Source organism: Roseicyclus sediminis (genome assembly GCF_025515305.1).
GTDB lineage: Bacteria > Pseudomonadota > Alphaproteobacteria > Rhodobacterales > Rhodobacteraceae > Roseibacterium > Roseibacterium sediminis.
Genome location: NZ_JAOPHT010000005.1, coordinates 1 through 54,476, shown reverse-complemented (window position 1 = coordinate 54,476; position 54,476 = coordinate 1). Strand labels below are relative to the sequence as shown.

General features: G+C 66.2%; 59 protein-coding genes, 1 tRNA gene and 1 pseudogene (1 of these 61 running past the window's edge). 32 read left to right on the top strand and 29 right to left on the bottom strand.

The genetic code is table 11. The features are described 5' to 3' along the window. The 3 genes from rsgA to N8I71_RS09020 all read right to left on the bottom strand — a co-directional run. Positions 1-123, bottom strand: the beginning of a protein-coding gene (gene rsgA / locus N8I71_RS09030) for a ribosome small subunit-dependent GTPase A (protein WP_262877642.1). 954 nt of this gene lie to the left of the window's left edge; 123 of the gene's 1,077 nt are visible here — the first part of the coding sequence; it begins with the start codon at positions 121-123; the stop codon falls past the left edge of the window. 4 nt (positions 124-127) lie between these two features. Continuing rightward, positions 128-667, bottom strand: coding sequence for a GNAT family N-acetyltransferase (locus tag N8I71_RS09025; RefSeq protein ID WP_262877641.1), 540 nt, complete (start codon positions 665-667; stop codon positions 128-130). 67 nt (positions 668-734) lie between these two features. Continuing rightward, entirely contained in the window at positions 735-941 is a 207-nt protein-coding gene (locus N8I71_RS09020) for a hypothetical protein (RefSeq protein WP_262877640.1), read from the bottom strand. A 430-nt stretch (positions 942-1,371) separates the two neighbouring features. Between N8I71_RS09020 and htpX the strand changes: the two genes are divergently transcribed. Next, entirely contained in the window at positions 1,372-2,235 is an 864-nt protein-coding gene (gene htpX / locus N8I71_RS09015) for a zinc metalloprotease HtpX (protein WP_262877639.1), read from the top strand. A gap of 21 nt (positions 2,236-2,256) precedes the next feature. Here the strand turns inward: htpX and N8I71_RS09010 are convergent, their stop codons facing one another. The 3 genes from N8I71_RS09010 to N8I71_RS09000 all read right to left on the bottom strand — a co-directional run bounded on the left by N8I71_RS09010 (position 2,257) and on the right by N8I71_RS09000 (position 4,170). Then, on the bottom strand, positions 2,257-2,508 hold the full coding sequence (locus N8I71_RS09010) for a hypothetical protein (protein WP_262877638.1): 252 nt from the start codon (positions 2,506-2,508) through the stop codon (positions 2,257-2,259). Beyond that, complete coding sequence (locus N8I71_RS09005; RefSeq protein ID WP_262877637.1) at positions 2,505-3,458, bottom strand: MBL fold metallo-hydrolase; 954 nt, start codon at positions 3,456-3,458, stop codon at positions 2,505-2,507. The genes N8I71_RS09010 and N8I71_RS09005 overlap by 4 nt, the downstream gene beginning before the upstream one ends. Before the next feature lie 88 nt (positions 3,459-3,546). Beyond that, positions 3,547-4,170, bottom strand: coding sequence for a hypothetical protein (locus N8I71_RS09000; RefSeq protein ID WP_262877636.1), 624 nt, complete (start codon positions 4,168-4,170; stop codon positions 3,547-3,549). A 608-nt stretch (positions 4,171-4,778) separates the two neighbouring features. Here N8I71_RS09000 and N8I71_RS08995 point away from each other — a divergent pair. Then, positions 4,779-6,092, top strand: coding sequence for an APC family permease (locus N8I71_RS08995; protein ID WP_262877635.1), 1,314 nt, complete (start codon positions 4,779-4,781; stop codon positions 6,090-6,092). A 491-nt stretch (positions 6,093-6,583) separates the two neighbouring features. Here N8I71_RS08995 and N8I71_RS08990 read toward each other — a convergent pair whose 3' ends face one another. Further along, the gene (locus N8I71_RS08990) at positions 6,584-6,829 is read right to left on the bottom strand and encodes a hypothetical protein (RefSeq protein ID WP_262877634.1); all 246 of its coding nucleotides are present in this window, start codon (positions 6,827-6,829) and stop codon (positions 6,584-6,586) included. Positions 6,830-6,911: 82 nt separating this feature from the next. On the opposite strand from N8I71_RS08990, the gene N8I71_RS08985 reads away from it, so the two are divergent. Both N8I71_RS08985 and N8I71_RS08980 read left to right on the top strand, forming a co-directional pair. Then, on the top strand, positions 6,912-7,265 hold the full coding sequence (locus tag N8I71_RS08985; RefSeq protein WP_262877633.1) for a site-specific DNA-methyltransferase: 354 nt from the start codon (positions 6,912-6,914) through the stop codon (positions 7,263-7,265). After that, entirely contained in the window at positions 7,262-7,993 is a 732-nt protein-coding gene (locus N8I71_RS08980) for a DUF5681 domain-containing protein (RefSeq protein WP_262877632.1), read from the top strand. The genes N8I71_RS08985 and N8I71_RS08980 overlap by 4 nt, the downstream gene beginning before the upstream one ends. A gap of 462 nt (positions 7,994-8,455) precedes the next feature. On the opposite strand, the gene N8I71_RS08975 is transcribed toward N8I71_RS08980, so the two are convergent. Continuing rightward, positions 8,456-9,367: a hydrogen peroxide-inducible genes activator gene (locus N8I71_RS08975; RefSeq protein WP_262877631.1), complete on the bottom strand. Its 912-nt coding sequence runs from the start codon at positions 9,365-9,367 to the stop codon at positions 8,456-8,458. 106 nt (positions 9,368-9,473) lie between these two features. Between N8I71_RS08975 and N8I71_RS08970 the strand changes: the two genes are divergently transcribed. The 3 genes from N8I71_RS08970 (at position 9,474) to mbfA (ending at position 11,638) form a co-directional block, all read left to right on the top strand. Next, the gene (locus N8I71_RS08970) at positions 9,474-10,127 is read left to right on the top strand and encodes a peroxiredoxin (protein ID WP_262877630.1); all 654 of its coding nucleotides are present in this window, start codon (positions 9,474-9,476) and stop codon (positions 10,125-10,127) included. 28 nt (positions 10,128-10,155) lie between these two features. Further along, positions 10,156-10,593, top strand: coding sequence for an EF-hand domain-containing protein (locus N8I71_RS08965; RefSeq protein WP_262877629.1), 438 nt, complete (start codon positions 10,156-10,158; stop codon positions 10,591-10,593). A 61-nt stretch (positions 10,594-10,654) separates the two neighbouring features. Beyond that, positions 10,655-11,638, top strand: a complete 984-nt coding sequence (gene mbfA / locus N8I71_RS08960) for an iron exporter MbfA (RefSeq protein ID WP_262877628.1) — start codon at positions 10,655-10,657, stop codon at positions 11,636-11,638. Between the two features lie 16 nt (positions 11,639-11,654). On the opposite strand, the gene N8I71_RS08955 is transcribed toward mbfA, so the two are convergent. Next, positions 11,655-12,095 (bottom strand): RrF2 family transcriptional regulator, encoded by a 441-nt coding sequence (locus N8I71_RS08955; protein WP_262877627.1) that lies wholly within the window; start codon positions 12,093-12,095, stop codon positions 11,655-11,657. Between the two features lie 106 nt (positions 12,096-12,201). On the opposite strand from N8I71_RS08955, the gene N8I71_RS08950 reads away from it, so the two are divergent. The 8 genes from N8I71_RS08950 to N8I71_RS08915 all read left to right on the top strand — a co-directional run bounded on the left by N8I71_RS08950 (position 12,202) and on the right by N8I71_RS08915 (position 20,936). After that, positions 12,202-13,899: an ABC transporter ATP-binding protein/permease gene (locus N8I71_RS08950; protein WP_262877626.1), complete on the top strand. Its 1,698-nt coding sequence runs from the start codon at positions 12,202-12,204 to the stop codon at positions 13,897-13,899. Next, positions 13,896-15,554 carry a thiol reductant ABC exporter subunit CydC gene (gene cydC / locus N8I71_RS08945; RefSeq protein WP_262877625.1) on the top strand — a complete coding sequence of 553 codons (1,659 nt, stop codon included), beginning with the start codon at positions 13,896-13,898 and terminating at the stop codon, positions 15,552-15,554. Before N8I71_RS08950 ends, cydC begins: the two co-directional genes overlap by 4 nt. Positions 15,555-15,660: 106 nt before the next feature. Beyond that, positions 15,661-17,277 carry a cytochrome ubiquinol oxidase subunit I gene (locus tag N8I71_RS08940; protein ID WP_262877624.1) on the top strand — a complete coding sequence of 539 codons (1,617 nt, stop codon included), beginning with the start codon at positions 15,661-15,663 and terminating at the stop codon, positions 17,275-17,277. A gap of 5 nt (positions 17,278-17,282) precedes the next feature. Beyond that, positions 17,283-18,446, top strand: coding sequence for a cytochrome d ubiquinol oxidase subunit II (gene cydB / locus N8I71_RS08935; RefSeq protein ID WP_262877623.1), 1,164 nt, complete (start codon positions 17,283-17,285; stop codon positions 18,444-18,446). Between the two features lie 12 nt (positions 18,447-18,458). After that, a complete protein-coding gene (gene cydX / locus N8I71_RS08930) occupies positions 18,459-18,575 on the top strand; it encodes a cytochrome bd-I oxidase subunit CydX (RefSeq protein WP_262877622.1) in 117 nt (38 codons plus the stop codon). A gap of 141 nt (positions 18,576-18,716) precedes the next feature. Beyond that, on the top strand, positions 18,717-19,157 hold the full coding sequence (locus N8I71_RS08925) for a hypothetical protein (protein WP_262877621.1): 441 nt from the start codon (positions 18,717-18,719) through the stop codon (positions 19,155-19,157). Positions 19,158-19,243: 86 nt separating this feature from the next. After that, positions 19,244-20,560 carry an NAD(P)/FAD-dependent oxidoreductase gene (locus N8I71_RS08920; RefSeq protein ID WP_262877620.1) on the top strand — a complete coding sequence of 439 codons (1,317 nt, stop codon included), beginning with the start codon at positions 19,244-19,246 and terminating at the stop codon, positions 20,558-20,560. Positions 20,561-20,573: 13 nt separating this feature from the next. Next, positions 20,574-20,936, top strand: coding sequence for a DUF5368 domain-containing protein (locus tag N8I71_RS08915; RefSeq protein WP_262877619.1), 363 nt, complete (start codon positions 20,574-20,576; stop codon positions 20,934-20,936). 567 nt (positions 20,937-21,503) lie between these two features. Here N8I71_RS08915 and N8I71_RS08910 read toward each other — a convergent pair. Together N8I71_RS08910 and N8I71_RS08905 are read right to left on the bottom strand one after the other, a co-directional pair. After that, positions 21,504-22,076, bottom strand: coding sequence for a YdeI/OmpD-associated family protein (locus tag N8I71_RS08910; protein WP_262877618.1), 573 nt, complete (start codon positions 22,074-22,076; stop codon positions 21,504-21,506). Continuing rightward, positions 22,066-22,707 (bottom strand): TetR/AcrR family transcriptional regulator, encoded by a 642-nt coding sequence (locus N8I71_RS08905; protein ID WP_262877617.1) that lies wholly within the window; start codon positions 22,705-22,707, stop codon positions 22,066-22,068. The genes N8I71_RS08910 and N8I71_RS08905 overlap by 11 nt, the downstream gene beginning before the upstream one ends. A gap of 170 nt (positions 22,708-22,877) precedes the next feature. Here N8I71_RS08905 and N8I71_RS08900 point away from each other — a divergent pair, with 170 nt between their 5' ends. From N8I71_RS08900 to N8I71_RS08885, 4 genes are read left to right on the top strand one after another with little or no spacing between them, the layout of a single operon-like run. Then, positions 22,878-23,549, top strand: a complete 672-nt coding sequence (locus N8I71_RS08900) for a DUF2461 domain-containing protein (RefSeq protein WP_262877616.1) — start codon at positions 22,878-22,880, stop codon at positions 23,547-23,549. Continuing rightward, positions 23,546-25,828, top strand: a complete 2,283-nt coding sequence (locus N8I71_RS08895) for a xanthine dehydrogenase family protein molybdopterin-binding subunit (RefSeq protein WP_262877615.1) — start codon at positions 23,546-23,548, stop codon at positions 25,826-25,828. The genes N8I71_RS08900 and N8I71_RS08895 overlap by 4 nt, the downstream gene beginning before the upstream one ends. Then, on the top strand, positions 25,825-26,289 hold the full coding sequence (locus tag N8I71_RS08890; RefSeq protein WP_262877614.1) for a (2Fe-2S)-binding protein: 465 nt from the start codon (positions 25,825-25,827) through the stop codon (positions 26,287-26,289). Before N8I71_RS08895 ends, N8I71_RS08890 begins: the two co-directional genes overlap by 4 nt. Continuing rightward, the gene (locus N8I71_RS08885) at positions 26,286-27,266 is read left to right on the top strand and encodes an FAD binding domain-containing protein (protein WP_262877613.1); all 981 of its coding nucleotides are present in this window, start codon (positions 26,286-26,288) and stop codon (positions 27,264-27,266) included. The genes N8I71_RS08890 and N8I71_RS08885 overlap by 4 nt, the downstream gene beginning before the upstream one ends. A gap of 595 nt (positions 27,267-27,861) precedes the next feature. Here N8I71_RS08885 and N8I71_RS08880 read toward each other — a convergent pair. Beyond that, entirely contained in the window at positions 27,862-28,764 is a 903-nt protein-coding gene (locus N8I71_RS08880) for a LysR family transcriptional regulator (protein ID WP_262877612.1), read from the bottom strand. A gap of 110 nt (positions 28,765-28,874) precedes the next feature. On the opposite strand from N8I71_RS08880, the gene N8I71_RS08875 reads away from it, so the two are divergent. The 6 genes and pseudogenes from N8I71_RS08875 to N8I71_RS08850 form a co-directional block, all read left to right on the top strand. Continuing rightward, entirely contained in the window at positions 28,875-29,105 is a 231-nt protein-coding gene (locus tag N8I71_RS08875; protein WP_262877611.1) for a hypothetical protein, read from the top strand. A gap of 20 nt (positions 29,106-29,125) precedes the next feature. Then, positions 29,126-29,665: a GNAT family N-acetyltransferase gene (locus N8I71_RS08870; RefSeq protein ID WP_262877610.1), complete on the top strand. Its 540-nt coding sequence runs from the start codon at positions 29,126-29,128 to the stop codon at positions 29,663-29,665. Then, positions 29,658-30,416 carry a gamma-glutamylcyclotransferase gene (locus N8I71_RS08865; protein WP_262877609.1) on the top strand — a complete coding sequence of 253 codons (759 nt, stop codon included), beginning with the start codon at positions 29,658-29,660 and terminating at the stop codon, positions 30,414-30,416. The genes N8I71_RS08870 and N8I71_RS08865 overlap by 8 nt, the downstream gene beginning before the upstream one ends. Next, positions 30,413-31,477: a dipeptidase gene (locus N8I71_RS08860; protein ID WP_262877608.1), complete on the top strand. Its 1,065-nt coding sequence runs from the start codon at positions 30,413-30,415 to the stop codon at positions 31,475-31,477. Before N8I71_RS08865 ends, N8I71_RS08860 begins: the two co-directional genes overlap by 4 nt. Continuing rightward, positions 31,477-32,223, top strand: a complete 747-nt coding sequence (locus tag N8I71_RS08855) for a gamma-glutamylcyclotransferase (protein ID WP_262877607.1) — start codon at positions 31,477-31,479, stop codon at positions 32,221-32,223. Before N8I71_RS08860 ends, N8I71_RS08855 begins: the two co-directional genes overlap by 1 nt. Before the next feature lie 30 nt (positions 32,224-32,253). After that, positions 32,254-32,826: pseudogene (locus tag N8I71_RS08850) on the top strand (LysR substrate-binding domain-containing protein); the annotation flags it as partial. Positions 32,827-32,984: 158 nt separating this feature from the next. Here N8I71_RS08850 and N8I71_RS08845 read toward each other — a convergent pair. Both N8I71_RS08845 and N8I71_RS08840 read right to left on the bottom strand, forming a co-directional pair. Next, the gene (locus tag N8I71_RS08845; RefSeq protein WP_262877606.1) at positions 32,985-33,416 is read right to left on the bottom strand and encodes a YybH family protein; all 432 of its coding nucleotides are present in this window, start codon (positions 33,414-33,416) and stop codon (positions 32,985-32,987) included. A gap of 84 nt (positions 33,417-33,500) precedes the next feature. Beyond that, positions 33,501-34,136: a sulfotransferase family protein gene (locus N8I71_RS08840; protein WP_262877605.1), complete on the bottom strand. Its 636-nt coding sequence runs from the start codon at positions 34,134-34,136 to the stop codon at positions 33,501-33,503. Positions 34,137-34,248: 112 nt separating this feature from the next. On the opposite strand from N8I71_RS08840, the gene N8I71_RS08835 reads away from it, so the two are divergent. From N8I71_RS08835 to N8I71_RS08820, 4 genes are all read left to right on the top strand, one after another. Continuing rightward, positions 34,249-35,214: a LysR family transcriptional regulator gene (locus tag N8I71_RS08835; protein ID WP_262877604.1), complete on the top strand. Its 966-nt coding sequence runs from the start codon at positions 34,249-34,251 to the stop codon at positions 35,212-35,214. Positions 35,215-35,522: 308 nt separating this feature from the next. Further along, positions 35,523-35,807, top strand: coding sequence for a DUF3489 domain-containing protein (locus N8I71_RS08830; protein ID WP_262877603.1), 285 nt, complete (start codon positions 35,523-35,525; stop codon positions 35,805-35,807). Continuing rightward, a complete protein-coding gene (locus N8I71_RS08825; RefSeq protein WP_262877602.1) occupies positions 35,797-36,207 on the top strand; it encodes a DUF2924 domain-containing protein in 411 nt (136 codons plus the stop codon). Before N8I71_RS08830 ends, N8I71_RS08825 begins: the two co-directional genes overlap by 11 nt. Then, positions 36,204-37,844, top strand: coding sequence for a recombinase family protein (locus N8I71_RS08820; protein ID WP_262877601.1), 1,641 nt, complete (start codon positions 36,204-36,206; stop codon positions 37,842-37,844). The genes N8I71_RS08825 and N8I71_RS08820 overlap by 4 nt, the downstream gene beginning before the upstream one ends. 172 nt (positions 37,845-38,016) lie before the next feature. Here the strand turns inward: N8I71_RS08820 and N8I71_RS08815 are convergent. From N8I71_RS08815 to N8I71_RS08785, 7 genes are all read right to left on the bottom strand, one after another. Further along, positions 38,017-38,091: transfer RNA gene (locus N8I71_RS08815), tRNA-Gln, on the bottom strand. A gap of 75 nt (positions 38,092-38,166) precedes the next feature. Then, complete coding sequence (locus tag N8I71_RS08810; protein WP_262877600.1) at positions 38,167-39,510, bottom strand: mechanosensitive ion channel domain-containing protein; 1,344 nt, start codon at positions 39,508-39,510, stop codon at positions 38,167-38,169. A gap of 74 nt (positions 39,511-39,584) precedes the next feature. Next, positions 39,585-40,433: a 3-deoxy-8-phosphooctulonate synthase gene (gene kdsA / locus N8I71_RS08805; protein ID WP_262877599.1), complete on the bottom strand. Its 849-nt coding sequence runs from the start codon at positions 40,431-40,433 to the stop codon at positions 39,585-39,587. A 26-nt stretch (positions 40,434-40,459) separates the two neighbouring features. Then, the gene (locus N8I71_RS08800; protein ID WP_316249223.1) at positions 40,460-42,196 is read right to left on the bottom strand and encodes a capsule biosynthesis protein; all 1,737 of its coding nucleotides are present in this window, start codon (positions 42,194-42,196) and stop codon (positions 40,460-40,462) included. Between the two features lie 49 nt (positions 42,197-42,245). Then, entirely contained in the window at positions 42,246-42,905 is a 660-nt protein-coding gene (locus N8I71_RS08795; RefSeq protein WP_262877597.1) for an ABC transporter ATP-binding protein, read from the bottom strand. Positions 42,906-43,184: 279 nt separating this feature from the next. Beyond that, positions 43,185-44,210 (bottom strand): permease, encoded by a 1,026-nt coding sequence (locus N8I71_RS08790; RefSeq protein ID WP_262877596.1) that lies wholly within the window; start codon positions 44,208-44,210, stop codon positions 43,185-43,187. Beyond that, on the bottom strand, positions 44,203-44,547 hold the full coding sequence (locus tag N8I71_RS08785) for an ArsR/SmtB family transcription factor (protein ID WP_262877595.1): 345 nt from the start codon (positions 44,545-44,547) through the stop codon (positions 44,203-44,205). Before N8I71_RS08785 ends, N8I71_RS08790 begins: the two co-directional genes overlap by 8 nt. 76 nt (positions 44,548-44,623) lie before the next feature. Between N8I71_RS08785 and N8I71_RS08780 the strand changes: the two genes are divergently transcribed. Further along, complete coding sequence (locus N8I71_RS08780; RefSeq protein WP_262877594.1) at positions 44,624-45,217, top strand: uracil-DNA glycosylase family protein; 594 nt, start codon at positions 44,624-44,626, stop codon at positions 45,215-45,217. Then, positions 45,214-46,011, top strand: coding sequence for an SseB family protein (locus tag N8I71_RS08775; protein ID WP_262877593.1), 798 nt, complete (start codon positions 45,214-45,216; stop codon positions 46,009-46,011). Before N8I71_RS08780 ends, N8I71_RS08775 begins: the two co-directional genes overlap by 4 nt. A 17-nt stretch (positions 46,012-46,028) precedes the next feature. On the opposite strand, the gene N8I71_RS08770 is transcribed toward N8I71_RS08775, so the two are convergent. From N8I71_RS08770 to N8I71_RS08740, 7 genes are all read right to left on the bottom strand, one after another. Continuing rightward, complete coding sequence (locus tag N8I71_RS08770) at positions 46,029-46,976, bottom strand: 2-hydroxyacid dehydrogenase (protein ID WP_262877592.1); 948 nt, start codon at positions 46,974-46,976, stop codon at positions 46,029-46,031. Between the two features lie 54 nt (positions 46,977-47,030). Next, complete coding sequence (gene rodA / locus N8I71_RS08765) at positions 47,031-48,170, bottom strand: rod shape-determining protein RodA (protein WP_262877591.1); 1,140 nt, start codon at positions 48,168-48,170, stop codon at positions 47,031-47,033. After that, positions 48,167-50,137: a penicillin-binding protein 2 gene (gene mrdA, locus N8I71_RS08760; RefSeq protein ID WP_262877590.1), complete on the bottom strand. Its 1,971-nt coding sequence runs from the start codon at positions 50,135-50,137 to the stop codon at positions 48,167-48,169. Before mrdA ends, rodA begins: the two co-directional genes overlap by 4 nt. Before the next feature lie 21 nt (positions 50,138-50,158). Further along, positions 50,159-50,689, bottom strand: a complete 531-nt coding sequence (locus N8I71_RS08755; protein ID WP_262877589.1) for a rod shape-determining protein MreD — start codon at positions 50,687-50,689, stop codon at positions 50,159-50,161. Next, positions 50,686-51,657, bottom strand: coding sequence for a rod shape-determining protein MreC (mreC, locus tag N8I71_RS08750; protein ID WP_262877588.1), 972 nt, complete (start codon positions 51,655-51,657; stop codon positions 50,686-50,688). The genes N8I71_RS08755 and mreC overlap by 4 nt, the downstream gene beginning before the upstream one ends. Before the next feature lie 41 nt (positions 51,658-51,698). After that, the gene (locus tag N8I71_RS08745; RefSeq protein WP_262877587.1) at positions 51,699-52,733 is read right to left on the bottom strand and encodes a rod shape-determining protein; all 1,035 of its coding nucleotides are present in this window, start codon (positions 52,731-52,733) and stop codon (positions 51,699-51,701) included. A 129-nt stretch (positions 52,734-52,862) separates the two neighbouring features. Then, positions 52,863-53,420: a TetR/AcrR family transcriptional regulator gene (locus tag N8I71_RS08740; protein ID WP_262877586.1), complete on the bottom strand. Its 558-nt coding sequence runs from the start codon at positions 53,418-53,420 to the stop codon at positions 52,863-52,865. An 85-nt stretch (positions 53,421-53,505) separates the two neighbouring features. On the opposite strand from N8I71_RS08740, the gene N8I71_RS08735 reads away from it, so the two are divergent. Beyond that, on the top strand, positions 53,506-53,919 hold the full coding sequence (locus N8I71_RS08735) for a hypothetical protein (protein WP_262877585.1): 414 nt from the start codon (positions 53,506-53,508) through the stop codon (positions 53,917-53,919). On the opposite strand, the gene N8I71_RS08730 is transcribed toward N8I71_RS08735, so the two are convergent. Further along, positions 53,906-54,476 (bottom strand): hypothetical protein (locus tag N8I71_RS08730; protein ID WP_262877584.1); only part of this gene is annotated, 571 nt, incomplete at its 5' end. The two genes, N8I71_RS08735 and N8I71_RS08730, sit on opposite strands and share 14 nt — an antisense overlap.

Genomic DNA, 54,476 nt, shown 5'->3' with positions numbered 1-54,476 from the left:
GGTCAGGGCGCCGGCGTCTATCTGGCTTGCGAAGGCCGGGCCCCAGCCCAGCCGCTCGAGCGCCGTGGGCTCTCGCCGTTGCGGTGTGCCACCGGGCAGGAAGGCGGAGTAGTCGCGGACCATGGGCCTACCAGAGTGCGGGATCGTCGAACGCGGCGACGCAGCGCGCCGGCCCGCGGAGCGGCGTCAACGGCGCGTCGGTCAGGGATTGGGCAATCCAGCCCTGCGGCTGCTGAAGCGGTTGCGGCGCCGGCAGGTCGGCTTCCGAGACGGAATTGAAACCGACGCGCCCGTAGAAGGCCGGATCGCCGTAGGTCACGGCGATGTCCACGCCCTCCTGCCGGAGCGCATCGAGGCCGTGGGCGATCAGACGCTGCCCAATCCCCTGACCTTGCCGTTCGGTCGCCACCGCCACGGGGGCCATCATGAAGACCGTGCGGGGATCGCCTTCGTAGGTGAGGCGCGTGAAGAAGATGCCGCCGAGAAGTGCGCCGTTCTCCCAGGCGGTGAAGACCCGCAGGTCCTCGGCGGGCGTTTCGGTGATCAGGCGGCGCGCGAGGGCGCCGATCAGCGCGCCTTCCTCCACGCCCTCGGAGGCAGTGAAGCTCGACGCGCAAAGGTCCGCGATCGCGTCCGCCTTGGTTTCGTAGTCTGCTGAATAGTCCATCGTCATGTCTCCGTCGGCGGGACCTGCACTGCCGTGCCGCGATTGATGATCGGCATCGCGCTGCCCGTCATGGCTTCTGCAACACGAGCATCTCGAAGCTAACGATCCCGTCGCAGGCTTGGTAGGCGGCAAGTTCAGCGCGCAGGTCGTCCGAAGCTGCATCGCTGCGCCAGACCATCTCGGAGAACGCCAGAACGCCCCAGCCTCGTGCGGGAGAGGCCCAGGCTCTCCGCCAGTTCCGGAATCCGCACCATCCGCCGCCTTGTCCGCTCATGCCCGTTCTCGAATGTTAAGGCCGTCCTAATGTGTGAAACTATAGACAGGTCAAGAAAAAAGCGGGGATGCAAACCGCCTTCGTCCGCGGCCCCGACATATTGGTTGCGGAATGCCTCGTCCGCTCTGGGTCGCAGCGGACGTTCACCTTGGGGCGCAGCAAACGACGGCTTCGGAACCCTTTGCGGACCTGGCGTGGCTCCGGCGGTCGCGGACGCAGCACAAGCCGGCCGAAACAGACAGCTGCGACGCGAAACGAAGGGCGGCCACTCCAGACGACCACAGCGAAATCCGTGCCCCCGATGTCCGGAGCGCGGACAAATCCGAGCATCCCGAGCGTTCGGTGACCCGTGCTTCGCCCTGACATCACCAACTTATCTCGGCGACACTGTAGGTGTAGTCTGGCCGTCAGATCCGTTTTGGAGAATCCCATGGTTAGGACCTTTGTGCTTATGGCCGCGATGACGGCGCTGGTGGGCGTCTTCGGGCTTTTTCTCGGTGGCGAAACCGGCCTCGCAGTTGCCCTCGTGTTCGCCTTCGGCATGAACTTTTTCGCCTACTGGAACTCCGACAAGGTCGTTCTCAGGATGCATGACGCGCGAGAGATCGATGCGCGATCGGCCCCGGACCTCTATCGCATGACGGAAGAGCTCGCTCGAAACGCGGGCTTGCCCATGCCGAAGCTGTTCATCCTCGAGACCGAGCAACCCAATGCGTTCGCCACGGGCCGCAATCCCGACAATGCCGCCGTCGCCGTGACGAGGGGCCTGCTCGGAAGCATGAACCGGGAAGAGGTGGCAGGCGTCGTGGCCCATGAACTCGCGCATATCAAGAACCGCGACACGCTGACGATGACCATCACCGCGACGCTTGCCGGCGCAGTCTCCATGCTTGCGAATTTTGCCTTGTTCTTCGGGGGTGGCCGCGATCGCCCGATGGGGCTCGTCGGTACGATCGCAATGATGATCCTGGCGCCCCTGGCGGCCGGCATGGTTCAGATGGCGATCAGCCGGACCCGGGAATACGAGGCGGACAAGGCCGGCGCGGCCATATGCGGCAACCCCTTGTGGCTCGCCTCGGCATTGCAGCGTCTGGGCCAGCTCTCGGGGCGTATCGACAACATCGCAGCCGAGCGCAATCCAGCGACGGCCCACATGTTCATCATCAACCCCTTGCACATGCAGGCCTACGACAGCCTGTTCGCGACGCATCCACCGGTCGAAAAGCGGATTGCGGCGCTTCGGGCTCTGGCGGGTCAAGAGACACGCAGAGCCGCCGACGGACCCTGGAGATAGCGGTCGCCGCAAAGCCGCCGTTCACCTTGGGACGGGAGCGACCGAGTGGCGGACGGAGCGGTCGCGCGCGTCCGCGGCGTGACGGTCCTTGCCGATCCAGGTGACACGGCACTGGCAGCACTGCACGGCACGCTCCCGTTCCGGGCAGCGGTCGCACCAGCCGGAGTGAGTGGCCCCGATCGAAAGCTGTCGTTCGGCACGCAACTGCATGGTCCGTCGAATGCGGATCTGGCCGACGACCGCGCTTTCGGCATGGGAATTCGTTTTTTTCACTCCCACTCCATCTCCTGGAACACGGCCTGAGCGTTCCGCCCTGCGAGCGCCTCGAACTGCTCCAGGTGGCGGAATGCGGACTGGTCCACCTCGACGGAGCCTATGATGTCGCCGCCGTCATCGATGTAGTCGCGCATCTCGTCTCGGAGGTTGACGAGGTAGTCGTAGGTTTCCGCTCGCGCGGTCTCCAGCGTGGTCGGACTGCCGTGCCCCGGGACCACGTGCAGCGGTTCGAGCGCGGCCAACGCCTCGAAAGCTTCGAGCCAGCCTGCGGAACTGGAGACATCCAGCACGCCAAGAAGCCGTTCGGTGAACACGATATCGCCCGCAAAGACGACCCGGTCCTCAGGTAGCCAGACAAAGGTGTCGCCTGGCGTATGGGCGGGGGCGGCATGGAAAACCTCGATGGTTCGACCCCCGATGTCGAGTTCCATGTGGTCCTCGAAAGTCTCGGAAGCGTAGACCGGTTCCGTGCCGGCAAGGCCTTCACCGATCAATTGGCTGAGCATGGTCATCTGCAGCGAGACGCGCGCCTGCTGATCCGCGACAGCCGCTTCTGCAGCAAGAATCCGGGCTCCGTGTTCTGCCCAGTATCCGTTGCCCATCCAACGGTGATCCTGACCGCCAGTGTCGATGACGAGCGTCACAGGCTGATCCGTCAGATTGCGGATCGCGGCGTGTAGCTGTTCGGCGCCCAGATAACTGCCGCCCGCGTCGATCAGAACTGCACCCTCGTCGGTTTCGACAAGGCCGAAAGTGGCGTTGTTGCCCAGGTTTTCCGGGCTGCGTTGGCCCTTGTCGCCTACGATGGCCCAAATGCCATCCGCCACGGGCACGCCTTGCAAGTCGGCGAGCGCCGGGCCGGTCAGGGCCAGCGCCACCACAGCGGCGAGCGAGGCATAAGTCCGGATCAAGGCATTTGGCATGGAGCGGCCATCCTTCGCAGTCATGGTTGAGGCGCCGCACGGCCGGATCGTCGTGATCGGGCCCTGCGGTGCGGGGGCGGCCTGTCTATTGCCGCGCAATCAGCGGCATCTTTCAGTCCAGGAACGGATCCGGGTTCCAACCCTTCAAAGGGCTCTCTTCCTCGCCCATTGTTCGGGCGATCTCGTGGGCGTGGACATCCGTGCCGCCTTCGCGTTCCAGAATCTCGATGGCCTCCTGCTCCTCGGCAGCGTCCTCGACAAACACCCAAAGGAGAATCCCGCCGTTCCGGAGGTTCTCTTCCATACGGTCGGCATGAGTCTTGCCGATTGCCTCGGCAATCACTGCGCCGAGGCCCGCGCCAACGGTTCCCCCGGCGGCCGCCGCCAGCAGGACCGCCGCCAATGCGCCTCCGCTGGCCACCAGCATCAGAGCGCCGCCCATCGCGCCCACATACATGGGAAGTCCGATGGCAACGGCTTCGGCCGCTTGCCGGTCCTCCTTGAAGACGAACGCGCTCTGGGGGATGCGAGGATCGTCCTCCATCAGCTCGACCGGCTCGAAATGATGGCCAAGCCTTTTCGCGACCGTTTCCTTGTCGCCCAGCAGGCTCAGCCGTCTTTCCGGAACACCGGCCTTCAGAAGCGCGTTCGCCGCTGCTTCGAGCTTTTCGGCATCGTGAAACACAGCGACGACCTCGCGCACTGTATTGCCGGTCTTTGGTGTAGCTTCGGACATTCCTTCCCCACTTCATTCTTGCATGTTGATGGACGAGATGAGTCGCCAGAGACTGTTCGGCCTTTGCGATCCACAAACTTTCGTGCTGAAACGAATATCGCTCATCAACTCGGCTCACCTTGACCCGCATCAAGAACGACCGATGTGGGAGCGCCGAAAACCCGAACGCTGACCTGGATCAAGGTGTCGTGCCAGAAGCACCTTAAATTATGCGAAGTGGGAAGATGGACCGGGGGGCAGTGTTGGTCGGGGATGCTGAAACGCTGTCCCGGATATGACCGTCAAACCTGATTGCACGAGCAATGAGCCTTTCAAGTCAACCTCGAGTGGGACGCCACCCGCCCGATGGGTGCGGGACGAAACCTAAGGCGAATATCTCGACCGGATCGCGCGTGCCATTCCCGCGCGGAATGCGGGCGGCCTGTCCCCGATCTGCCTTTCTTCATGCGTGCGGTGACTGCGCGATGCCTGTCGGCCGCTCGCCCCGACGCCATGCGAAATTGCGTGCGCGGACAGCCCGAAAGGCGATGCTGTTTGCCGAACCCCTGGCGAAGGGCGGCGCGCGGAAGGCCTGGGACCGTCCGCTGTCCTGGTCGGGATAGTCCGACATGCACAAGCCCGGCAACGAGGTATCTTTCTGGTCCGCCGTGGCCATGGGCATCGGCGCGATGGTGGGCGCGGGGATATTCGCGCTCCTCGGCCAGGCCGGCGCGATCGCGGGCAGCGCCGTCTGGCTCTCGTTTCTCATCGGGGGCTTCGTGGCACTGCTGAGCGGCTATTCGATAGGGCGGTTGGGCGCGCGCTACCCGTCCGCCGGCGGTGTCGTCGAATACCTCGTGCAGGCCTATGGCGTGGGCCGATTTTCCGGGACGATGAGCGTCATGATGTATCTGGGCTCGCTCGTGGCCGTGTCGCTCGTGGCGCGCACCTTCGGCGCCTATGCCAACGCCCTTCTTCCGGACGGATCGCCTGACTGGATGATTGAGGTCTTTGCAGCCGGGATCATCGTGACGTTCATGCTGATCAATCTCGAGGGCGCCCGCGCCATGGCGCGGATCGAGAACCTGGTCGTCCTGGTGAAGATGTCGGTTCTGATCGGCTTCGCGGCGATCGGGATGGCATTCATTTCACCGGACTACCTCTCGCCCGCCACCTATCCGCCGGTCTCGATGATCCTTTACGGCGTCGCCGTCACCTTTTTCGCCTACGAGGGTTTCCGCATCGTTGGCAACGCGGCGGAGGACATGCACGATCCCGCCCGTACGCTGCCGCGCGCGATCATGACGGCGATCGTGTTGGTGATGGCCGTCTACATCGCGATCGCCGTGAGCGTTTTCGGCAACCTGCCGCCGGATCGCGTCATCGCCGCGCAGGATTTCGCCCTGGCCGAAGCCGCGCGACCGATCCTGGGACAGACCGGCTTCCAGATCGTGGCCATCGCCGCGCTATTCGCCACGGCCTCGGCGATCAACGCGAGCCTCTATGCCGTGACCAACGTGACCTACCGCCTCGCGCGTCTTGGCGAACTGCCCAGCGCCTTCGGCAAGCCCATTGCGCACAGCAAGGAAGGGCTCGTGGTCAGCTCGGCCCTCGTCATCCTTTTCGCCACGGTTTTCGACCTGTCGCAGATCGCGGCCATTGGCGCCTTGTCCATGTTGATCATTCACCTGACGGTCCATGTCGGACACCTGCGCCTCATCAGGGCGACCGGGGCGGCACGGCCGCTCATCGTGCTGGCCATCGCTGCCAATGCGGGCGCGATCGTCCTGGGCGCGTATCACATCGCCGGAACATCGCCGCTTCTTCTGATGTGGATCGGAGCGTTCTTCGGCTTCGCCTTCGCGACCGAAATCCTGTTGCACTGGATGACCGATCGGGAGGTCAGGCGGCGCTACCGTTCTCACCCGGTTCGGCATCGATAGGCCCCCAGATGTAGCGGCAGGCTCAAAGCGGATGGAGACATGACCCGGAAAGTCAAACACTCACCCGTCCACGAGCATTCGGTCCTGTGGCTCTGGCCGATGGCGGCGGCGCTCGAGTTCGAGGGAAACTGGCGTGAGGACATCGAAGTCCGCAATCAGGCCGCTCGGGTTCGCCGCGGTCGACGGCCGCGCCCGTTGGCGGCGGACCTTCAGCAAAGGTGCAGCGCACGGCTATCTTGAGCTCAACGCGGACGCTTGCCGGGGCCGCGAAAAAGCCAGCCGCCAAGTCTTTTTCCGAGCCATTTCCCGCGACTCCCCACTTCTTTTTTGGGGGAGCCAGGTTCAACGCGCTCAGATCGTATCTCGCTGATCCACACTAGCCACGCCTCGTACCGCGGAAATGCCGAGTGCGGACTTCAAGCGAAGCTGGGCGCCTTGATGGGGCAGTTCACGGTCTTCGGATGTCCCTGCAGGTCGGCAGGCGGCCGAGACTACGGCACTATCTGCACCGTACCGCGCACCGTCTCGATTTCGGTAAGTGACTGGCTGTGCTGCCAAGCTCGCGCCATCCGGTCAAGGCCGGCGCGACCTTTGCAGAGATCGCAGAAACGGAAGGCACCTCCAAACGTCGCGTCCAGCAGATGATCGACCTTGCCTTCCTCGCGGCCGATATCGTTCGGGATGTGCTGGATGGAAAGCAGCCGATGGGCTTCACCTCGGATTGGTGTCTCCGGCATGAGATTCCCTCAGACTGGTCCGAGCAGCGGTCGCTAATCGCGTCTCTCTGATCCCTCCACACGCACACCTCGTATCGCGGAATTGCCCTGCGCAGACTACCGGACGAACGTCTGGCAGTACAAGGGCGTCAACACGATGCGGAAGGGCCGGATGGAGGAGCTGAGCCTGCATCCCACGGTGAAGCCCGTGCAGATGATCGCTGACGCCATCCGCGATGTCTCGGGGCGTGGCGAGATTGTCCTCGATCTCTTTGGCGGTTCTGGCTCGACGCTCATTGCTGCTGAGAAGACGGGCCGTCGCGGCTATCTTTGCGAGCTCGACCCGATCTATTGCGACCGGATCCTCGCCCGATGGGAGGCTTTCGCCAAGGATGAGGCCGAGCAGCTGGTTTGTGGCTGGGTGCCGCCGGCTATCCTCCAGGAGGCCGCGGAATGAAGGACGTTAAGAACAGCGGAGAGAAGGGCAGGGCGCTGATGCCTCGGCCGGGCTACGAGGTCGGATACGGCAAACCGCCCGAGGCAACACGGTTCAAGCCGGGTCAGTCCGGCAATCCGCGCGGGCGGCCGAAGGGTGCGAAGAATAAGCGGCCTGCGCTTCACGAGGAGCGCATGAAGGGTATCATCCTCGACGAGGCCTATCGTGGCATCCAGGTTCGGGATGGGGACCGCAACGTGACGATCCCAATGGCACAGGCCGTCATGCGCTCGATCGCGGTCAATGCCGCCAAGGGGCATGCGCGGGCACAACGCTTGTTCGCCGAGCTGCTCGCCTCAACGGAGAACGCCAACAAGGCTCTGCACGACGAATGGCTCGACGTAGCGATCACCTACAAGGTGGAGTGGGAGAAGGAACTGCGTCGTCGCGAGCAACTTGGCATCACGGACCTGCCCGACCCGTTGCCGCATCCCGATGACATCATCATCGACATGAACGAAGGGACGGCTCGTGTCGTCGGACCCGCAACGAAGGAGGAAAAGGCGGAGTACGACGAGTTCATGCGTCGTCGATACGACTTCCAGGCTGAGGTCGATGAGTTGCTTGAATACCGCAAGTCACTGGACGATCCACGAGAGATCGAGCGCGTTGACGAGGACATCCGGCGATCACGGCGCATCGTCGAGATCATTGACGGGCGGCTCGGGGCAAGACGGGGACCGTATTGAGCATGATGAGCGACATGACCACCGCTTCAATAACTGGAGACGCAAAGGGCGCCCTTTCTTGAAAAGCAGACGATCGCGCAATGTGCGTGACCCGTCCGTTATTCGCTTAAGCGGCCATTGACCTGATTGTGTCTGGGCGACTGCAACGCGGACAAAGCCGCCACTACGGAGATGTCTGATTTCAGCTTACAGCCGGTATAGCCAGTCACGAACCAACGCGTGGAATACCTCGGGTCTCTCCCGGGCTGGCGCATGGCCAGCGGTATCCAAGGCAGCCAGTGCCGCCCGCGAAATCCTGGCTCCATCACATCCATCATGTGGCGATGATCAAGCGTGCTCGGGGCTTTGATCAGATCAGTACGCGAACGCGCGACATTCGTGGACGCGATCACGGACCGATAGCCCCTGCATATACCGCAATTTTTCTGGGAAAGACTCGAATTGGAATGACGCGAATTCGGCTCAGTGTTCACGACTGTGCAAGTCGTTTCGCGCCGCGGCCAGAATGTCGCCAATCTCGTTGTAAAGCCCCGCGTGGCTTGTGCTGTTGCGCCAGGCTAGCGCGATCTGACGCGGTGTCGCGCCTGCCAGCGCGGTCAGTTGGAGATCATGCCCGCGCGCCACGCCACCATCACGTGCGAGATCGGGCAGAAGCGTTATGCCCAACCCTTCCTCCACCATCGCCACCAGTGTCGGCAGGCTGGTGGCCGAGAAGGATCCGCTTTCGCCAAGCGCTACGCCCGGCATGCTCGACAACGCATGCTGCTGCAGGCAATGCCCGCGTTCCAGCAACAACAGATCGCGGCCTTGCAGGTCCGGCCCTTCAACCAGTGAAAGGTTGGCCAAAGGATGCGCGCGCGGGGTGGCGAGCGAATAGCCATCCTCGAACAGCGGATGCGTGGCGATCTGCGGCGGCAGCTCATGCGGCAGCGCGATCAGGATCAGGTCGAGCCGCCCCTCGATCAGCCCCGCGACCAACGCCTCGGTCAGTTCCTCGCGCAGGTAGACCTTCATGCCGGGCTTGAGGCGGCGGATCATCGGCAGGGCATGGGGTAGAAGGAACGGCCCAACCGTGGGGATAGCCCCTAAGCGCAGCGTCGTTACACCCGCCTCGGCCTCGGATTTTGCGCGCGCCTCGAAATCGCCGACACGGACCAGGATATCCCGCGCCCGCTCGGCCAGGTCCCGGCCTACTGGCGTCATCAGGACCGAATGGGTCGAGCGTTCGGCGACCTGCACGCCCAACCGCGCCTCCATCTCTTTCAGGCCGGTGGAAAGAGTGGATTGGGTGACATGGCACAGCTCCGCCGCGCGGGAGAAATTCCCGGTGTCGGCCAGGGCCACAAGAAAGCGCATCTGCCGGAGCGTCGTCATCGGTTATCGAAAAAACAGATTACCGCTGTCTTGTAAATCAATTTCCAAGATAGCCGAGCAATCGTTACCTCGGGCTCATCGCAACCGCACGAACGGAGTGTCCCCGATGAACGCCATCACCCCAACCCAACCCACGACCTTGCCCCGTCTGAACGAGGCCGCGCCGGAGTTCGACGCGTTGACCACCCATGGCCGCAAGAGCCTCGCCGATTACCGCGGCAAATGGCTGATCCTGTTCTCGCATCCTGCCGACTTCACCCCTGTCTGCACGACCGAATTCATGGCCTTCGCCCGCCGCGCCGATGAGTTCGCCGCGATGAACACCGAGCTTCTGGGCCTGTCGATCGACAGCCACTACGCCCACATCGCCTGGGTCCGCTCGATCAAGGCGAGCTTCGGCGTCGACGTCACCTTTCCGATCATCGCCGATCTCGACATGGCCGTGGCGCGTGCCTACGGCATGATCCAGCCCGGCGCGTCCGACACGCAAGCCGTCCGCGCGACCTTCGTGATCGACCCCGAGGGTGTTCTGCGCGCGATGGTCTACTACCCGATGACCAATGGCCGCTCTGTCGACGAGATCCACCGCCTGCTGGTCGCGCTCCAGACCTCAGACACGCACAAGGTGGCCACGCCCGAGAACTGGCATCCCGGCGAAGACGTGATCGTGCCGACCCCGCAGACTACCGAGGCCGCCGAGGCCCGCATGGCTGAGGGCTACGATACCGCCGACTGGTATTTCTCCACCCGTGCCCTGTGACATTCGCTCAATGCTGAAAGGATCAGCCATGAAACTCGTCCCTCTCACCCTTGCGGCCCTTCTCGCCGCCGCGCAGGCCCTCGCGCAGCAGGGCCAGCCCGGTGCCCATTTCATAGAAAGCTGGGATGCGGATATGGATGGTATCGTAACCGTTGAAGAAGCCACCGCCCGCCGCGGCGATGTCTTTGCGATGTTCGACATGAACGAAGACGGTCTGCTCGATGCCGAAGAATACGTGCTCTTCGACGAAACCCGCGCGCTCGACATGGAAAACAACGGTGGCCACGGCCAGGGCGCGATGATGCGCGTATCCGAAGGCATGACGCTGCCCTTCAACGATGTCGATGCCGATGGTGCCGTCAGCCTGGAGGAGTTTCTTGCCCGGGTCACCACCTGGATTGCCGGCATGGACCGCGACGGAGATGGCGTCATCACGACCGCCGATTTCGGCCCGAACCGCGGCTGAGGGCACACTATCCGGTGCGCCCCGACGGGCGCACCGCCTATGAGCCAAGGGGGTTCATCCGATGGGACTGGAAGGGTTCGGGTTCAACCGCCTCAGGTTCCGCGACCTGTCCGAACAGGAGGTGCTGGCACTGGCCATCTCCTCCGAGGAAGATGACGCCCGCATCTACCGCAGCTACGCCGAACGCCTACGCGCCGACTACCAAGACAGCGCCGCAATGTTCGACGAAATGGCAGCAGAGGAGGACAGCCACCGCCAACGCCTGATCGAGCTGCACCGCGCCCGCTTCGGCGAGGTCATCCCGCTGATCCGCCGCGAACATGTCGCGGGCTATTTCGCACGCCGCCCCGTCTGGCTGGTCGAGAACCTGGGCCTCGACCGGATCCGGGACGAGGCCGCGGCCATGGAGCAGGACGCCGAAGCATTCTACCTCAAAGCCGCCGCGCGCACCGAAGATGCCGCCACCCGCAAGCTTCTGGGCGATCTTGCTCGGGCCGAGGCCAGCCACCGCGCCAGTGCCGACCGTGCCGCCGAGGCGCATCTGGATGCCGATGCCCGCGAGACCGAGGACGACCGCGCCCACCGGCAATTCGTGCTGACCTGGGTTCAACCGGGGCTGGCCGGGCTGATGGATGGCTCTGTGTCGACGCTGGCCCCGATCTTCGCCACCGCCTTTGCCACGCAGGACACCTGGACGACATTCCTCGTCGGGCTCGCCGCCTCGGTCGGGGCGGGCATCTCGATGGGTTTCACCGAGGCTGCCTCCGACGATGGGGAGTTGTCGGGCCGCGGCTCGCCGGCAAAGCGCGGTTTCGCCTCCGGCATCATGACGACGCTGGGGGGCCTTGGCCACGCCCTGCCATATCTCATCCCCGATTTCTGGACCGCCACGATCACCGCCATCATCGTGGTCTTCGTCGAGCTCTGGGCCATCGTCTGGATCCAGAACCGCTTCATGGACACACCGTTTCTGCGCGCGACCTTTCAAGTGGTGCTGGGCGGCGCGCTGGTCTTCGCGGCGGGCGCGCTGATCGGAGGCGGCTGAGGTGGGCTGCGCGCGGTCAGGCGGGCTCGATCTGCAAGATGCGGGCAAGGCCCGCGTTCTCCTCCACCAGGTCGGCCAGCGTCACGCCGTCGAGCGTGGCGAAGAACGCCTCAAGCGCGCGACCGATCGAGCCGCTCAGCCGGCAACAGGACGACAGCGGGCAAGTATTGGTCTCGCGGTCAAAGCATTCGGCAAGCGGCATCCCCCCTTCGAAGAGGCGAAAGACCTTGCCGACCGAGATCTCCTCGGGCGCGAGGCGCAACTTGAGCCCACCGTTCCTCCCCCGCACCGTGGTCAAGAAGCCGAGCCTTCCGAGCTGGTTGATCACCACGGCCAGATGCGCCTCCGAGGCGTTCACCGCGCTTGCGAGGTCATGCTTGCGCAGCACCTGCCCACGGTTGACCGCGCAGGCCATCAGCACGCGCATCGCCAGATTGGTTTTCGTCGTCAGCCGCATCCCGGCCTCCGTTCTTGCCCGTGCTCCGACATGGCGCATCGGCCCTCGCGGAACATTGACCCTGATCAATCCGCCGCGGCGCATCCCACGATAATGTATATTTGAAATGCGACGTTTTAGCAAGAAATCCCCCGACCCGGCGCAAGCACGCTTCGCGCAGGCCATCGCGCCCGAAGCGCCCGGCATCACGCGGGCCGCCGCGCTGACCGTCATCGCGGGCCTGGCCTGGCCCGCCATGGCCGCCGCGGTGGCGACTACCTTCGGGCGGCTGGTCGAGGGGCAGGCAGCGCCCTCCATCATCTGGGCGATGACCGGCCTGTTTCTTGCCGCGGGCGCTCTGCGCATCGGGGCCAACCACTGGGCGGCGGCGCGGCTCGACCACGCGGCCGACCACATCCTGGCCCGTGAACGCGCAGCACTTCTCACATCGCAGGACCGCCTCGCGCCGCGGGCCGAGCGGGCACCCTCGGCAGCGACGGCGGCCATGCTCACCGAAAAGCTGCCACTCCTGCGGCCCGCGATCCTGCGCCAACGCCCCGCGGCGCTGCGTGCCGCGATCCTGCCGCTCGCCTATCTCGCCTTTGCCCTGCCGTTCTCATGGGCCGTCGCCATGATTCTTGCCTTGGCAGGCTCCCTGATCCCCGTCTTCATGGCGCTCGTCGGCATGGCCGCGCGCGAGGCGAGTGAGCGGCAGATGGACGAGATTGGCTCGCTCTCGGGGCTGCTGGGCGAACGCCTCTCGGCACTGACCGATATCCGCCTGCTGGACGCGCGCGGGCGCATGAGCGCCGAATTCGCCGACCGGGCCGAGGGGCTGCGCGCCCGCACCATGGCCGTGCTGCGCGTCGCCTTCCTGTCGTCCACGGTGTTGGAACTCTTCTCGGCCATCGGGGTGGCGATGGTCGCAGTCTATGTCGGTTTCGCGCTGTTGGGAGAGATTCCGTACGGCGCATGGGCCAAGCCGCTCACGCTCAGCGAGGGGATCTTCCTCCTGATGCTGGCGCCCGAGTTCTTCCAGCCGCTCCGCGACCTCGCCGCGGCCTGGCATGACAAGGCGGGCGCGCTCGCTGTCACGGGGGAACTGGCCGAGACCGAAGCCAAAAACGCTGCCGAGATCATTGGTACTGGCGGGGCCGACGGTCCCGCGCCGAACGCGCCGACCCTCACCCTGACCGGCCTGCAACTCGGCGCGCTGGCTTTCCCCGACTTGACGCTTAGACCGTGCGAGGCTGTGGCCCTGACAGGCCCGTCGGGCAGCGGGAAGTCGACGCTTCTGTCCCTGATCGGCGGCCTCGAGACGCCGGATCGGGGCGAGATCATGATCGACGGGGTGCCGCTTTCGGCTACCACTGCGGATGGGTGGCGCGCCCGGATCGCCTGGGTGCCGCAGGCCGCACAGATGCTGGCTGGTCCGCTGCGGAAAACGCTGACGCTCGGCCGCCCGACCCAACCGACCGAAGCTGAGATCGATTCCGCGCTCGCCCTCGCCTCGGCCTGGGATATCGTCGCCCGCCTTCCGGGCGGCCTCGATGCAGAGCTAGGCGAAAGCGGTGGCGGCGTTTCGGGTGGTGAGGCGCGGCGGCTGATCCTGGCGCGTGCGGCCCTGTCGGGTCGGCCCGTGTTGCTTGCGGACGAGCCGACAGCCGACCTCGACGCCGCCACCGCCGCCGAGGTCATCGCGGCGCTCATGGCGCTCAAGGCCGGCGGTGTGACCGTCATCGTGGCGACCCATGACGCAGCGCTTGCGGCTGCGATGGACCGTCGGGTCGCCCTTGCGCCACAGGCGATGGAGGGGGCCGCATGAGCCCGCTCTGGCGCATCGCACGTGCCATATGGGGCGAGGAACGCACGGCGCTAGCCCGCGGGCTGGCCCTGTCGGTCATTGTGCTTCTTGCGGGGGCGGCCCTGCTGGGGCTGTCTGGCTGGTTCGTGACCGCCACGGGGGCCGCAGGGGTGGCGGGGATCGGCATCGCCTTCGACGTCTTTCGCCCCTCGGCAGGCGTGCGGATGCTGGCACTAGGCCGCACCGCCGCACGCTATGGCGAGCGCATCCTGACCCATGACGCGACCCTGCGCTCATTGGCGCGCCTGCGCCTGCGGGTGCTGGATGGGCTGTCGATGCAACCTGTAGAAACGCTGGCCCGGCTGCGCAGCCCGTCGATGCTCAACCGAGTTACGGCGGATGTGGACGCACTGGACGGCGTGGCGATCCGGTTGGTCTTTCCGATCCTCGCCGGGGGGGTCACACTCGTCGCGGCGGGCGCCTTGCTGGTATGGCTGGTCGCGCCGGTCGTCGCGCTTTGGGTCGTCGGTACGTTGGCCACGGGCGCGGCGCTGGCCATGATCGTAGAGGGACGCCGCGCCATCGCACCGGCTGCCGAAGCCGAGGCGGCCCGGCAGGCGCTGCGAAGTGCTGCAGTCGAACACCTGCGCGCGCGCGCCATCCTGACCTTCGCCGGGTCGCTCCTGTCCGAACGGGCGCAGGTCCTCGCGCACGACGCCGCGGCGCGGACCGCCGAGCGCAGGCTAACGCAGCTCGACAGGCGCGCCGCGACCATGGCCTCGGGCAGTGCAATGCTCGCCGCGGCGGGGGCGCTGGCGATCGGTGGGCAAATGGCGCTTGAAGAGGCGATCACTCCTGCCGCCGCAGCCATCGCGGTCTTCGCGGCCCTCGCCCTGGCCGAGGCGCTCGCGCCCCTCCATCGCGGCATCGCCGAGATCGGTCGGATGCGCGACGCCGCGGCGCGGCTGGCACCGACCCTCGAAGCGCGGCAGGACCCGCGGTCAAGTGTCGGCCATGTCGGAGAGGTCGAACCGGGCCTCAGCCTACGGGGCGTCTCCGTGGCTGCGCCCGGCTCGGCGACAGCCCTGATACGGCCGATCGACCTGCATGTCGCACCCGGCGAAATTGTCGCCCTGACCGGGCGGTCGGGCCGTGGAAAATCGACGCTGCTTAACGCCATCTCGGGCCTTGCGCAGCCGCTGTCGGGCACGATCCTGCTGGACGGCAGCGCCCCTGATGACCTGTCCGAGGGCACGTTGCGGGCCCGGCTTGGCTACCTTCCGCAGGCCAGCCGTCTGGTGTCCGGAACCATCCGCAGCAACTTGAGGCTGGCCGCGCCGGACGTGACCGACGGCCAGATGCAGACCCTGCTGACCGATCTGGGCCTCTGGCCCGCGCTCGCGCCTCGCGGTGGGCTCGACATGGCGCTTGGCGAAGGTGGCACGGGCCTGTCGGGGGGCGAGGCACGGCGCGTGGCGCTGGCCCGCGTGATTCTGCGCCACCCCGCGATCCTGCTGCTCGACGAGCCGACCGAAGGGCTGGACCCGAACAGCGCTAACGGTGTGCTGGCCACGATCAAGTCCCACCTGCCGAACGCCGCCGTCCTGCTTGCGACGCACCGAGACACCGACCTCTCGGCCTGCGACAGAAAGTTGACGATAAAAAGCATATCTTGAATATATCTATTTGATCCAGATCAAGGCCGCCCCTGCCCGCCCCCTTAGAACGGCAGCCAAACCCGGGGAGGAGTGCCCCTTCGGAAAGACAAAAGGAGACGGAGACATGGAACTCGACGTGGTCGAACTGTCGCGACTGCAATTCGCGATGACCGCTATGTATCACTTCCTCTTCGTGCCGCTCACGCTGGGTCTGTCGATCATCGTGGCGATCATGGAGACGGTCTATGTGATGACCAACCGCCCGATCTGGCGGCAGATGACGAAATTCTGGGCCACGCTCTTCGGCATCAACTTCGTTCTCGGCGTCGCCACCGGCATCACCATGGAATTCCAGTTCGGTATGAACTGGAGCTACTACAGCCACTATGTCGGCGATATCTTCGGTGCGCCGCTCGCGATCGAGGGGCTCATGGCCTTCTTCCTCGAGGCGACCTTCGTGGGCCTGATGTTCTTCGGCTGGGACAAGATGTCGAAGACGGCCCATGCCGTCGTCACTTGGCTCGTCGCCATCGGCTCGAACTTCTCGGCGCTCTGGATCCTCATCGCCAACGGCTGGATGCAGAACCCGGTCGGCGCGGAATTCAACCCGATGACCATGCGGATGGAGATGACGTCGTTCTTCGACGTGCTCTTCAACGAGGTCGCGCAGGCGAAGTTCGTTCACACCGTCAGCGCGGGCTACGTCACCGCCTCGGTTTTCGTCCTCGGCGTCTCGGCCTGGTACCTGCTGAAGGGCCGCCACACAGAGCTTGCCCGCCGCTCCATCGCGGTCGCGGCCAGCTTCGGGCTCGCCTCGGCGCTGTCGGTCGTCGTGCTGGGCGACGAGTCGGGCTATTCGGCCACCCATTCCCAACAGATGAAACTCGCCGCGATCGAGGCGATGTGGGAAACGGAAGAGGCCCCCGCCCCCTTCACCGCCTTCGGGTTCCCCGATCTCGAAACGCGCGAGACGCATTACGCCGTCCACATCCCCTGGGCGATGGGCCTGATCGGCACGCGTTCGCTCGACACCGAGATCCCGGGCATCAACGACCTGGAGCAGCGGGCCGAAGAGCGCATACGCTCGGGCATCATCGCCTATGACGCACTGCAGACGATCCGCGCGGAGGGCGAGGCCGCCGACCCCACCGTCACTGCGACCTTCGAGGAGCACTCCGCCGATCTCGGCTTCGCCTTCCTTCTGCTGCGCTACATCGACGATCCGCGGCAGGCGACGGACGACCAGATCACGCTGGCCGCCGAGGACACGATCCCGATGGTCTGGCCGCTGTTCTGGGCCTTCCGCCTGATGGTCGCGCTCGGCTTCGCCTTCATCGGGATGATGGCCTACTTCTTCTATCGCGCGTCGTTCCGTGGCATGCGGTTCCCCCGCTGGGCGCTCTGGGGCGCGGTCGCGGTGATCCCCGCGCCCTGGATCGCGGCCGAACTCGGCTGGTTCGTCGCCGAATTTGGACGCCAGCCATGGACGGTCGACGGCGTGCTGCCCACCGCAATGTCGGTCAGCCACCTGGGCGCGGCCGAGCTTCTGATCACGCTGGCGGGTTTCGTCACCTTCTACTCGGTCCTGTTCGTCGTCGAGATGGGCCTGATGGTGAAGTACATCCGCAAGGGCCCCTTCCTCGATGTCGAAGAAACCGACGCCTGGATGGCCCGCCACGAACACCGTTTACGCACCCATGACGGCAACGTGCCGGGTGCCATCGCAACCCCCGCGGAGTGACGGACATGACCCTTTACGATCTCATCTCCTACGATGTCCTGCGAGTCATCTGGTGGCTGCTTCTGGGCGTGCTTCTGATCGGCTTCGCTCTGACGGACGGCTTCGACATGGGCGTCGGCGCGCTCCTGCCCTTCGTAGGCCGGACTGACACCGAACGGCGCATGGTCATCAACACTGTGGGCCCCGTCTGGGAGGGCAACCAAGTGTGGTTCATCCTCGGCGGCGGCGCCATCTTCGCCGCCTGGCCGCCGCTCTACGCGGTCAGCTTCTCGGGCTTCTACCTTGCGATGTTCGTCGTCCTGGCGGCCTTCATCGTCCGGCCCGTGGCGTTCAAGTACCGCTCCAAGCGGGTCTCGCCCGCCTGGCGGTCGGCCTGGGACTGGGCGCTGTTTGCCGGTGGCGCGGTACCCGCGCTGATCTTCGGCGTGGCGGTCGGCAACGTGTTGCAGGGCGTTCCATTTCACCTGACCGACACGCTGTACCCGATGTATGACGGCACGTTCCACGCCAAGTTCCTCGGGCTTCTGAACCCCTTCGCGCTGCTCGTGGGCGTCGTATCGCTTTCGATGCTGCTGACCCATGGCGCAGCCTGGCTGGGCCTGAAGTCCGAAGGCGTGATCGTAGAGCGCGCGAGGCGCATCGGCACCATCACGGGGATGCTGACCATGGCGGGCTTCGCCCTGTCGGGGCTGTGGCTGGCCGTGGGGATCGAAGGTTATGCCTTCGCTGGCGATGTCGTCACCGACGGCCCATCGAACCCGCTGATGTCCGAGGTCATACGCACCGACAGCTGGTTTGCCGCCTATGCCGCGCGGCCTTGGATCGCGCTCGCGCCCATGCTGGGCTTCCTCGGCACCGCCATGGCCATCCGCGGCCTGCGGTCGGGCTCCGAGGTGAGCACGCTCTTGTGGTCCAAGCTCGGTATCTTCGGGATGATCTCGACCGTCGGCCTGACGATGTTCCCCTTCATCCTGCCCTCGACCGTGGATCCGAATAGCTCGCTCACAGTCTGGGACAGCTCCAGCTCCCACCTCACGCTTTTCATCATGCTTGTCGTGACGGCGATCTTCATGCCGATCATCCTTGCCTACACCGCCTGGGTCTACCGGGTGCTCTGGGGCAAGGTGACCGAGGCCGATGTCACCGCCAACTCCGACACCGTCTACTGAAGGAGACCCATCATGTGGTATTTCGCCTGGCTTCTCGGCCTTCCGCTCGCCGCGATCTTCGCCGTCGTCAACGCCATGTGGCTCGAGATGCGCGAAGACCAGATCCTCGCCGAAGAGCACGAGGACTGACTCCCGATCCCGAGACAACTTCGATCATCCCTTCGAAGTTCCCTGGGGGCCGTGCCCAATCACGGATCACGGCCCCCTCTTTTCCATTAAACGCCGCGCGCTACCGGCGCGACCTCGCGGATCAACATTCTGGAGAAACCAATGAAAAACCTTCTTGCAACTGTCGCCCTGGCTGCCACGACCCTCACCTCCGGCATGGCCGCCGCTCAGGACGGCCCCGACCTCGTGACGATCATCACCTCTCCCGAGCCCCAGACGCAGCTGATGGCCCTCGTGCTGACCTTCCAAGCCGCCCAACAGGGCGCGAACGCGCATATCATGCTCTGCGGACCGGCCGGTGACATCGCACTGAACGACGCGCCCGAAAGTGCCACCGCGGGCCAGCCTCCGCGTGACATGAGCCCACAGGGCCTGATGCAGGTGATCCGCGCGCAAACCGGTGCCACGGTCGAGGTCTGCGCGATCTACCTGCCCGGGCGCGGCGAGGACGCCTCGGTGCTGCTTGACGGCATCGGCGTGGCCGCACCCGACGCGATGGCCGCACGCCTCATGGATGCCGATACCCGTGTCCTGAATTTCTGATCCCCCAGCCGGCTCGGTCGCCCGCCACACCCAGGTCGCTGGCGGGCCGATGGGCCAAATCGCCCGACCGCCGTAGGAGACATGACATGACCCGAGAGTTTCAGACCAGTCGCCGCGCCTTTCTGGCCCTTGCCGCAGCGGGCGGTGCTGCTGCGGCCTTGCCGGGCGAGGCTGTACAAGCGCAGGCGGTGCCGACCAACGCGCGCATCGTCATCATCGGCGCAGGCGCTGCGGGCACGGCGCTGGTCAATCGCCTCGTCGACCGGCTGGAGGGGGCGCAGATCACCCTGATCGACCCGCGGGTCGAACATCTCTATCAGCCGGGCCTCACGCTGGTCGCCGCGGGCCTCAAGCCTCCGAGTTATGTCGTCAGCCAGACCACCGACTGGCTGCCCGATGGCGTCACGCTGATCCCCGCGCGGGTCGCGGCGGTCGACCCCGAGGCGCAGACCGTCTCGACCGAAAGGGGCGAGACGCTGGACTATGACTTCCTCGTCGTGGCACCGGGGCTGATTCTCGACCATGACGCGATCGAGGGCTTCTCGCTCGACTTGGTGGGCGAGAACGGCATCGGCGCGCTTTACGCGGGGCCTGACTACGCCGCGCGGACGTGGCATGCGGCCAGCCGCTTCATCGAGGAGGGCGGGCGCGGTGTCTTCACCCGACCCGCGACGGAGATGAAATGCGCGGGTGCACCGCTTAAGCACACTTTCCTGATCGACGACCGGCTGACGCGGGCCGAGACCCGAGGGGCCGCGCGGATCGACTATATCGCGCCGCAATCCTCGCTCTTCGGGGTGCCGATCGTGGCCGAACGGGTGCGCATGCTTTTTGACGAGCGCGACATCAATTACACCTACGGGCGGACGCTCCGTAGCATCGACGCCGGGACGAAGATCGCCACATTCACCGATGCCGACGGGTTCACCCACGACGAGGAGTACGACTACCTCCACGTCATCCCGCCGCAGCGTGCACCCGAGTTCGTGCGCCAGTCGGGTCTGGCATGGGCCGACCGGTGGACCGACCAGGGCTGGGTCGATTGCGACCCGGCCACGCTGCGCCACAACCGCTACGCCAACATCTGGGCCGTGGGCGACGTGGCGGGCGTGCCGAAGGGCAAGACGGCGGCGAGCGTGAAATGGCAGGTGCCGGTGGTCGAGGATCATCTGGTGGCCGCGATCCAGGGGGCCGAGGGAACCGAGACCTACAACGGCTACACCTCCTGTCCGCTGATCACGCGGATCGGGCGGGCGATGCTGATCGAGTTCGACTACAACAACGACCTGACCCCGTCCTTCCCGGGTATCATCGCCCCGCTGGAAGAGCTTTGGATCAGCTGGCTGATGAAGGAGGTGGCGCTGAAGGCCACCTACAACGCGATGTTGCGCGGACAGGCTTGAGGGAGACGCGACAATGCAGGAATTGACATTTGACACCCTGATCGCGGTCTTCGAAGAGATCTTCGGCCGCGGCCTGTTCTGGACGATGGTCGCCGCGGCGGTGCTGGTGACGCTGGGCTGGATCTACGTTCTGATCCGCGACCGAAGCCTCGGGATGCGCCAGTTCCTGGTAGCGCAGCTCTTCATGCCGGTGGGGGCGGTGCTGGCCGTTTGGTTCGTCATGAAGATGACCGACAGCCACCTTGCCGATATCGGCGGGCCGGTCGACGTCATCGTCTTGCTCGGCATTGCCGCCATGGGCGCCGTCGGCGGCGCAATCCTCGTTTATACCGTAGAGAGGCTGCTGTTTCGGCGTGGAGCGCCGACGCAGGATTGAGCTCTCGTTTGGCGTCGCGTGTCGTGGACCATTGCGCTCGACGTAACTCGTGCGCGCATGCGGGACGGCGGGCGCTACATCCATGTCGTCTCGAATACTGTGACGCGTCACTCTATGGTTCGTTTTCGGCCTGGCACCAGACTGGCAGGAGACTGGGCTCTGCGGTGTACGGCTTCGAAATGGGGAAACCTGAACATCATATGTCAGGGCAGCATCGAAGCGTGAACATGAGCTACATGCCGAACGGCGCAACGCTCCAATATCAAGCGCAAATAGGTGCATTTCGTTGCTGAGCGTGTTCTGGAACCAACTCGAACGGCCGTGGCATCGCGCTTTCTAGGCATTCGTTCAGGCCGCTGCATTGTCAGGATCGGGCTCGATAGAGACATCTGACAAGAAACATCAGATGTCCGCTAAGCGTCAAACCCCGGTCGTTGGTGCTGAGCGCAGCGAATAGCGGCAACGAGCCCGAAGCGGACCTTTGTGTTCGACACAGCATTCGTCGCTACGGGCGGCAAGCGGACCATCGCTGCGCCTTGTATCGTTGTCCGGTCATTGATCTCTCAATCAGTACTGCGGGACCTTCTCTCCCCTCGATGCAGCGGCGGCGACCGTCTCGATCCGCGCCCGCCGTGTCTCCAGGCGCCTGGCCCCCGCGATCCAGCGCAGGACGTTGCGCCGGTAGGACGGGGCAGCGGCCAGCCACCATGTCGTCGCGCCGCGAGTCTCGAGCGCCTCGGTCAGGTCCTCCGGGTCGATGAGCGCGTCGATGGGGTCGGAGTCGTGCCACTTTCCGCTCCACTGCCCTTCGACGACAGCGTTGCGGCCCGCGGGGTGCATGCGCCCCTCGGCCTCCAGCCGCGCCGCGCGGTCCTTGTAGCTCTGCGCCCAGGCCTGCTGCCGGCGCGGCGCGATCAGTTGCATCGTGCGCGCGTCGTCGAGCTTCAGGCGCCGGCCGTCGATCCAGCCGTGGGCGATCAGCGCGTCGAGAACCGCCTCGCGCGAGACGTATCGGTCGGGATGCGCGGCCTTCCAGGTCACCAGCCAGACGCTGTCGGGGCGCGCGTGATGCCGGCCGAGCCAGTCCCAGAGCGCCTGTTCCGAGGCAACCTCGACGTGCTCGAACCTGTCAGGATCCATCGGCGGATCCCTTCCCCGTGAGGAGCCGCAGGATCAGCCCGATGTGCGTCTCCCTGATGCGGTCGACCGGATACAGCGCGTCCCTGTCCGGGAACGACGCCGTCATCTCGCGCGACAGGGCAAGCGTGATCACCGGCCCGAAGATCAGGTGCTGCATGCCGAGCGGATCGACGTGCGCGAAGCTGCCGCGGGCGATCCCGTCCTCGATCATGCCGGTCACCGTGGCGTAGTGGCGGGCGATGAAGCCGCTGTGGAAGGCCTGCGCGACTTCGGGGATCGTCGCCGCGATCTCGGCGATCAGGGGCGCCATTCGGCCTACGGGCGTTGTGAGGTTGATCCGGTAGATCTCCTCCATCGCGGCCCTGATGCGGGCGGGATCGGAGATGGCGTCATCGGACCGGATCGCTTCGAGCCGGCGGACGGCGCCGTCGTAGCCTTCCGTGACGCAGGCGACGAAGAGGGACTCCTTCGACCGGAAGTGGTGGTAGAGGCTTGCCTTCTGGATGCCGATGGCGCGCGCGAGATCCGCCATCGAGGTGCCGGCATAGCCGTGGCTCACGAAGGCCTCGGTCGCCCGCTCCAGAATGTCGGCGCGCCGGCCGGACGCCTGGGCCGGATCGTTCTTCGTCATTGACATGCCCCTCGGCTCGTCTATTTGCCTACCGAACGGTCGGATGGCAATGGTGTCGGACAGCTAAGCTCATGGGTAAGCGATTTCAACCGCCCCGCAAGCGGGTCACCCGGTCGTGCTGTCCGCCGGCACGAAGATCCTCGGCATTCCCACAAAAAGGACTCCGCAGCATGACGCCCGACCACGCCTTCGACGCCCACAGCTTCGACTTCCTCGAAACCCTTGCGGCGCACAACGACCGCGACTGGTTCACCGCCAACAAGGCGGTCTTCGCAACCCGGCTCGAGCGGCCGTTCATCCACCTGCTCGAAACGCTGAGCAACCGGCTGGCCGATGCGCCCCGGCCCGTCTCGGGTGGCAAGGCAACGGTGTTCCGCATGAACCGCGACGTGCGATTCAGCGAGGATAAGCGCCCCTACAAGACCAATCTCTCCGGTCTCTTGACGGCCTCGGGCACGAAGAAGGAGGCAGGCGGGATCGTCTATCTCCAGCTCGACGCCACGGGGGGCTTCGCGGCCGCGGGCTACTACGGCCTGAGCCCCGCCGAACTGGGCCCGATCCGGGACGCGATGATCGCGCGCGCCGGGGACTTCGCGGCGATCAAGGCCGGCTTGACGCAGGCGGGGCGCGATCTCGACCGAGGCGACAGCCTGACGGCCATGCCGAAGGGCTTCACCGACCACGCCGGTCATCCGCACGCCGCCGAGATCCGCCTGAAGTCACTGATCCTGCGCGAGGACCTAGGGCGCGATCTCTGGCTCTCCGGCGAGATCCCAGACAGGGTCGAGCGGCTTGCCCGCGATGCCATGCCGCTCCTCTCCTTTGCCGGGGCGGTCCGATGAGGGGCCACAGGATCGAAGGCGCCGACAAGGTCCGGGGACGGGCTCCCTTCGTCGATGACCTGCGCGAAGATGTCCTCGGGTTTACCCCGCTGATCGCCCTCGCGGTGACGGCGCCGGTAGGCTCCGGAACCATCCGGCGGATCGACACCGATGCGGCGCTTCGTCTGCCCGGCGTGCGGGCGATCATGACCCACGAAAACGCCCCGCGCCTGCGCAAGGTCATCTCGCTCAGCATGTCCGAGCCGGGGGTCCGTCTGCCTCTGCAATCGCCGCGGATCGCCTATGCGGGTCAGGTCGTCGCGGTGGTCGTCGCCGAGACGCTGATGGCGGCCCGCCAAGGAGTTGCCGCCATTGCGCTGGACATCGAACCCGGTCCGGCCCCGGTCGTGACGCTGGAGGATGCCGACAACCGCCTGCGGGCGGTGAAGCGTGCGGGGATAGGTCCCGGGCGCAGCCGGAAGGGGAATGCCGACTCGGCGCTTGCCGCCGCAACGGTCACAACGGACGACACCTTCCACAACGCGCCCCACCACCAGAACCCGCTCGAGCCCGGCGCTGTCGTCGCCCGGTGGGATGGGGATGGCGGCGTTACCGTTCATGCCGCGGTCCAGTGGCACCACATCGACGCGATGATGATCGGGCAGGCTTTCGGGCTGGGATGGTCCGACGGGATGCCCGGCTTGCTGCGCCGGGTGATCGGCAGGTCGCGGCACGAAAGCAGGGTGCGACTCTTCAACCACTTCTCCGGCGGGGCCTTCGGGCGCAACATCTCGTATCAGGCGCTGCTGCTCGCGCCCATGGCGGCGCGGGTCGCGGGCGCGCCGGTGAAATTCGTCCAGACCCGGCGCGACACCTTCTCGCTCATGTCGCACAGGTCGGAGGTGCGCCAGAGGCTCCGCCTTGGCGCGCACCCCGACGGACGCCTCGCGTCCATCGTGCTCGAGCCCGACATCGCGAAGGGCAATGCCGCCTTCGTCGAGCCCGTGGGCGAGATGCCGTTCCAGCTTTACACCCATGACACCCATCGCCTGACCTCCCGGGTGGCGCAGCTCGACCTGCCGGGTGCGGGCTGGATGCGCGGCCCCGGGGTCGCCCACGCGATCTTCGCGCTGGAACAGGGGATGGACCGGCTGGCCGCGCGACTGAGGATGGACCCGCTGGACCTCCGCCTCCTCAATCACGCGGGCACACATCCCGTCAGCGGCACGCCGTGGGAGGCGAAGGCCCTGCGCGGGGCCTACGCCGCCGGCGCCGCCGCGATCGGGTGGCGGGACCGCCCGAAGGGCGGCACCATCAGGCCGGATGGCCGCCTCACCGGCTACGGCATGGCGTCCGCCATCGACCTCGGGCGGCAGTTTCCCGCGACCGCGCATGTCACGCTGACGGCCGACGCGCGCGCCGTCGTCTCCATTGCGGTGGCCGAGATGGGCCAGGGGCTGCTGACCGGGCTGACCGGGCTCGTGTCCGAGATGACGGGCCTGCCGCCCGACCGGATCACGCTCAGGCGACAGGCGATCTCCGAGGCGTATGCCGCCGGGTCCATCGGGTCCACCGGCACCTATTCGAACGCTGCCGCCATTCAGGACGCGCTCCATCGCATCGCGACCCGGCTGGCGGATCGGACGCGGAAGGACCGCGCCTCTCCGCTGTTTGGGCGCAAGGCGAAGAGGGCGCGGATCGAAGGCCCCGATCTGGCCCTTGCCGATGGATCGCGCGCCCCGCTGGCCGACCTCCTGTATCGGCATGGGGACCAGTCGGGGTCCGGCCGCGCGGGGTTGACCTTCGGCGCCTCCGGCAAGGCCAAGGCGAGCTTCGGCGCCGTCTTCTGCGAGATGGCCGTCGACCCGGTCACGCTCGAGATCGAGGTCGTCCGGCTGGTCGGCGCCTATGATTGCGGACGCGTCCTGCAACCGGCCATCGCCGCCGCACAATTGCGCGGGGCAATGATCATGGGTCTGGGACAGGCGTTGATGGAGGAGACCCGCCTCGACCGGCGGACGGGAGCGTGGACCAACGCCGAACTCGGCGAGGCGCTGATCCCTACGCAGGCGGACGTCCCGCATGTCGAGGTCCTGACGGTGGGGTCGGGCACGGACGACGGCCCCCTGAACTTCAAGGGCATCGCCGAGACGGCGATCGTGGGCGTCGCCCCCGCCATCGCCTCGGCCTTCGCGGACGCGACGGGCGGGCTCATCCGTTCGCTGCCCATGACCTATGTGGAACGGCTGCGCGCCGTCTCCGCCCTCGAACCCATCGCCCAAGGAGTGGCCTCGGAATGACGCTGACCATCAACGGACGGGACTACCCGGTGCCGGAGACTGCCCACACGACGCTTCTGGACGTCCTGCGGGAGGATCTTTCGCTGACCGGCACGAAGAAGGGCTGCGACCACGGCCAGTGCGGCGCCTGCACTGTGCTCGTTGACGGGCGGCGGGTGCTGTCCTGCCTTCAGCTGGCGGCGACCGTCAGGGGCCCGGTGACCACCATCGAGGGCCTGTCGACCGGCGACGATCTGCATCCCATGCAGGCGGCGTTCCTGGACCACGACGCCTACCAGTGCGGCTACTGCACCCCGGGCCAGATCATGTCCGCCATCGCCTGCGTGGCCGAAGGCCATGCCGGATCGGACCGCGAGATCGCGGAGTGGATGTCCGGGAACCTCTGCCGCTGCGCGGCCTATCCCCAGATCCGCGCAGCCATCCGCGCCTGTGCCACCAAGGCCGGGGAGGTCGCGCGATGACCCCGCCTGTCCTGCGCCGCGATGGCCTTCCCCTTGGCGGAGAGAAATGGATCGCCGGGGGCACGACCCTCGTGGACCTGATGAAGCTTGGCGTCGAACGGCCCGCGGGCCTCGTCGATCTTGGCGCCCGGCGGGGCGAACTCGCCAGGATTACGGAGGCCGAAGGTATGCTCACCCTCGGCGCCATGACGACCATGGCGGAAGCCGAGCGCGACCCCCGCATCCGCCAGCGCTACCCCGCCGTGCATCTTGCGCTGTCGCTTGCCGCGAGTCCCCAGATCCGCGAGATGGCCACTCTGGGCGGGAACCTCCTGCAGCGGACGAGATGCACCTTCTTCCGCGATGGACGCTCGGCCTGCAACAAACGCAACCCGGGCGCGGGATGCAGCGCGATCGGCAACCCCGACGAGCCTCGGGCACTGTTCGGTGCGTCCGGGCACTGCGTCGCCACCTATCCGGGCGACCTCGCGGTTGCCTTGGTGGCGCTCGACGCGACCCTGTCGGTCGAGGCGGCCGACGGTTCCGTGCGAGGGATGGCGGGGAGCGACCTGCACCGCCTGCCGGGAGATACGCCCCATGTCGAGACCGCGCTGGACCCGGGCGAACTGATCACCGGCATCCACCTGCCGCTCCCCGACTGGACGGGGCAGACCTACGTGAAACTCAGGGAGCGCGCCTCCTATGGCTTCGCAAGCGCCTCGGCCGCCGTGTGCGTTCGGCTGGAGGGGCGAACCGTGGTGGCGGCGCGTGTCGCCCTTGGGGGCGTGGCTTCCGTGCCATGGCGCTGCAGGGGCGTCGAGGATTGGCTGCAGGGGCGCATCGCGGACAGGAACACGTTCCTGCAGGCCGGCCGCGCCTGCGTCTCACGGGCAGATCCGGGCGTGGGCAAGGATGCCTATCGTCAGGAATTGTGCGCGCGCGCCGTGACGAAAGCGTTGCTGGTCGCCTGCAATTCCGCTTCCGACGACGCAGTGTGACGCGACGTTCCGGCCGCCCGATCCGCTGAACCGAAAGCCGACGTCCGAACGACAAGATCCCAAGGCCCGAAGTGGGCCGATTATGACGGTTGATGCCGCTTAGGCGAAGGTCCGAAAAGTCCGCACAGCGGTCGTTGGGCGCGCTTGTAGCCAATGGCGGCTCTGGTCGGGATTGCGGCCGTCGCTGCATACACCATCAATGGCCGCTCTGCGGACGAACCGGACTGATGCCGGTGCAGCGACGTTCACCGCTGCGGCACGGCCGGGTCGCGATGGGCCTTGCGGCAGTGCAGCACGCCTTCCCCGAAGCGGTCGTTCGAGCACGGTTGAATGGGACAGATCTGAACCGGACATTCGCCGCGTGGCAGCTTGACGTCTCACATGCGGACTTTCCGGACGTTCCCTCGCCAAGCCCGAACCGGAACTGCGGCCCGTCTTGCTGCCCTTCAGACGGGCCAACGTTCTACTTTGTAGTGCGCCGGACCAGCCAGCCGCGCGTGCCGCAGGGACACCGGCAGGGCGATGCGTCGACATACGCAAGCATCGACTTTCCGTCCTTCAATCGTGACATGGTTTTCAGTGACCTGCCCGGACCTCAATTGCGGCTCTTGGGCAAGTTCTCGAGCAGGAAATCCAGCACCATCCGAACCGGGCTTGCGTCACCCACATTGGCTGGCCAGATCGCATAGGTTTCTATGGGACGAAGCGGCACATCTGGAAGAAGACGCACAAGCCTCCCGTCCCGCACATGGTCTTGGACCACATCTTTCGGGATCGCAAGAAAGCCAATCCCTTCGCGCGCGAGTTCTTCCGCCACCAACATGGAATCCAGCGTGGCCGCGATGCGGGGCTCGACACGCTGACCGGCAGGCCTCGGCTCGAGCAGAAAATCGTTCAGGCGCAACCCGGGTGGAAACTCGATCCAGTCCCAGGCCGCCAGATCCTCGATTACCTTTGCGGGCGACCGGGCCGTCACATAGTCTGGTGATGCAGTCAGCCAGACTTCAAAGCGTCGAAACAGGCGGGATTTGTAGGTTGAATCCTTAAGACCGGACGTTCCACCCCGGATCGCGAGGTCGAACTGCGATCCCGAGAGATCGCTGAATGCGTCCGTGAAGGTGATCGAAAAGGTCAGTCCTGGAAATCTCTTCAGCAACTGGGCCCAGGCTGCCCCGAACGCGGGGTGCTGTGCGCCTGACGGCAGCGTCACCCGAATGTGGCCGACGGGTTGTGCCTTGCGCATTTGCATCGCCGCCATGCCCTTATCGGCCGCCTGAGTCATCAGACGCGTGCTACGCAGCAGTTCGGCCCCCGCATCGGTTAACGAGAGGTTCCGCGTCGACCGATAGAACAAGGGCAGATCGAGCTGCATCTCGAGCTGGCTGACATGGTGGCTGACAACCGATGGCGAAATGCCGAGCCGCTTCGCCGCACCGCGAAACGATCCCGCATCCGCCACGGCCTGAAAAACCGCCATCCGGGCAAGGTGATCCATCATTGTTCGATTATATCGAACACAGAAAACAAGATCACCTCGATAGTGCGAGGTAGAGTTCTGTCAGAGGATCAAGCCGGATCGAACACTGCAAGCCTGGAAGGATCCCGATCATGGCCGCCATCGACACCAACCTCGCCTTCGCCCTTCGCCCCGCTGCCTCGCTGCGCCGCGCCGCTGCCCTGCTACGCGGCCTTGCCGCGCGGCTGTCGGTGCCCGTCGATCCGGACGACGCGCGCACGCGCCGGGACTTCGTTCGTGAGATGACCGCACGCAACCCCGACGCCTTTTCCGGTGATTTGGACGTACAGGCCGTTATGCTGCACTATTCTGGACAGTTCTGATGACGGTGCGGAGTGCTGCCGTGACCCTGACCATCACTCGCGCCGAGACGCCCGAAGACCTCGACGCCGTGCGGGCGTTGTTCCGCGACTTCTTCGCCTGGGCGATGGAGAATGTGGCCAAGGGCGAGAAAGACCCGAACCCGTCGGTCTTCGCCAACCTCGAAGCCGAGCTTGCCGGCCTGCCGGGACGTTTCGGTCCGCCCTCGGGCTGTCTGCTGCTGGCGCGGCTCGACGCGGCGCCGGTAGGTTGTGTCGCCTTCTACGGGCAGGACGCGACGACGATGGAGATCAAGCGCATGTTCGTGCGTCCCGATGGATGGGGTCACGGGATCGGCGCGCAGATGCTGAAAGTGTTGCTGACCGAGGCCGAGGCCGCCGGATACGTCCGCTACCGTTTGTCCACCCATCACGAACTGCATGCCGCGCAGTCGCTTTACCGGCGCGCCGGATTTCGTGACGTGCCCGGTTCACCGGATTTTCCGGGCATCGTCGAAGGCGTCGACATCTGCATGGAAATGATACCGGTCCGCGAGACCAAAGAGGAGAGCCGCCTTGCCTGAACTGACCGACCCTTTTGCCCATCACCCTGAATTGCGCGACCGGATCGCGGACACCGAGACGTCCTACTTTCGAACATTCAACGTTGAGGCGATCATGGCAGCAGACCCCCGCCAGGAGGCGTTACGCGACTGGGTCCATTCCGACGCGCAGCGCGAGGCGATCCGGGCCGAGGCGCTGGCCGACCATTCGGGCGATCTGTGGATCTTCGGCTATGGGTCGCTGATGTGGGATCCGGCCTTGCGCTTTGCCGAGGTGCGGCGCGCCCATGTCGCGGGCCATGCCCGCCGCCTGATCCTGATAGACACCAGGGGCGGCCGCGGCACCAAAGAGGCACCCGGCCTGTTCGCGACGCTGGATGCCGTCGAAGGGTGCGACGGGTGCGAGGGGCTGGCCTTTCGGATCGCGGCGGCGGATGTCGAGACCGAGACCGAGATCCTGTTCCGGCGCGAGATGATCGCGCCCGGCTACCTCGCCCGGTTTGTTCCGGCCCGGATCGGCGATGCGGAAATTCGCGTGTTGACCTTTGTCGCGGACCACAACGTGCCGGACGTGCGCCCCGACCTTACCTACGCGGAACAGGTTCGTTATATCGCACATGGCGCGGGCGATCTTGGCACCAGCCGAGACTATCTGGCCAATATCGTCGGGCATTTCACGCATCTCGGGATCACCGATGCGCATTGCAGCGACCTGTTATGCGCGGTGGATGCCCACCTCGCCGCGCTCACGAACAAGGAAACTGCCCAATGACCGCGCCCACTCCGTTTTTCGACGGCCACAACGATTTCCTGCTGCGCCTCATGAAAACCCCCGCCCCGCGCGAAGAGACCTGGTTGGGCACGGCTGGCCACGGCCATCTGGACCTCGCGCGGATGAAGGATGCGGGCTTTGCCGGCGGGCTGTTCGCGATTTTCGTCCCACCTGCATCCAGCGGCCCGCCGCCTGACTTCAAGGCGCTGATGGCCGAACCGCCCTACGCCCTGCCGATGCCGCCCGAAATGACGCATCCACAGGCCCAGCCCGACGCGCTGGCCATGGCGGGGCTGTTGCACTGGATGGAACGCTCGGCACCCAATGACTTCCGCGTCTGCCGGTCGGTCGCCGAAATCCGCGCCGCCATGGCCCAAGGCGTGATCGCCGGAGTGATGCATATGGAAGGGGCCGAGGCGATCGGCCCCGACCTTGACGCGCTCTACCTGTTTCACGACATGGGCCTGCGCTCGCTCGGCCCGGTCTGGAGCCGGCCGACGATCTTCGGCCACGGCGTGCCGATGGCCTTTCCGGGCAGCCCCGACACCGGGCCGGGCCTTACCGAGGCAGGCCAGGACCTGGTGCGCCTGTGCGAGGAACTGGGTATCGTGATCGACCTGTCGCATCTGAACGAAAAGGGCTTCGACGATGTCGCCCGGGTCTCATCAGCGCCGCTGGTGGCGACCCATTCCAACGCCCATGCGCTGTGCGACAGCCCGCGCAACCTGACGGATCGGCAGTTGCACATGATCCGGGAGCGCGGTGGGATGGTGGGGTTCAACTTCGCCACCTTCTACCTGAACGCCGACGGCACGGCGGACACGGACACTGGATGGGACGTGATGCTGCGCCAGCTCGACCACCTGATCGCGCAGGCGGGCGAGGATCACGTCGGGCTGGGGTCGGACTTTGACGGTTGTGTCCTGCCCGACCTGATCGGCGACGTCACCGGCGTACAGCACCTGTTCGAGGCGATGGCCGCGCATGGCTACGACGCGCAGCTGATCGCGAAGCTGGCGCGCGAGAACTGGCTCGCCTGTCTCGACCGGTGCCTGAACTGATGTCCGGCCTGAAGCATTCGCCCATCGTCCCGCCCCTGTGCCTCACGCGCACCCTTGTCGATCGGCTGCCGCCGCGCGTCGATGAACGCGGGCCCGTGATGCTCGAGGATCCCCCGCCGGAGTTCTACCACCGGACCGCTGCCGGGATCCTTGAGCGGCTCGACACGCAAGGCGCGGTCTGGGTCTTTGCCGCAGGATCCCTGATCTGGAACCCGCGCATGGAGGTGGCCGAACGCCGGGCCGCGCAAGTGACCGGGTGGCGGCGGGCGTTCTGCCTGACCGACCGGCGCTTCCGCGGCTGCCCCTCGACGCCGGGACTGATGATGTCCCTCGACCGGGGCGGGGCCTGTTCCGGTGTGGTCCTGCGGATGGACACCGGCGACGACCCGCTGGCCGCTTTGTCGAGCCTTCTGCAGAAAGAGCCCCCGGTGCCGCCCGAACACGTGACCGCCGAAACCGCGGCCGGCCCGGTCGAGGCGATCCTCTTCGCCGCCGATCCCCACTTTCCGCTGTACCGGCCCGAGCCGCCAATGGAAGAGCTGGCCGACATGCTCGCCCGTGCCGTGGGGCACGTCGGCACCATGGCCGAATACCTGCTGAACACCGTCACCGAACTGGAGCGGGCCGGCGTCCATGACCTGCATCTTTGGCGCCTGCAGGAGATGGTGGCGGAGCGTCTGGAACGGCTCTCGAGCCCTATGGCCACCGCTCGTGGCGCTGTTCACGACGTTCACGCGGCGGACTGAAGTACTCGCCCACGCGAGCGGTCGCTTCATCCCGAGATCGACATTGAGACGGTCCTGTCCTTCGACCTCGTGGATCTGGAGAGCGAAGGCTTCGATGGCGCGCTGCGCTACGGTACCGGCGACTGGCCGGGCCTGACCAGCCAACTGATCTACCGCGACTGCGTGGGCCCTGTCGCTGCGCCGGAACTGCTCGGCAACATGGCAGAGCCTCTGGACATCGAAACTTTGGCAGCACTCCCGCAGGTGACCACGTCGCAATGGCCGGGCGACTGGGAGCAATGGTTCGCCGAGGCGGGTCTTCCGCCCGATGCGAATGTCTCGCCAACCGTTTATGACAGCCGTGCGCTGGTCTTTGATGCGGTCTTGTCAGGACAGGCGATGGCGATCTTCGATCTCCGCATGACGGCACTGGACGAAGCCAGAGGCCGCCTCGTCCGGCTGCATCCGCTCACCGTCGAACGCCCGCAAGGTATCCATATCGTCTTCCCGCAGAGCCGGCTTATCGATCCGCGCAGAGAGGTGTTCGCCGATTGGCTGAAGCAGGAAGCGACAGGCGACGAGCCAGCAGTCAGGACCCAGGAAAGCGATGGCGCCGTGGCCTAGGTTCATGGCCGCTTCGTCCGCGAAGCCGCCGGTCGGAACTGACGAGGTCTGTGTCCGCTACCGGTGAGAGCAGCCGTTTCACCAATGTCTCAAGAACTGGCCCAGGGGCTGGAGGTGGCCTTACCTCTTGGCCGCTCCACCCCTCTGCAGTTCGGTCGCTATTCGACAGCCGCCAGATCTTTCAATATGTCCAGCATCGCCGCCGAGGTATCAGTGTGGTGGTGCACCAACTTCCACTGTCCGCTTGCTCTTCGATAGACGTTCGTGACCCGGTGATGGATATCTGCGGTTCGTCCAGCGATCACGAGCGTTCCGGTTTCGACACCAGTTTCAACGGCGAGTTCGTCGGTGAGCATCAGCATCTGATCCTCAATGCGGATTTGCCCGCCTCCCGCGATTTCTGCGACCTTGGAAAAGCTCGCAATCACGGCGTCATAGCCTAGGTCTCGACCACCGATCGGGTGGAGCGCCGAGACGTCGTCGGTTCGCGCCCACGCCTCCGCCATCGGCGCAACATCGCCGGCAGCCATGCGGCTAAGGGCACTATAAAAGGTTGAGGATGCTTTGCGTACATTGGTCAGCTCTGACATGAGGTGTTTCCTTTCGTTGTGCCGAGCGGGATCGGCCCCAGCACTCGCCGTGATCTGCTCGTTTGAGATTTTTCGGAGGTTCTATTAACCGGCGGTCTCTTCGGCGCCGGACTTCACGGCCGCGAAAAAATCCGCGCGGGCATTGGTCTTCGGATACGGATCGTCGGGGATCTCAACGCCGAGGAAGGTGCATAACGGCGCCCACCCATCCTGAGCACGGAACACAAGCGCCCGTCCGTCTTCGACGAGACGTTCGACGGCTTCCGCATTTGCGCGGTAGGCTGCGAGGATGCCTTCACGGTCGGTCCGGCCACCAAGAGCCTGCCCGACGATCACCCGTTCGATCATCTCGAACCAGGACCGCCGCTCGTCAGGCCATGATGCCTTTTCGAGAATGAGTGGCAGGATGGTTTGCGAGAAGCTTCCGTACCAATCGTCCGGGTCGCGGGCGGACAGGATGACCCTGGCGTCAGGGTTGGCTGCAAGGACATCCTGCCAGTAGGCAGAGACCGGAAAATCGACAGCCGCGCGGTACCCGGCGAAGATGCTGTCGAAATCAGCCTGGCCTGCGGCGACATCCGTCCAGTGAAGGATCTGCTCCGGGTTGTCGATCACCTCGGACATGTGGTGACAGGGACCGAAACCGATCATCTCTAGGGCGGTCTTGAGCGAATAGGTCCCGGTTCGCCCAAAGCCGGCACCGACGATTTCAAGTGTCATGGTTCTCGAACTCCTTTATGAACCAGATTTATCAAGGCCCTGGGTATCGGGCTTTGTGAGGAAAGACTGACGAAGAATGTTTGAAAACAGAAACAAGAAGATTTCATAGGTCATGAACGAAATCGATTTGCATCGGATCGACCTCAATCTTCTTGTGGTCTTCGAAACGCTGATGGAGACGAGGAGCGTCACCGCGACGGCCGATCGGATCGGTCGCACGCAGTCCGCCGTCAGCCACTCCCTGGCGCGACTGAGAGAGCAGCTTGGCGATCCGCTGCTGGTCCGTGTCGGCGGCAAGATGGAACCCAGTCCTTTCGCCGAACTGATCATCGAGGACGTGAAACCCATTCTGCGCAGCATACGCCGGGTCATCGCGCCGCGAAGCCTTTTCGATCCCGGAACCAGCGACCGGGTGTTCCGGATCGCGATGCCGACATTGACCAAGGTGATTGCCGAGGTTTCGAAGCGCGTCGAGGCAGAGGCCCCGAACGTGAAGATCGAATGGCTGCCCGCCCATCACGACGTCTACTCGGCCCTGAGCGAAGGCTTGATCGATCTCGCCCATCTTGGCGGCGAACCGCGCCTGCCCGACGGGCTCGAGCAGCAAACGATGGAACCTTTCTCATGGGTGACCTTTGCGCGCGGCGATCACCCGGCCTGTTCCAACTGGGGCATCGAAGCGTGGCACCGCTATCCGCATCTCATGGTCAACGTCACTAGATCCATGCAGAACCCCTTTCCCCTCGGAACTGGCGGAGATGTTGGTGCGCGTCGTGTAAGCGCGATGATCGGAGACTCGGCCGGCGTAGCATCGCTTCTCGCAAGGTCGGATTTCCTCGCGACCTTTCCAGCGATCCTGCTTGCATGGGACATGGATGCCTTCGGACTGAAACCAATGAAGCCGCCCATCGATCTGGAGCCGGTTCTTGTCAGGTTCTTCTGGAGTTCACGGCTGGCGAACGATGCCGGTGGCGCATGGATCCGTTCGATCGTGATCGAGACCTATCGAAGGCTTCAAGCCGAAGCGGAAGCCAGACTATCCGTCGATAGAATCATCTGTCCTCAATCCCGGGCGTAGCCCTCTTTTCCGTGCTTTTCTTGGCGCCCAAATGGCCGGATTGTCCGCAGAGCGGACAGTTCGCTCCACGATGTGGACGGCGCCTTCTTTGCGCAAACCAGACGTCGATTTAGCGCAATCCAATCCTGGGCCGTTCGCTCGCCACATTGCCAAAGAACCCGTCATTTGCTCACTTTCGATTGGACTTCGTGCCTGAACAGAGCGGTAGTGTGCTGCGACCGCCGACGCAGTCGTCGATCTCTGCCCGGACCTCCGGGCTCTGCCTGGTAGCAGGGGCAGGGTGCTCCTGACCCAACCAGGAGATCGAGATGACGACGAAGACCAAACCCCGTACAACGAAGAAGGCGCAGCTGATCAGGATGCTGTCAGCCAGGGCTGGCGCCGACATCGCAACGATCAGCGGCAAACTCGCTTGGCAGACCCATACCACGCGCGCAGCGATCACGGGCCTCAGGAAGGCCGGCTACGAGATCACGGTGGAGAAGACCGACGGCGGCAAGCCGACCCGCTACCGGATCATCGCAGAACCGCCAGCGGCCGAAGGTGACGCCCAGTCTGCGGCAGCGCCGGAGGAGACCGTCGATGCCGGGTAAGGCGGACCCTGATCGGGCCGCTGTTCTGCAGGACTGGGCGGAGACCTTCGGGTCTCCGCCTCCGCCCTACCTGTCGGTCGCCTTCATGCGGAGGGCACTTGCTCACGAGGCGCAGTGCCGCAAGCATGGGGGCCTGCCAGCGGCCACGCGGCGCGCGTTGAAGCGGATCGCGGACGGCCAGTCTGTCACGGAGAGTACGAAGCTGATCGCCCGGCCCGGCGCGCATCTCGTGCGGGAATGGAATGGTCGGACCTATCAGGTCGAGGTGCTGGCAAAGGGATACCGGATGGATGGGCGCGCGTGGCCGTCGCTCTCGGCGATCGCAAAGCACATCACAGGCACGACTTGGTCCGGCCCGCGCTTCTTCGGGATGACCGACAGGTCCGGAGGCGGCGCATGACGAAGACCCGCTGCGCGATCTACACTCGCAAGAGTTCTGAGGACGGGCTGGAGCAGGAGTTCAACTCGCTCCATGCGCAGCGGGAGGCCTGCGCCGCCTACATCGCCAGCCAGAGGCACGAGGGCTGGGTGATGCTGCCCGACCAATACGACGATGGCGGCCTGTCCGGCGGCAGTCTGGAACGCCCGGCGCTACAGCAACTTCTCGACGATGTCCGGAGCGGCCGGGTCGACCAGATCGTGGTTTACAAGATCGACCGGCTGACCCGGTCGCTTGCGGACTTCGCGAAGATCGTCGACGTCCTCGATGCGGCTGGCGCGTCCTTCGTGTCGGTGACGCAGTCCTTCAATACGGCCACCAGCATGGGCCGCCTGACGCTGAACATGCTCCTGTCCTTCGCGCAGTTCGAGCGCGAGGTCACCGCAGAGCGCATCCGGGACAAGATCGCGGCGTCCAAGCGCAAGGGGCTCTGGATGGGCGGCAAGGTGCCGCTGGGATACGATCGCGATGGGCGGTCGCTGAAGGTTAACGAGACCGAGGCAAAGACCATCCGCAGGCTCTACGAACTCTACGAAGAACATGGCACCGTTCGGCAGGTTAAGGAGGAAGCTGATCGTCTTGGCCTTAGGAGCCGCGCCCGGGCAGCGGCCGATGGCACACACTCAGGCGGCGGCGCCATTGACCGGGGACACATCCATCACATCCTGACGAACCCGATCTATGCCGGGCGCATCCGTCACCGCAGACAAGTCTACGCGGGCCAGCACCCGGCGATCATCGATCCCGACCGCTGGGATGCGATCCAGCTGCGGCTTCAGGATGGCGCGGCGAGGAGCAGGCGGAAGGCGTCACTCGGTCGGACGTCACTGCTGTGCGGCAAGCTGTTCGACGAGACCGGTGATCGACTGACGCCGTCGCATTCGAAGACGAGGACAGGCACGCGGCTCAGGTATTACATCTCCCATCGGCTTGTCGCGCGGAGCGGTGAAGCGCATCCCGGAGCGTGGCGCTTGCCGGCAAACGATCTGGAGAAGCGCGTTGCAGACCGCGTACGCACAACGATCTCCCGGAACGGCTTCATCGCGTCGGTGATGCAGGGGGAGAGCGCCGATGCCATCGCCCGCGCATCGGCCGCCGCCGCCGCGTGGCTTGCGGATGCCAGGCCCGAGGATCTCCTCGTGCTTGTCGCCCGCGTCGACATCGCACCCGGGTCGATGACACTGAAGATGGATGCCGTGATCCTCGCGGAGCGGATCGCTGTCGATGCGGAGTGCATCAATGCGGATGCTCTCACATCGCGCCATCCGTTCCAGCTGCGCAAGCGCGGCGTCGAGACGAAGGTCGTCATGGCCGATACGCTCGCGGGTCAGGACGAGACGCTCATCCGCAACATCGCACGTGCCCATGCCTGGTTCGGACGGATCAAGGCTCGCGCGACCTTCGCAGAGATCGCCGAAACGGACGGCACATCGAAGCGCCGCATCCAGCAGATGATCGACCTTGCCTTCCTCGCGCCGGACATCGTTCGGGATGTGCTGGATGGAAAGCAGCCTGCAGGGTTTACATCGGACTGGTGCAAGACCCACGACCTGCCGTCCGACTGGTCCGAGCAGCGCGCTCTGGTCGCGACTCTCTGATCGCAATCACCCACACCTCGTACCATGGAAATGCCCTGCGCAGACTTCGGGCTGTTTACGGGGCATGTGAAGGGCGGTTCGCGGTCTGCAAATATGACAGACGCCGGCAAGCTGCGGAAACGACGGCACTATCTGCACCGTACCTCGTACCGTCTCGATTTGCGGAAGTGACTGGCTGGGGTGGTAGGATTCGAACCTACGGTACACGGTACCAAAAACCGCTGCCTTACCGCTTGGCTACACCCCAACCGTGCCGTGCTAGCTACTCAATCGGCTGCGGGGGATCAAGCCCCGTGCAAGGTTTTTTGGCTGGCTGGACGCGCTATTCCTGCGGCGCTTCGCGGCGAAGCAGATCGTCGTCGGAAAGCGCCTCGCGTTCGGCCTCGATCAGCGTCTCGAGATCAGCCGTTTCGGTCACGCCGACCTCCTGCACCTCGACCGGCGCGGGCGGAGGTGTAGGCGGTGCCGCGGCCGGTTTCGGCGCAGCGGCCGCGGCGCCCGTGGGCGCAGGCAGGGCGCCCAGAATTCGGTAGGTCGGTTCGGGCAAGCCGATGCCCGCCTCCTCCAGCCGCGCCTTCACCACGCGGATCGCTTCGCCCTTGGCCATGCCGATCGAGGTCTGGTGCTGCATGATCCAGCCGGCCGCCGTGAGGTCGATCGTGGAGGGCCCGAGGCCTTCGACCCAGACGGCGGGTGCGGGGCTGTCCAGCACGAAGGGAAGCTCGGTCAGCGCGGCGAGGACGATCTCCTGCGCCCGCGCGATGTCGGCGCCGGGGTCGATGCCGATCAGGAAGGTGAAGCGGCGTTCGTCGTTCCGGCTGTAGTTGATGATCTTCGACTTGAAGACCGTCGCGTTGGGAAGGCGGATGTGATTTCCATCGAGGCTGAGAAGGATCGTCGCGCGGCTGGTCAGGCGGATGACGTGGCCCGTTTCGCCCTCGATCTCCACGAGGTCCTTGGGGCGGAAGGGCTGCCGGATGGACAGCATGATCGAGGCAATGAAGTTCTCGACGGTGTCCCGGACGGCGAAGCCGATGGCGAGGCCCACGATCCCGGCCGCGCCCAGGATCGTGCCCAGTAGCGCGGTCAGGTTCAGCAGATCGAGCGCCAGCACGACGCCGAACACGATGAACGCGAGGCGCACGATCTGCCGGTAGATGTCGGCGATGAAGGCATTCGGCGCGATGCGATCCCAGGGCCATTTTCGCGCGGCGATAAAGAAGCCCGCGAACATCACGGCAAGTCCGGCGGCGAGAGCCACGAGGATAAGCGGCAGGAAAGCCAGGAACTGGGCGAGGCGCCCCTCGATTCGTTCGATCGCGGGATCGAGGCGCTCGCGCATGTCCGTGCTTTCGGTGACCTCGTTCTCGATGGCCACGACGCCTTCGACGCGCCCGACGAGCCCGTTCAACGCATCGATTTGGGCGGAGTCGAGGACCGTACCGCGCAAGGTGACGATGCCGTCGGCCACGGAGACCGACACGTTCCGGTAACCGTCGAGTTGCCGCAGGATGTCGCGAATCCGGTCGGCTATTGCGGTGTCGAGGGCGATGTCGCTTTGGACGGCGATCGTGCCGGCGGGCTGTCCCCCTTCGGTCTGGGCGAGAGCGGGCAGGGGCGCGACCGCGAGAAGAACAAGCAGAAGAAGGGACGTGAAGCGAGGCATGGCGGCTCTGGCGGTCCGGAGGGGATGGTCCGGAGCCTAAGCGGCTTTCGATGGAGCGTGAAGGGCGCGCGGCCTCAGAGGCGGATCGGGTCGGCCTTTGCGATGCGGTCGAAGTCCATCAGCCGGGAAATGAGCGCGGGCATCTGGGCCAGCGGGATCATGTTGGGGCCGTCCGAGGGCGCCGTGTCCGGCGCTTCGTGCGTCTCGATGAAGACCCCCGCGATGCCGAGCGAGACAGCGGCCCGCGCCATCACCGGGGCGAACTCCCGTTGCCCGCCTGAGGATGAGCCCTGGCCGCCCGGTTGCTGCACCGAATGGGTGGCGTCCATCACGACAGGGTAACCTGTCTTCATCATCTCGGGCAGCGCGCGCATGTCCGTGACGAGCGTGTTGTAGCCGAAGGACACGCCGCGTTCGGTCAGGAGGATCCGTTCGTTGCCGGTCGAGGCGACCTTGGCCGCCACGTTCGCCATGTCCCAGGGCGCCAGGAACTGGCCCTTCTTGACGTTGATCGCGGCGCCGGTCTCGCCCGCGGCCAGGAGCAGGTCCGTCTGGCGGCAGAGAAAGGCGGGGATCTGCAGGATGTCGCAGGCCACGGCGGCCGGCGCGCAGTGCTCGGGTGCATGGACGTCGGTGAGGACCGGACAGCCGACGCGCTTGCGCACCTCCGCGAGGATCTCGAGGCCCTTGTCCATGCCGAGGCCACGCTTGCCGGACAGGCTGGTGCGGTTGGCCTTGTCGTAGCTTGCCTTGAACACGTAGCCCGCGCCCACCGCGGCACAGGCGGCGGCCATCGTCTCGGCGATCATCAGCGCATGATCGAGGCTTTCGAGCTGGCAGGGCCCGGCGATCACCGCAAGGGGGCGGTCGTTGCCGAAGGTCACCGAACCCTTGAGGCCGGAGCCGATCTCCACGTCTCGCATCGTGTCTTCCCCCGGGGTCCTGCGCGTCAGGAACTGACCTGTTCGCGCAGGATCGATACCGTCATCGAGATCAGGAGGTAAATCCCCGAGAAGATCAGGAACGCCAAGAGCGTGTTCTCGAAGGCGCGCGGATAGGCCGGGGCGTCCGGCGGAATCGGGTAGACGCCGATCGACAGGTAGAGCGACTGGCGGTTGGCCTCGATCCGCGCCATTTCCATCTGCTGCAAGGCCTGCGACAGCATCATCTGCCGGGTCTCGAGGTCGGCCTGCGCGATGATGAGTTCCGATTGGATCCGCGCAAGCGACACGTCGCCGGTGCCCGTCTCCGTCAGGCCGCCCCGCAGCTCGTCGATCAGAGCTTCGAGACGGGCGATGTTGCGTTCCGCCACCTCGACGCGCGACTCGTTTGGCCGGGCCACCGACAGCAACTCGTCGAGGCGAAGGCGTTCCTCCTGAAGCTGCAATTCGAAGTTCTGGATCTGGCCGAACACGGTCGAGACCTCGGCCTCGGCCGACAGGACGCCGCGCTGTTCCTGAAGCTGGAGCACGCGGCTCTGAGCCTCGAGAACGCGGTTCTCGGCATCCTCGAAACTGTCCCGTGCGCCGGACATCTGGTCCTCGCGCAGGCGTTGGCTCATCTGCTCGACGCGTTCCTCCGCGTAGCCCAGCAACGCCTCCGAGAAGGCCTGGCTGACCATCGGGTCCGCCGCGACGACCTCCATGCGCACGAGACCTTCGGTCGGATCGTAGCCGATCTGCAGGTGGCGCAGGTAGGTGCCGTACATGTCCTCGACCGTGGCGTCCGGGGCGATGCGCGTCAGCGGATCGATCGTTTCCGCCGAAAAATGGTCGCGGAAGCCCAGTTCCTCGTCGAGCCGCAGCATGGCCTCGCGGCTTTCGAGATACGCCTGCACGGTGATGCTTTCCTGCACGGTGGCGAAACCTCCGCCACCCAGAAGTCCACCGAGGCCGCCGCCGGTGCTGCCCCCGCTTTCGGCTTTCTGGATCAGGAATTCGGTGTTCGTGGCGTACATCGGCGTCGCCACGCGGTAGAAGTAGTAGGACACCAGCAGCGTGGGCAGCAGGACGAAGAACGCAAGCCGCGTCGCCAGCAGGATCAGTTTCTTCCGACGGCGACGCGCGATGTCTCGCTGCACCTTCATGATCTCGACGGCGCGTTCGTCCGCGCTCAGCGGGCGGGGCGCGGACGAGGGCGGAGCCGCCGGCTGCGTCTGGCGCGGCTGCGCGGGCAGGGTGCGGTCGCCATCGGGTGGCGCGGCGGTCGCGGGGACCGACGCGCCCGCCCCCCCGGCGCCGCCTGCGGTCTGCCGCAGACCGTCGTCGACGACGAGCTCCAGCTTGCCGCCACGGGCGAAAGGATCGATGCCACGGTGCCGAAGAAGGCGCACGGCGTCGAAATCGGAACTGGGCGACAGACCGTGCTTCTGGGCGATGCGCCGCGCCATGCGCAGCTGCCGGCCCGTCAGACCCTCGGCCCGGATCGCGGCAAGCTCCTGCTCGACTGGGCTGCCCGTCGGCGCGGGCCGTTCCTCGGCGGTGTCAGGCCCTGCATCCTCCGCGTCGGCCGCGCGGCGCGCGCTTTCCAGTCGGTCATGCGCCGCGGACCCGGGGAAAGGATCCGCGCCGAACCCGTCTTCCTGGGGCGGTTGGGTCGGTCTGAAGGACGCCGTCGCCGGCTGCGCGGCCTCCGCAGGGCCCTCGCCGCTCTCCTCCGGCGCCTCGCCCTGAGCGCGCGGCTGCATGGCGGACGTGGGGGGCGCGCCGCCGTCGGGACGGCGGATCCGGAATTTCCTAGCCCTGGGTTTCGTAGTCATAAAGCTGCCTTGCTTCTTCGAGCGTGTCGAATTCGTAGAGCTGGCCGTCGCGGAGCACGGCTGCCCGTCGCGCGAACTTCTCCAGTGTCTGCATCTGGTGCGAGACGATGACAACCGTCGATTCCCGGATCCGGTCTGCCAGGATGCTGCCGGCACGGCGGTTGAACTCGGCGTCGGTCGAGGCGGGCATCCCCTCGTCGATGAGGTAGATGTCGAACTCCAGCGCCAGCAGCAGCGAGAAGTTGAACCGCGCGCGCATGCCGGAGGAATAGGTCCCCACCGGCATGTCGAAATACTCCTCGATCCCGCAGACCCATCGGCTGAACGCTTCGACGTAGTCGGGGTCGAGGCCGTAGAGCCGGGCGATGTAGCGGGCGTTCTCTGTGCCGGTCAGCTTGCCGATCACGCCACCCATGAAGCCCAGCGGAAACGAGATGCGGCAGTTGCGGTAGATGTGCCCCTCGTCGGGTTGCTCGAGGCCGGCCATCATCCGGATCAGCGTTGTCTTGCCGGTTCCGTTCGGCGCGAGGATGCCGAGCGAATAGCCGAGGTTCACCTTGAAGGAGGCGCGGTCGAGGATCACCTTGCGGCGTTCCCCGGTCCAGAACGACTTCGATACGTCGGCGAATTCCAGCATGGTCGCCTTCTGCCCTTCTGCGCGCGTCTCTTCGCGGCCTGCCTCTTCCCCGATCTGGCGCCGGGATATGCGCAGGCTCGGTAAATTTGCTTTGAGGCGGTTTTATGGTGTCTGCCGCGAAAACAACACGAATTTTTTGACAATTCGTTTCCGCTCAGCGGCGGACCGCCCCTTTTTTCGCCGTCTCGGGCGAAACCCGGCCTGCCTTTGCCGCAGGGCTCAGGGGGCGCTTCCGGGCCCTTGTTTTCCCGCGCGCCCGACCAGGCGGGCGCCGGGATCTCAGGCCAGTGCCGCCCAGGCGATCCCGGCGACAAGCGCGCCCGCAAGGGCGAATGCGATGTAGGCGGCGAAGACGCGCGGCTTCACCAGCGCCCAGACCGCGACCGCTGCGGGAATGCAGCTGACACCGCCCGCGATGACGAAGGCCATGGCCGCGCCCGGGTTCATGCCCTGCGCCAGCAGCCCCTCGAGGAGCGGCACGGCGGCATAGCCGTTGAGGTAGGCCGGGGCACCGACCAGCGCGGCCAGAGCGATGGGCCCGATCCCGTCGCCGCCGATGACGGTCGCCACAAGATCCGCCGGGACATAGGAGATCAGGAGCGCCTGCAGGAGATAGGCCAGCATCAGCCACTTGCCGAGGAACAGCAGGTTCGACCAGCCGTTCTCCGCGAAGATCCGGCGACGGTCGCCTTCCTGCCAGAACCGCCAGTTCAGCGTCAGTTTCTTCGCCTTGCAGCATCCGCCGATCTTCGGCTCGACCTTCAGCGGGTCGGCGAAGACGGGCGTCGAAGCCATCAGCTTCACCGTCATGCCGCCCGCGAGCCCGAGGGCGACCGCCGCGACCGTCTTGGCGACCGCGAAGTCGAAGCCGAGGCCACTCGCGGTGATCGCGAACATCGCGGGGTCCATCAGCGGCGAGGCCAGCCAGAAGGCCATGACCGCCGACAGCGGCGCACCGGCGGCCAGCAGCGCCGCGACGAAGGGAATGACCTGGCAGGAACAGAACGGCGAGAGGCCGCCCACAAGCGCGCCGATGACGATCATCCGGCCCTCGCGGCCCTTGAAAGCACCGTCGAGCAGGCGCTCGGACCCGCTGGCCTTCATGCCCGCGATGGCGACGACGGCGAAGAGGATATAGGGCAGGGTGCCCGCGAAATGGTCGAGCGTCTCGGCGATGGTGGGGACCACGGCGGACCGGTCGAAGGCCGCAAGGACCAGCAGGATCAGGGCACCCGTCAGCGCCACCTTGTCGATCCGCCCCCAGGCGGTTCCGATGGGCCGGAGCGAGGCGGACAGGTCAGTCATGGGTGTGGCCCTTCGGACGAGTTCCAAGGCGGTCGGCGCAGCATTCTGCGATGAGAAAGCGCGACAGCCCCTCGACCTCGGCGATCGCGACGGAACACAGGATCCGCCGCCCCTCGCGCCGCTGGGTCACGAGCCCCGCCGAGACGAGCTGTTTCAGGTGATGGGTCAGGACCGATCCGGTCACGCCCACATCCTCGCCCAGTTCACCGATCGGCAGCCCCTCGGGGCCGGCGCGCACCAGGCGGCGGAGGATCGACAGTCGTGCCTCCGAGCCGAGTGCCGCGAAAGCGGTCGCCGCAAGGGTGAGTTCGGGGAGGGGGGCACTGGCGTTTTTCATGATTCTATAAATATAGAAATGATGTGCCTGTGTCGAGCGTCTTTCACGCCGCTCTCCGCGGGCTAGAGTGTTCGTCATGGACTTCGACGCGCTTTCCCGGGACATCACCGCCTGCCGCCTCTGCGCCGACCGGTTCGCGGCGACGCGAACGCGGCATGCGCCGCGCCCGGTCTTCTGGGTTCGGCCGGGCGCGCGCGTGCTGGTGGCGGGGCAGGCCCCGGGACTGCGGGTGCACCAATCCGGCCGGCCCTTCACCGACCCCTCGGGCGACCGGCTGCGCGACTGGATGGGCATCGACGAGGCCACGTTCTATGACCGCGAGCGTGTCGCGATCCTGCCCATGGCGCTGTGCTTTCCCGGGTATGACGCGAAAGGCGCGGACCTGCCGCCGCCACCCGTCTGCGCGGCGACCTGGCGCGCGCGTGTGCTGGAGCACCTGCCGGACCTGAAGGTTACGCTGCTCGTGGGCGGCGCGGCGCAGCGCTGGCATCTCGGGACACGGGCGGGGGTGACGGAGACGGTTTCCGCCTGGCGCGACCATGCGCCCGAGGTCTTTCCCTTGCCGCATCCGTCGTGGCGCAATACCGCGTGGCTGAAGGCCAACCCCTGGATGGAGGCGGAGCTGATCCCCGCCCTTCGTGCCCGCCTGGAGGAGGTGTTGCAGACGTGACCGAGACACCGGAAGAAACCCCGCTCGACGCCGCCTTCGCGGCGATGACCGCCGCCGGGGACGACGCGACGGTTCGCCTGCAATGGTACGACCGGCTCGCCGCCTCCGAGTTGTTCCTCCTGCTGGAGGAGGAGGCCGAGGGCGACCGCGTGCGCCCGCGCGTCTTTGCGGTCGAGGACGGGGCCTTCATCTGCGTCTTCGACCGGGAAGAGCGCCTGTCGCGCTTTGCCGGGGGAGAGGCGCCCTATGCCGCGATGTCGGGCCGGGCGCTGGCGGAAATGCTGGCCGGTCGGGACCTCGGTCTCGCCGTCAATCTCGGTGTCTCGTCCGAGATGATTCTCGATGCGGCCGCGCTCGACTGGCTGGCGGGGATGCTGGCGGCAAGACCCGCAGAGGTCGAGGAGGCCCCGCGCGAGATCGCGCCGCCGGCCGGACTTCCGGAGGCCCTGCTGACCGCGCTGGACGCGCGTCTGGCCAGTGCCGCCGGTCTCGCGCGGGAAGCGGCCCTTGTCGCCGTGGTCTACGCGGGCGGCGGGCGCGGGCATCTGCTCGCCTTCCTCGACGTCGTACCGGGGGCGGAACCTTCGTTGGCCCGCCTCGTGGGCGAGGCGCTGAGCTTTTCGGGGCTTGAGGCCGGGTCGCTCGATGTCGGCTTCTTCCGCACGACGGAACCGGTGGCGGACCGGCTCCTGCGGGTGGGATTGCGCTTCGACCTGCCGGAGGCGGAGGTGGCGGACGCGCCGCCCGGCGCCGCACCGGGGACGGACCCCGACCGGCCGCCGCGCTTGCGCTGAGGCCGGTCCGCCGGGCCTCAGTATCCGGCGTCGCGGTCCACGAGGTTCAAGAACGGTTCGCCCGCCTCGCCGCGGCGGATGTTCTCGACGATCACGCGCGAGGCGGAGACCGCCCGCGTTTCCGAAGCGATGTGCGGCGTGACGGTCACCTTGGGATGCGCCCAGTATGGGTGTTCCGGTGGAAGCGGTTCGGTGCGGAACACGTCGAGCGTGGCATGCCCGACCTGTCCCTCGTCCAGCGCCGCCAGAAGCGCGTCGTCATCGATCAGGCGACCGCGGCCCGGGTTCACGATCACCGCGCCACGCGGCAGAAGCGACAGCGTGCGCGCGTTCAGCGTGCTTTCCGTCGCGGGCGTGTCGGGCAGGAGCAGCACCACGATCTCGGCGCGGGACAGAACGCGGTCGAGGCCCTCGGCCCCATGCTCCGTCTCGACGCCGGGCAGATCCTTGCGCGACCGCGACCAGCCGAGGACACGGAAGTTCAGCGATGCGAGCATGGTGGCACAGGCGGCCCCAAGAACGCCGAGCCCCAGCATCGCCACCGTGCGGTCGCGCGCAAGCGGCGGGGCGGTGCCCGCGCGCCAGACCCCGTCCTGGCCGTCGAGATAAAGGTCCATGCCGAGGTGATGGCGCAGGACGTGCCCCGTCACCCATTCGACCATTCCCTCGGTCAGGCAATCGTCCACCATCCGCGCCAGCGGCGCCTTCAGCGTCGGGTTCCCCGTCACGTCCTCGACCCCCGCCCAGAGGTTCAGGACGGCCTTCAGCCGCGTGAAGGGCGTGAAATCCGTCAGGCCGCTATTGGGCGCATAGACGACGTAGTCGACGTCCTCCGGCGCGGCTTCGGTCGTCAGCGTCGCATAGCCGAGGCCCGCGTCCTTCAAGGCGGTCCGCAGCGGTCCGCTGTACTGTTCCCAGCGTTCGGTCTTCGCGGCGAAGAGGATGACGGGGCGTGCGTCGGGCATGGTGTCCTCCGGTTCCGGGCGGGCCCGAGGGCTAGCAGCGCACGCGCGCCCCGTCTAGCGCGGTCGGTGAACGTGGGCTGATTGCACGAGGCCGAAGGCGACCATGAGGACGAGCATCGCCGAGCCGCCGAAACTGACGAGCGGAAGGGGAACGCCCACGACCGGGGCAAGGCCCATCACCATCGCCATGTTGACCGCGAAATAGAGGAAGAAGGCGACCGCGATCCCCATCACCAGCAGCGACGCGAAGCGGTCGCGCGACGCGATCGCGGTGTAGATGCAGAAGGCGAGGATCAGGATATAGAGCGTCAGAAGCGAGGCCGCGCCCACGAAGCCGAATTCCTCGGCCAGCGTCGTGAAGATGAAGTCGGTGTGCTTCTCGGGCAGGAAGTTCAGGCGGGATTGAGTGCCCTCCATGAAGCCGCGCCCGGTCCATCCGCCGGAGCCGAGCGCGATCTGGCTCTGGGTGATGTGATAGCCCGCGCCGAGGGGGTCCTGGCTGGGATCGAGGAAGGTGTCGATCCGCCGGTACTGATAGTCCTGCAAAAGTTGCCATGGCGTCCCGCGCGAGGCGAAGACGGCGCTTACCGCGCCGACCCCCGCCGCGATCACGCCGACGAAATACGCCCAGTGCACGCCGGCGAGGAACATGACCGCCCCACCGCCCATCAGCAGCAAAAGCGCCGTCCCGAGGTCCGGCTGGCGGAGCGTCAGGTATGTCGGCACCGCGATGATCGCCAGCGGGATCAGGACGTGGAGCGGACGGGAGATCTTGTTCAGGTCGAGCCAGTCGTAATAGGCGGCCAGGACCATCACGAGCGTGATCTTGGTCAGCTCGGACGGCTGCAGCCGCATGAAGCCGAGGTCGATCCAGCGCTGGGCACCCATCCGCACATCGCCGAAGAACTCGACGTACAGCAAAAGCAGGATCGACATTCCGAAGGCGACGCCCGACAGGTTCCGCCAGAGCCAGATCGGTACCATGGCCACGATCAGCATCAGCACGAGGCCGAGCGCGAAACGCTGCATCTGCGGTTCGACCCAGGGGCGCATCGAGCCACCGGCAACGGAGTAGAGCATCAGGAAGCCCAGGCATGCTACCGCCACCAGCAGAAGGACGAGCGCCCAGTTCAGGTGCAGGATCTTTCGCCAGCCCGAGGGTGCCGTCTTCACGTTGTATTCGAGGAAACTCATGTGCGGTCGCGCTCCGTGTCGCGCGGCCCGGTGGCCCGACCCGAGGGCACCGGCGGCTCGGCGAGGATCGGCAGACGGCGATGCAGCTCCTCGATGTCGCGGCGCTGGCTGACGGGGTAGAGCTCGAGCGGCGGAATGGTGCCCAGCTGCGCCCGCAGAAGGATGTCGCGAGCGATGGGAGCCGCGACCGCGGCCCCGCCGCCGCCGTGCTCGACCACCACCGACACCGCGTAGCGCGGCGCCTCGAACGGCGCATAGCCGACGTAGAGCGCATGGTCGCGCCGCTCCCAGGGGAGGTCCTCGTTGGCGATCACGCCGGCCTCGCGCTCGGCGGTCGTGATGTTGCGGACCTGGCTCGTGCCGGTCTTGCCGGCGATCAGGTAGGCGTCCTCCATGACCCGGCTCTCGAAGGCCGTGCCGCGACGGTCGTTGTTAACCTGCCACATGGCACGGTGGACGAGGGCGAGGTTCTCGGGCGCGATCCCGAGCGCGGGGGCGGTGCCGCGACGCTCCCGGACGCCATCGATCGAGCGCACGATGCCCGGCTCGACCGCGCGGCCCGTGGCGATGCGAGCGGTCATGATGGCAAGCTGCAAGGGCGAGGTCAGCACGAAACCCTGGCCGATCGACGCGTTCAGCGTATCGCCCACGACCCAGTCCGAGCCGCGGTTCTCCCGTTTCCACTGCATCGTGGGGGCGAGCCCCTCGGCGATGCCCGACAGCGGCAGGTCGTGACGGATGCCACACCCGAGCCGGAGCGCCATGGCCGTGATCGCCTCGATGCCCACGCGCTGGGCCAGGTCGTAGAAATAGACGTCGCAGCTCTGGGAGATGGCCTCGACGAGGTCGACGCGCCCGTGCCCCGTCCGCCGCCAGCAATGGAAGCGCCGGTCGCCAAGCTCGATATGCCCGGTGCACCCGATCTCCTCCGAGGGTTCGATCACCCCGGCTTCCAGCGCGGCGAGCGCGACGATCATCTTGTAGGTGGAACCCGGCGGGTAGAGCCCTTGCGTCGCCTTGTTGGCGAGCGGGCGGTAGCGGTCCTCGTTCAGCGTCGTCCACTGGGTCTGGCTGATGCCGCGCACGAAGAGGTTGGGGTCGAAGGTCGGTGCGGAGGCGAGCGCGAGGATCTCGCCGCTTTCGCAGTCGATCACGACCGAGCCGGCGCTTTCGCCCGACAGGCGCGCCTCGACGTAGTTCTGCAGGCCGGCGTCGATCGTCAGCTGCACGTCGGATCCCGCGGTCGCGGGGTCGCGGTCGAGCTCGCGCATCTCGCGCCCGGCGGCGTTCACCTCGACCTGCTTGGTGCCGGCGCGGCCGCGCAGGGCGCTTTCCATCCGTGCCTCGACGTTGTAGCGGCCGACCTGGAAATCGGGGATCTGCAGCACCGGGTCCGTGTCGCCCGTCTGTTCGATGTAGTAGTCCGAGACCGGCCCGACATAGCCCACCACATGGGCGAAATCCGCGCCGAGCGGATAGAAGCGGCTCAGGCCGACCTCGGGGTTTACGCCGGGCAGGGCGGGCGCGTTGACCGCGACCGAGGACAACTCCTCCCAGCTCAACCTGTCGGCGACCGTCACGGGCACGAACGGCGGGCGGCGCGCGATTTCCTCGCGGGCCCGCTCGATGGCTACCAGATCGAGGTTCACGATGCGGCCCAGTTCCTCCAGCACCGCGTCCACGTCATCGGCATCCTCCCGCACCAGCGTGATGCGGTAGTTCTGCTCGTTGCCTGCCAGGAGCACGCCGTTGCGGTCGAAGATCAGCCCGCGTTCGGGCGGCAGGAGGCGGATGTTGATCCGGTTCTCCTCCGCCAGCAGGCGGAAGTCGTCGGCGCGTTCGACCTGCAGATACCGCATCCGGGCCGCAAGGACGCCCGCCGTCCCGAGAAAAAGACCGCCCATGACGATCGCGCGGCGCCCGACCACGCGGGCGCTGTCCTCGATGTCCTTCTGGCTGCGCTTCACGGGTGGAGACCTTTCACGGGGTCACAGGGGTTCAAGCTCGGCAGGGCCGAGTTTACGCAGTCCGAAGATGAATTTCGAGACCGCGACGACCAGAGGATAGATCGCCACGGTGACAATTCCGTGCGTCAGGGCAAGACCGAGCGAGGGCGGATCGACGAACAGCATCCACAGGATGACCCTTTCGGCCAGGACCATGCCTGCGACAGCCCCCGCGATGGCGCCCCATTCCACGAGAAAGGGGAACTCGGTCATCTGCAGCCGCCGCCGCCGCAGGCTTTCCGAGGCGACCACGGCAAGTGCTGTCCAGAGGCCAGGAGGACGCTGAAGCAGGAAATCGGCGACAAGGAAGACCGCCACGATGGAGACCAGCGGCACGACCGCAGGCTGACGCAGGAGCCAGGCGAAGGTCAGCGCGAGGATAAGGTCCGGGCCGGGCAAACCGCTTTCGCCAAGGCCGAGCGGCAAGAGGCGCAGCGTGATCAGCGCCGCGCAGAGCAGAAGGAAGAGCGCACGGTAGGTCCAGACGTGACGCGCTGAGGTTGCCGGACTCATGGCCGGTTCGTCCCGTCTTCCAGGCGCGCCTCGTCGGTGTCTTCCGGTGTCTGCGCGCTCGTGGGTTCGATCGGGGGCATCTCAACGGCCAGACCATCCTCCGGCAAGGGCCAGGGCGGGCCGATCAGGCTGCCCGGGTCGTCGAGCGATGTGCCGGGGTGGCTGCGCATCACGCGCAGGAATTGCAGGCGTACGAGATCGGCGGCGAGACGCGCGCGGAGACGGCCGTCCGTCGTCTCGATCACCTGCCCGACAAGCAGGCCCGGCGGGAACAATCCGCCATCGCCCGAGGTGACGATGCGGTCGCCCGCGCTCACGTCCTCCCGCGCCTCGAGGAAGTCGAGAAGCGGGGTCTGCGAATTGTCACCCATCAGCAGCGCCTGCTGCCCGGAGGGCTGGATCGTGACCGGGATGCGGCTGTTGCTGTCGGTCAGGAGGAGGACGCGTGCCGTCCGCTCGCCCACGCCCGAGACGCGCCCCACGACGCCCAGACCGTCCATCGTCGCCCAGCCGTCGAGGATGCCGTCGCGCGCGCCCACGTTGATGAGGACCGAGCGCCGGAAGGGCGAGCCGCTATCGGCGAGCACGAGGCCGGTGACGAAGGTCAGTTCCGGATCGAGCTGCACCCGGTTGAGGTCCAGAAGGCGCGCGTTCTCCTGTTCGAGTTGCAGCGCCGCCTCGCGCCACGCGCGCATCTGCTGCAACTCGCGGCGCAGTTCCTGGTTCTGCTCGAACAGCCGCGCGTAGCTCTGGAAATCCTCGAAGATGCGGGCGACGGACGTGACCGGCGCCATGGCCCATTCCATGTTCGGGACGACCCGGTCGACCAGGGCCGCACGCATCCGTTCCACCCGCGGGTTGTCGATCCGCCAGATGATGACGAGCACGAGAAGGCACAGCACGACCACCGTCACCAGCAGACGCCGGACGGGGCGGGCATAGGCGCTGTCGTAACTGTCCCGTGCCATGGCGCTCCTGGGTCAGGGGCAGATGCCCCGCGAACGGAGGGTCAGCTGTCGTAGTCGATGGCGTGGCGCAGGAGGTTCTCGTATTCCAGCGCCTTGCCGGTCCCGAGGGCCACGCAGTTCAGGCTCTCGTCCGCCACAGAGATGGCGAGCCCCGTCTGTTCCCGCAAGGCGAGATCCAGTTCGCCGAGCAGCGCGCCGCCACCCGTCAGCATCACGCCGCGGTCGACGATGTCGGCGGCGAGGTCCGGCGGCGTGGCCTCGAGCGCGCCCATCACCGCCTCGCAGATCGATTGTACCGGTTCGGCCAGCGCCTCGGCGACCTGCGCCTGGGAAATCTCGGTCTCCTTCGGCACGCCGTTCAGAAGATCGCGGCCGCGGATGCGCATGGAGGCGCCGCGCCCGTCGTCGGGCATCCGTGCCGTGCCGATGGACGTCTTGATCCGCTCGGCCGTCGATTCCCCGATCAGCAGGTTATGCTGGCGGCGGAGATAGGAGATGATCGCCTCGTCCATCCGGTCGCCACCGACGCGCACCGAGCGCGCATAGACGATGTCGGCGAGCGACAGGACCGCGACCTCGGTCGTGCCGCCGCCGATGTCGACGACCATGGAGCCGGTGGGGTCCGTGATCGGCATGCCCGCACCGATGGCCGCGGCGATGGGCTCGGCGATCAGGCCCGCCTTGCGGGCGCCCGCCGACAGCACCGATTGCCGGATCGCGCGCTTCTCCACGGGCGTCGCGCCGTGCGGCACGCAGACGATGATCTTGGGCTTCGTGAAGGTCGTGCGCTTGTGGACCTTGCGGATGAAGTGCTTGATCATCTCCTCGGCCACGTCGAAGTCGGCGATGACCCCGTCGCGCATCGGCCGGATCGCCTGGATCGAGCCGGGCGTGCGGCCGAGCATCAGCTTGGCGTCTTCGCCGAAGGCGAGCGCCTTCTTCACGCCGTCCTTGACCTGGTAGGCCACGACCGAAGGCTCGTTGAGCACGACGCCTTTGCCCCGGACATAAACGAGCGTGTTTGCTGTCCCGAGGTCGATCGCCATGTCGGAGGAAAAGAGGTTGCCGAAGACCATGTGCGTCCCGTCATACGAAAATAGGTGAAGCACCCGGGACTCGGGCGCGACTGAACCCGGACGCTTATAGGCGCGGGGGTTCGGTGGCGTAAAGGGGCAGCGCCGGTCGCTCTCGGCGGCGTACCGCCGTCAGTCCCCGCGGGACGCCTGCGGGGCGAGCGCGGCAATGGCGCGGTCGGCCGTGTCGCGGTGGCCGATGGCATCCATCACCATGACACCCTCGATCAAGGTGAGGGCGAGGCGCGCGGTCTCTTCCGGCGCGGGCGTGTCCTCCGGCAGGCGCCCGGTGATGAAGTCGAGAAAGCCGTCGATCACCTGCTGGCCCGCCGCGCGCTGAACCTGGCCGCCCTGTCCGGCGGCGGACACGATGTCGAGCCAGACGCGGGCATAGGGCTGGAACGCGGAGGTGCGCATCAGGTCCACGACTTCGCCCACGGCCCCGGCCACGGTCACCGCCCGCGCGGCGGGCAGAGCACTGGCAAGACCTGCCGCCATCCGCGCGGCAAGGTGGCCGAGAAGCTCTCCCACCAGTCCCTCCTTCGATCCGAAATGATAGATCAGCATCCGGTCGGACGTTTCCGCCGCCTGCGCCAATGGGCGCAGCGACGCGGTGTTGAGCCCGTGGACCAGCACGTGGTCCGCCATCGCGTCGAGAAGGGCGGTTCTGTCGGGTTTGGGACGGGCCATCGCGATTTGGTGTAGCGTTCGCTACATTAACATGTTACGTAGCGGTTGCTACATTATTTGACGTCAACGCGAACGAGGTCTGTCGATGACGCTGCTCCAGTTGCTCCCCATCCTTCTCTATTGCGCCACGATTGTCACCGTGTTCGCGGCGACGGCCGGTGCCGGCCCCGGTATTCCCGGCCTCTGGCGCTTTCCGGCCCTCCTCGGTGCGGCCTTCGCGCTGGTGACGGCGGTGACCCTCGTCGTGGAAGGGCCGTTGCAGTTCTGGATCAACCACACAACGACATGGGCCGGGAACCAGGTCTGGTTCGACCTTCTCTTCGCCACCGCGATCGCGTTCATCATGATCCTGCCGCGCGCGAGGGCCGTCGGCATGCGCCCCTGGCCCTGGGCCATCGCGACCGTTTCGCTCGCCTGTCTCGCGCTGTTGCCGATGCTGGCCCGGCTCATGTGGCTGGAAGAACATGCACGGACGAACGCCGAGCCTAACGCGCGGTGACCTCGTCGTAGACGACATTGCTGATGGCTTCGCCCTCCTGCGTCACCATTACGGTTGCGATGACGAGCCCGAGGGCCGGGGCGTAGTACTTGTCCACGAAGATCGGATCGAGCGTGTCGATGACCAGCGTTTCCTGCACGTACCACGTGTCGTAGGTGCATTCGCCGATTTCCCATGGGACGGTCTCGACGAAGATCGCCGCGTAGACGCCATGGCCCACGAAGTCGCCGTTCCACGTCGCGCTCACGGCGCTTTCCCAGACACCGATCTCCGGCAGGCGGTCCAGCAGGGCCGGATCGGCGTCCAGCGTCATCGCGAAGTCGCCTCGCGCCTCGCGCTGGTCGATGTTGAGAAGCCCGTGGACGTAGCGCGCGGTCACGTTCCTCGCATCTTCACCCCGCCCGATGACGCGGGTCTCGGTCAGGCCGTAGGCGGCAAGACTGAAGGAGGAGGCGAAGTAAGGCTCGATCCGGACCAGGTTGACCCCACCCGGCAGATCCGCGCGGGTGGGGCAGGGGGTCTGGGCTGCGACCGGCGCGGCCATCGCGACAAGGACG

Excerpts from the sequence above, each read along its gene's own strand:
- N8I71_RS09025 (WP_262877641.1), bottom strand. The coding sequence starts at position 667 with ATGGACTATTCAGCAGACTACGAAACCAAGGCGGACGCGATCGCGGAC.
- N8I71_RS09020 (WP_262877640.1), bottom strand. The coding sequence starts at position 941 with ATGAGCGGACAAGGCGGCGGATGGTGCGGATTCCGGAACTGGCGGAGA.
- htpX (WP_262877639.1), top strand. The coding sequence starts at position 1,372 with ATGGTTAGGACCTTTGTGCTTATGGCCGCGATGACGGCGCTGGTGGGC.
- N8I71_RS09005 (WP_262877637.1), bottom strand. The coding sequence starts at position 3,458 with ATGACTGCGAAGGATGGCCGCTCCATGCCAAATGCCTTGATCCGGACT.
- N8I71_RS09000 (WP_262877636.1), bottom strand. The coding sequence starts at position 4,170 with ATGTCCGAAGCTACACCAAAGACCGGCAATACAGTGCGCGAGGTCGTC.
- N8I71_RS08995 (WP_262877635.1), top strand. The coding sequence starts at position 4,779 with ATGCACAAGCCCGGCAACGAGGTATCTTTCTGGTCCGCCGTGGCCATG.
- N8I71_RS08990 (WP_262877634.1), bottom strand. The coding sequence starts at position 6,829 with ATGCCGGAGACACCAATCCGAGGTGAAGCCCATCGGCTGCTTTCCATC.
- N8I71_RS08980 (WP_262877632.1), top strand. The coding sequence starts at position 7,262 with ATGAAGGACGTTAAGAACAGCGGAGAGAAGGGCAGGGCGCTGATGCCT.
- N8I71_RS08975 (WP_262877631.1), bottom strand. The coding sequence starts at position 9,367 with ATGACGACGCTCCGGCAGATGCGCTTTCTTGTGGCCCTGGCCGACACC.
- N8I71_RS08970 (WP_262877630.1), top strand. The coding sequence starts at position 9,474 with ATGAACGCCATCACCCCAACCCAACCCACGACCTTGCCCCGTCTGAAC.
- N8I71_RS08965 (WP_262877629.1), top strand. The coding sequence starts at position 10,156 with ATGAAACTCGTCCCTCTCACCCTTGCGGCCCTTCTCGCCGCCGCGCAG.
- mbfA (WP_262877628.1), top strand. The coding sequence starts at position 10,655 with ATGGGACTGGAAGGGTTCGGGTTCAACCGCCTCAGGTTCCGCGACCTG.
- N8I71_RS08955 (WP_262877627.1), bottom strand. The coding sequence starts at position 12,095 with ATGCGGCTGACGACGAAAACCAATCTGGCGATGCGCGTGCTGATGGCC.
- N8I71_RS08950 (WP_262877626.1), top strand. The coding sequence starts at position 12,202 with ATGCGACGTTTTAGCAAGAAATCCCCCGACCCGGCGCAAGCACGCTTC.
- cydC (WP_262877625.1), top strand. The coding sequence starts at position 13,896 with ATGAGCCCGCTCTGGCGCATCGCACGTGCCATATGGGGCGAGGAACGC.
- N8I71_RS08940 (WP_262877624.1), top strand. The coding sequence starts at position 15,661 with ATGGAACTCGACGTGGTCGAACTGTCGCGACTGCAATTCGCGATGACC.
- cydB (WP_262877623.1), top strand. The coding sequence starts at position 17,283 with ATGACCCTTTACGATCTCATCTCCTACGATGTCCTGCGAGTCATCTGG.
- cydX (WP_262877622.1), top strand. The coding sequence starts at position 18,459 with ATGTGGTATTTCGCCTGGCTTCTCGGCCTTCCGCTCGCCGCGATCTTC.
- N8I71_RS08925 (WP_262877621.1), top strand. The coding sequence starts at position 18,717 with ATGAAAAACCTTCTTGCAACTGTCGCCCTGGCTGCCACGACCCTCACC.
- N8I71_RS08920 (WP_262877620.1), top strand. The coding sequence starts at position 19,244 with ATGACCCGAGAGTTTCAGACCAGTCGCCGCGCCTTTCTGGCCCTTGCC.
- N8I71_RS08915 (WP_262877619.1), top strand. The coding sequence starts at position 20,574 with ATGCAGGAATTGACATTTGACACCCTGATCGCGGTCTTCGAAGAGATC.
- N8I71_RS08910 (WP_262877618.1), bottom strand. The coding sequence starts at position 22,076 with ATGGATCCTGACAGGTTCGAGCACGTCGAGGTTGCCTCGGAACAGGCG.
- N8I71_RS08905 (WP_262877617.1), bottom strand. The coding sequence starts at position 22,707 with ATGACGAAGAACGATCCGGCCCAGGCGTCCGGCCGGCGCGCCGACATT.
- N8I71_RS08900 (WP_262877616.1), top strand. The coding sequence starts at position 22,878 with ATGACGCCCGACCACGCCTTCGACGCCCACAGCTTCGACTTCCTCGAA.
- N8I71_RS08895 (WP_262877615.1), top strand. The coding sequence starts at position 23,546 with ATGAGGGGCCACAGGATCGAAGGCGCCGACAAGGTCCGGGGACGGGCT.
- N8I71_RS08890 (WP_262877614.1), top strand. The coding sequence starts at position 25,825 with ATGACGCTGACCATCAACGGACGGGACTACCCGGTGCCGGAGACTGCC.
- N8I71_RS08885 (WP_262877613.1), top strand. The coding sequence starts at position 26,286 with ATGACCCCGCCTGTCCTGCGCCGCGATGGCCTTCCCCTTGGCGGAGAG.
- N8I71_RS08880 (WP_262877612.1), bottom strand. The coding sequence starts at position 28,764 with ATGATGGATCACCTTGCCCGGATGGCGGTTTTTCAGGCCGTGGCGGAT.
- N8I71_RS08875 (WP_262877611.1), top strand. The coding sequence starts at position 28,875 with ATGGCCGCCATCGACACCAACCTCGCCTTCGCCCTTCGCCCCGCTGCC.
- N8I71_RS08860 (WP_262877608.1), top strand. The coding sequence starts at position 30,413 with ATGACCGCGCCCACTCCGTTTTTCGACGGCCACAACGATTTCCTGCTG.
- N8I71_RS08855 (WP_262877607.1), top strand. The coding sequence starts at position 31,477 with ATGTCCGGCCTGAAGCATTCGCCCATCGTCCCGCCCCTGTGCCTCACG.
- N8I71_RS08845 (WP_262877606.1), bottom strand. The coding sequence starts at position 33,416 with ATGTCAGAGCTGACCAATGTACGCAAAGCATCCTCAACCTTTTATAGT.
- N8I71_RS08840 (WP_262877605.1), bottom strand. The coding sequence starts at position 34,136 with ATGACACTTGAAATCGTCGGTGCCGGCTTTGGGCGAACCGGGACCTAT.
- N8I71_RS08835 (WP_262877604.1), top strand. The coding sequence starts at position 34,249 with ATGAACGAAATCGATTTGCATCGGATCGACCTCAATCTTCTTGTGGTC.
- N8I71_RS08830 (WP_262877603.1), top strand. The coding sequence starts at position 35,523 with ATGACGACGAAGACCAAACCCCGTACAACGAAGAAGGCGCAGCTGATC.
- N8I71_RS08825 (WP_262877602.1), top strand. The coding sequence starts at position 35,797 with ATGCCGGGTAAGGCGGACCCTGATCGGGCCGCTGTTCTGCAGGACTGG.
- N8I71_RS08820 (WP_262877601.1), top strand. The coding sequence starts at position 36,204 with ATGACGAAGACCCGCTGCGCGATCTACACTCGCAAGAGTTCTGAGGAC.
- N8I71_RS08810 (WP_262877600.1), bottom strand. The coding sequence starts at position 39,510 with ATGCCTCGCTTCACGTCCCTTCTTCTGCTTGTTCTTCTCGCGGTCGCG.
- kdsA (WP_262877599.1), bottom strand. The coding sequence starts at position 40,433 with ATGCGAGACGTGGAGATCGGCTCCGGCCTCAAGGGTTCGGTGACCTTC.
- N8I71_RS08800 (WP_316249223.1), bottom strand. The coding sequence starts at position 42,196 with ATGCAGCCGCGCGCTCAGGGCGAGGCGCCGGAGGAGAGCGGCGAGGGC.
- N8I71_RS08795 (WP_262877597.1), bottom strand. The coding sequence starts at position 42,905 with ATGCTGGAATTCGCCGACGTATCGAAGTCGTTCTGGACCGGGGAACGC.
- N8I71_RS08790 (WP_262877596.1), bottom strand. The coding sequence starts at position 44,210 with ATGACTGACCTGTCCGCCTCGCTCCGGCCCATCGGAACCGCCTGGGGG.
- N8I71_RS08785 (WP_262877595.1), bottom strand. The coding sequence starts at position 44,547 with ATGAAAAACGCCAGTGCCCCCCTCCCCGAACTCACCCTTGCGGCGACC.
- N8I71_RS08780 (WP_262877594.1), top strand. The coding sequence starts at position 44,624 with ATGGACTTCGACGCGCTTTCCCGGGACATCACCGCCTGCCGCCTCTGC.
- N8I71_RS08770 (WP_262877592.1), bottom strand. The coding sequence starts at position 46,976 with ATGCCCGACGCACGCCCCGTCATCCTCTTCGCCGCGAAGACCGAACGC.
- rodA (WP_262877591.1), bottom strand. The coding sequence starts at position 48,170 with ATGAGTTTCCTCGAATACAACGTGAAGACGGCACCCTCGGGCTGGCGA.
- N8I71_RS08755 (WP_262877589.1), bottom strand. The coding sequence starts at position 50,689 with ATGAGTCCGGCAACCTCAGCGCGTCACGTCTGGACCTACCGTGCGCTC.
- mreC (WP_262877588.1), bottom strand. The coding sequence starts at position 51,657 with ATGGCACGGGACAGTTACGACAGCGCCTATGCCCGCCCCGTCCGGCGT.
- N8I71_RS08745 (WP_262877587.1), bottom strand. The coding sequence starts at position 52,733 with ATGGTCTTCGGCAACCTCTTTTCCTCCGACATGGCGATCGACCTCGGG.
- N8I71_RS08740 (WP_262877586.1), bottom strand. The coding sequence starts at position 53,420 with ATGGCCCGTCCCAAACCCGACAGAACCGCCCTTCTCGACGCGATGGCG.
- N8I71_RS08735 (WP_262877585.1), top strand. The coding sequence starts at position 53,506 with ATGACGCTGCTCCAGTTGCTCCCCATCCTTCTCTATTGCGCCACGATT.